The organism is Brevibacterium yomogidense (genome assembly GCF_900163715.1).
GTDB classification, from domain to species: domain Bacteria; phylum Actinomycetota; class Actinomycetes; order Actinomycetales; family Brevibacteriaceae; genus Brevibacterium; species Brevibacterium yomogidense_A.
Window position 1 is genome coordinate 1 of record NZ_FWFF01000014.1, and the last position, 57,671, is coordinate 57,671.

The following is a 57,671-nucleotide window of genomic DNA, read 5'->3' on the forward strand; positions in this document are numbered from 1 at the left end:
CGAGATTAGCGAGTGTCTCGTGGGCTCGGTGATGTGTATGTATAAGAGACAGGACTGCAGCGGGGGCGGGATGAGTGGGGAATCCGCGCCGTGGGGTGTGTGTTGACGGGACACGAGGCGCGGAGCATGACGCGTTCAGGGTGAAGGAGGAGACGATCCGATGGTGGTTGAAGCTGCAGGGACTGATGGTGCTGTGAAGCAGAGCGGTGGGCGACGTGTCCGTATCGACGTCTGGACTGACCTCGTCTGCCCGTGGTGCTATGTCGGTCAGGGACGGCTGGACCGGGCGATCGCAGAAGAAGGGGTCGACGTGGAGCTCGTCGTCCATTCCTTCGAGCTCGACCCCAGTTCGCCTCATGCCCACGACGACGGCACTGCGCCGGGCGGGGCGGCGCCGTCGAACATCGACCACCTGGTCAGCTCGAAGGGCATGCCGCGGGAGCAGGTCGTCGCGATGGAGGAGCGGATCGGCGGTATGGCCGCAGAGCTCGACATGCCCTACGCACAGGAGAGGCCCATGGCGAACACGCGAACACTGCATCGCGTGGTGCAGACGGTCGCCGCGACGGTCGACGAGGCAGCGGCCGCCGCGATGTTCAACCAGATCCAGGGAAGCTACTTCGCTGGGACCTTCGATCCGTTCGACACCGATGCGCTCGTGCGGAGGGCAGTCGAGTCCGGAGCGCCCGAGGACGCGGTGCGGGCCGCAGTGGCAGGCGAATCAGCTGAGGCGGACGAGGCGGTGGAAGCCGACATCGCACGCGCGCGTTCGCTGGGCGCGCAGGGCGTGCCCTTCATGGTGTTCGACAATCGTGTCGCGGCTCCCGGAGCGATGGACGTCGCGACCTACCGGCGGGCGCTTCGGCAGCTCGCAGACGGGGAGGAGGTCGCATGAGCGACGACGAGGCGACGAAGGACGAGGCGACGAAGGACGGCGGCGTGCAGCCTGACAGCGACGGCTCGCAGACTCAGGAGCCCGATGCGGCAGACGCCGTGGCCTCGGGCGAAGGTGCCGGCGTGGAGCCCGGAGGCGGCGAGCAGGCAGACGTCGACGCGGAGCAGGCGTCCGCAGGCGAGGGGATGCTGAGCCTGGACGACCTGCTGGACGGTGCACAGGGCACGAGCTGCTCGATCGACGGCACCTGCGACTGAGGCGCTCAGCGGAACGCGTCCACCACTGCCTGCTCGATCCGATCGGAGAGCTGTGAGGTGGCTCCGGTCCGTGTGCTGATCCACGACTCGACGCGCAGGTCGGAGTCGACGACCTGCGCGATCCGCACCCGTGGGTCGTCCCCTTCGCGTGCGCGAGCCACGGATAGCGGCGCGAGCGAGACGCAGAGACCTGCCGCGACGGCGTCCAGCGCAGATCGCCAGGTGCGCGTCCGATACGTGAGGGCAGGGGTGAAGCCCACTTCCCCGCACAGCGCTCGCACGGTGTCGTGGAGTCGCGGAGACGCGCTGCGGCGGAAGACGGCGAAGGGCAGTCCGGCGCAGTCGGCGAGGCGCTGCGGGGAGGATGCGGTACCCGCAGTGCTGCCCACCGGTCGGAGCGCGGCAGTGGGCTGTGTCGGGACGACGAGCGCGAAGGGCGCTGCGGTGAGACGGGTCGACGTCACGTCGGGCCCGTCGGCCGGCGCGTTCCCGCACGCGAAGTCGACGCGGCCTTCCCGCAGGGCGGTGAAGGATTCGGCGCTGGAGAGCTCCTCGACGATGACGCGAAGGTCGGGCAGCTCCTCCGCGAGGCCGGCGATCGCGTCGAGCAGGCCCTGTTCCAGGACCGTCGCAGTGGACCCGATCGTCACGACACCGGCCTGACCTGAGGCCAGCACGGCGGAGGCCGAGGCGAACCGATCAGCGCTGGTGAGGACCGCCTCGGCCTCGGGCAGCAGAGTCTCGCCCTCATGGGTGAGGGCAGTGCGCGGAGTCCGGCTGAACAGCGACACCCCCAGCTGCTTCTCCAGTCGCCTGATCTCTGCGCTGAGGCCCGGCTGCGAGATGTGGAGCAGCACCGCTGCGCGACCGAAGTGCAGGGTCTCCGCGAGCACGGTGAAGTATCGGAGGCGGCGGAGGTCGACATCTTTCATAATGGGAGGTTATCGCGTCGTCGCATTCTGCTGTTGGACGGTTATCGACGGTCTTCCTACCCTGAGGACAGCGACTCCGGCGAAGACCGGTGAGAGACGTGATCCGATCGAAGGAGATCCCCATGACCGCAGAAGCAGGCTCGCGCGCGCCGGACGCGCCCGCTTGGCCCGTTCCGGACAGCCACGGCATCGACCGCGTGGCCGACGACAAGAGCCTGCAGGCCCTCCTGCCGCTCTACCTCGACGACGACCTGCGGAGTCACCTCGCGCCCGTGCTCGCCGAACTGGGTCCGCGGCTGGGCGGAGAGATGGACGATTGGGCGCATCAGGCGGATGTGAACCCGCCCGTCCTCCACCACCGCACGCGGCAGGGGCGCGATCACCAGTGGATCGAGGTCCATCCCGCGTACCGGGAGCTGCAGAAGGTCGCATTCGAGGACCTGGGCATGCACGCGATGAGCCACACGCCGGTGCTGGGCTGGGACAAGCCCATGCCGCCGCTCGTGAAGTACATGTTCTTCTACCTCTTCGCGCAGGCTGAGTTCGGCCTCGAATGCCCCGTCTCGATGACGGATGCGCTCACTCGCACGCTGCGGAAGTTCGGCGACCAGGAGCTCATCGACCGTTATCTGCCCACCCTGACGTCGACGTCGCTCGAGACGCTGACCCAGGGGGCGATGTTCATGACGGAGCAGGACGCCGGCTCCGACGTCGGGCGTGCGACGACGATCGCGCGCGACAACGGCGACGGGTCCTGGGCGCTGACGGGCGAGAAGTGGTTCTGCTCCAACGCGGACGCGGAGGTCACGATGATCCTCGCCCGTCCGGAGGGCGCGCAGCCGGGCATCAAGGGGATCGGCCTCTTCCTGCTGCCGCAGACCCTGCCCGACGGGACGCGGAACAGCTATCGGATCGTCCGCCTCAAGGACAAGCTCGGGACCAGGTCCATGCCGTCGGGTGAGGTGAGCCTGGACGGAGCGACCGCCTACCTCGTCGGCGATGTCGGCCAGGGCTTCAAGCAGATGGCGGACATGGTGAATTCCTCCCGTCTGTCGAATGCCGTGCGGTCCGCCGGCATGATGCGCCGGGCGTTCGGGGAGTCGCGGTTCGTGTGCCTCGAGCGCGAGGCGTTCGGCACGCGTCTCATCGATCTGCCGCTGCAGCGGCGCCAGCTGGCCAAGCTGCTGGTGCCCGCCGAGCAGGGCCTCAGCATGTCCTTCCACACCGCGCGCGTGTTCGAGCGCGCCGATGCGGGAGACGACGAGGCTGCGGCGGTGCTGCGCATACTCACGCCGATCATCAAGCTGCGCACGACGCGGGAGGCCCGGAAGGTGACTGCGGACGCGATGGAGGTGCGCGGCGGCGTCGGCTACATCGAGGAGTACGGCGACGCCCGGACGTTCCGCGATGCCCAGCTGGGGTCGATCTGGGAGGGGACGTCGAACATCGTCGCCCTGGACGTGGTCCGTGCTGCGCACCGGTCGTCCGCGCTCAAGCCGCTCATGGGGTACCTGGGCGAGCTCATCGCAGAGGTCGGGGGCCGGGCTGCGCCCATGGATGCTTCGCAGGCCGCCGCGCCTGAGGCCGCGGTCCGTGACGAGGCCTTCGCACCTCTCGCTGCGGAACTGGACCGGCTCTCCGGCGAGCTGCTCCACGCTCTGGAGGCGCTGGGCGACAAAGCGAAGGAGGCACAGACTCGCCAGATCGCGACGGCCCTGTACTGCCTCTGCTCTGCAGTCTTCCTCGCCTGGGAAGGGGTCCGGATCGGTGACCGAGACGGCGACTTCAGCCGTGTGGTCCTCGCTGCAATGGTGGTCCGCCACCGCCTGCAGCCCCAGGACCCGCTGGCGGTCGTGGAGGATCCGGCGGAGCTGCTGAAGGACCTCATCCTCCAGGAGTCGGTGTCCGAGGCTCGTGCAGTGGACTACATCGGCCTGGCGCTGGGAAGGAAAGCATGACGGGCGAGAGGATCTCGAACGGTGAGGCGACCGGGGCCTCGGCGACGGGAAGTCTTGGCGGGATCACGGTCGTCGATCTGTCCCGTGTGCTGGGCGGACCGTACGCCACGCAGATCCTGGGCGACCACGGCGCGCACGTGGTGAAGATCGAGCCGCCCCAAGGCGACGAGACCCGCGCGTGGGGCCCGCCCTTCTACCGGGACGACATCGCCTGGTACTACGCGGGTGTGAACAGGAACAAGGAGGTCCGCACGCTGGACCTGCGCACCGACGCGGGGCAGGCACAGCTGCGCGTCCTGCTGGCGGACGCGGATGTGCTCGTCGAGAACTTCAAGCCCGGCACGCTCGAGAAGTGGGGTCTCGGATACGACGCTCTGAGCGTCGACTTCCCCCGCCTGGTCCACTGCTCCGTCACCGGATTCGGAGAGGACGGGCCCCTGGGCGGCATGCCGGGCTATGACGCCGTCGCGCAGGCGATGAGCGGACTTATGAGCGTGAATGGGACGCCGGAGACCGGTCCCACGCGGATCGGGATGCCGGCTGTGGACATGATCACGGGGCTCAACGCGGTCAACGGGATCATGATGGCGCTGTGGGAGCGGAGTGTCTCGGGGCGCGGCCAGCGGGTGGAGACCACGCTGTTCGACTGCGCGCTGTCCGTCATGCATCCGCACATGCCCAACCTCTTCGGCACGGGGAGGCCGGCTGCGCGGACCGGGAACGACCATCCGAACATCGCGCCGTACTCCACGTACGCGACGGGGGAGGGCGACCTCTTCATCGCGGTGGGCAACGACCGGCAGTTCGCGCGTCTGTGTGAGCGGATCGGAGTGCCGCAGGTGGTGGAGGATGCGCGGTTCGCGACGAACGCGGATCGCAGTGTCCATCGGGAGGAGCTGCGGGCTGAGCTGGAGGCTGCGATGCTCGCGTTCGAGGCAGTGGCGCTGGGGGAGGCGCTGATGGCCGACGGCGTGCCTGCGGGGCCGATCCTCGATTCTGCCCAGGCCGCCGCGCATCCGCATACGGCGCACCGCGAGATGATCATCGAGATGGACGGCGGGTACCGCGGCGTCGCCTCACCGGTGAAGCTGTCGCGAACGCCTGCGACCTACAGGATCAGCCCCGGAGGCGCCGACGCGGTGGATCAGGTGCAGACGACGGCCGATCAGCCGCTGATGAGTGACTGAGGCCACACGAACGTCGACTTGGCGACCGCTCCGCGCGGCAGTAATATGGAGCGGTCGCCTGCAGGCGGCGGCGGTCGCCCCCGGGTGGCTGCGGGGCTATAGCTCAGTTGGTAGAGCGCTTCGTTCGCAATGAAGAGGTCAGGGGTTCGAATCCCCTTAGCTCCACAGACGGTCCTGGGTCGCGACATCGTTTCCGGTGTCGCGACCCAGGACTTTTTCGTGGGTCGTTGCAGAATCGCCACACGGCACAGCTCCGCCGGTAGGCGCGGGAGCCTACCGTCATCGGTATGAGACGAATCATCGCCCCGCTTGTCCTCGGTCTCGGCCTCATTCTGGTCGGTTGTGATTCATCGTCCCAAAGGGCAGGCGACGCAGGGGCTCCGGATTACTCCGCGGGTTCAGAGGACGCGCAGCGCAGTACGGCGCAGGACTCGGACATCGAGGAACCCCGAGACTCGGAACCCCGGGACTCGGAGAGTGCCCGGCAGGTCATCTCCGCAGGTGATATGCGGGTGATCACTGACAACCCTGCCGAGGCGGCCAACGGCGTCGTCGAGCACGGCGAGTCTCGTGGCGGGTATGTGGAGAGCCGCGAGGAACGGGTCGACCATGACGGAGAAGCCGCCGTGGACATCGCACTGCGCGTCCCCGCTGACCAGTTCGATAAGCTCATGACCGACGTCGATGGGAGCGGCGAGGTCGTGCATCGGAGTCAGAGTGCAGAGGATGTGGCAGGTGCGGTGCGTGACCTCGATTCGCGGATCGGTGCACTGGAAGTGTCCACCGAGCGCCTGGAGGACATCATGGGCGAGGCAGACACCAGCGCTGATCTGCTCGAGGCTGAAGCCGCACTGAGCGAGCGGCAGGGTGAGCTGGAGGAGCTCGTCGCCCAGCGCGAAGATCTGGACGACCAGGTGTCGATGTCCACCCTCCGGGTCGAACTCCGCTCAACGGACCGCGCGGATGATTCGGGCGGCATCGCGGACTGGTTCCTCGACGTCTGGAATGCCCTGCTGAACTCGGCAGGCGGGTTGGTGATCGTACTCGCAGCACTCCTTCCGTGGGTGGTTGTGATCGGCATTCCCGCTTACCTGATCACCCGCTGGCTGATTCGCAGGAGCGGGCGCGGGAGTAGTTCTCGCAGAGTACTGGGGGCAGGGGCTGAGGACCTGCAGACTACAGGCGGAGGTGCTGTGACGGACGCGCCGGACTCATACAGAGCCGCCGCAGGTGCTGTGGACGGCGAGGAAGACTCCAGCGGTATGGGGCCGCGCAGCTGAACCGCGCGCGGTCACTTCTCATGCTGCGCGGCCCAGTGCGGGCTCTGGATGAGACCGATGAGGTTGCCGAACGGATCGCTGACGGATGCCGACCACCAGCCCTCGCCGCGTTGGATGACCGGGTCGAATGCGGTGGCGCCCAGGCCGATCAGACGATTGAACGATGCGTGGATGTCGTCGACGTGCAGATGGATGAGAGCGCCGCCGGGTGATTCCAGCGCAGGCCGGAACCGCGCGTCCATCAGCGCGAATTCGTCGTCGTCATCGCCGAAGCGCCACTCGGCGTACTGCACTGGCCCCTCTTCGGGGCGAGTGAAGTACGGCGCCGAATCGAAGATGACGGCGTACCAGTCGATCGCCGCCGCCATGTCATCGGCGACGAGGTTGAGGTTGGCCAGTCCACGGAACATGATCTCTCCTTTGAAGCGGGTTGATTCTTCTAGACTGGACGGTGAAGTGATCATCTACTGATCACTTCACCGATCCGATCGAGGGAGACCGGAATGCGTGCGGACCGTCTCATCCAGGCACTTCTTCTTCTGCAGGCACGCGCGCGGATCACTGCCGCAGAGCTCGCCGCGGAACTGGAGGTCTCCGTGCCGACAGCTCGCCGCGACCTCGCGGCGCTGGCGACGTCGGGAGTCCCGGTCTATCCCTCACGTGGCCGAGGCGGTGGTTGGCGGCTCGTCGGTGGTGCCCGCACCGACCTCACCGGTCTCACTGAGGGCGAGCTGGTCTCCCTCCTCATAGGACTTTCACAGGACGCAGGGGCAGAACCAGAGCGCGTCACCGCGGTGCGCAAGCTCGTGCGTGCCGCGCCTGCACCGTTTCGCGCATCGGCCGAGCGGGTTGCGGGAGCGACGATGCGCGATGTTGCGTGGGGCGCAGTGCGAGACCCCGCTGAAGCGCAGACCGTCGGCCATCTGCAGCGGGCGATCGCGGCCGGCCGACGCGTCTATCTGCGATACACCGGGGCACGGGCGCAGTCCTCGTCTGAGGTGGTGCCCCTCGTTGTGGGCAGCCGCGGCTCTCACTGGTACCTGTTGGGCGCACCGGTGTCGGATGACAGCGGTGCTGCCGATGCCGAGCGGCTGCGCACCTACCGTGTCGACAGGATCGAGTCACTGGAGGTGCTGCCGCTGAGGGGGAGTGCACCGGACGGTTTCGACGCTCAGCATGAGTGGCAGCGGATGGTGGAGCGCGTCGAAGATCTGCGCGGAACCGTGCGGGCCACGGTTCGAGTCCTTCCGTGGGCTGTGCGGCCACTGTGCGCCCACTTCGCGGCGCACGCGCGGATCCTCGAGGCGGACGCGGATGCTGCGGGGCGCACGCTGGTGGAGGTCAGAGCCCATCGGATCGACGCGCTCGCGGAGCAGCTGTCGGGCTGGGCGAATGTCGTGGAGGTCGAGGGGCCGCAGGAGGTACGGCGCGCGCTCCGGGACCTGGGGCGGCGTCTCGTGGCTCAGTACGACGATTGACGGATCGCCGGCCACGAATCTGTCCGGCTTCGTGCTGCGCCCGATCGCGGTGCCTTCAGTGGCTGCGTGCAGCCAGGAGAAGAGCTGGATCGCCCCGGGAGACAGTGGCCTATGCGCCGGTGACCCGCGATGATAGATGCATGAACACCTCGGAGGAGAGCTCCCCGCTCAGTGACTCGGATTCCGGCGACACCCCCATGGCGACCCAGCGCGGTCTCTTTCGGGCAGGCGATGACCCGGACCCCAGGTTCACCCTCGCCAATGAGCGGACCTTCCTGTCCTGGATCCGCACCGCACTGGCCTTCGTCGCCGGCGGCATCGCTGTGGAGGCGTTCACCCAGGATCTGTTCCCCGTCACCGTGCGCCAGGGTCTTGCCGTGATCCTCCTGCTGCTGGGCATGCTGCTGGCTGGGGGAGCAGCCGTGCGCTGGGTGCGGGTGGAGAACGCGATGCGGACCCACCGAGCTCTGCCCATCCCGCTCATCGTCCCCATCATCAGTATCGTGAGTGCTCTGGCCGCGGGCGCTCTGGCCCTCGTCATCGCACTCGCCGTCTGACCGGCCACCGTCATGAGCCACCCGCCTGAAGGCGCGTCGCACCAGGATCCCGGCCTCCAGCCGGAGCGCACGACGCTCGCCTGGATCCGCACGATGCTTGCCCTGCTCGTCACCAGCTCCCTGTTCCTCCGCTGGGCAGACGTGCACGGCCTCATCGCCGTCACCCCGTTCCTCGTCTGCCTGCTCGTCTCCCTCCTCATCCACCTCTCGCAGCGCACGCGTCACCAGCGCGCATCAAGGGGCATCCGTGACGAGCGGATCAACGCGAACCCGCGGGCGGTGGGGACACTGGCGCTGGCGTCGATCACGATCAGCGCACTCGGGCTGCTGGTCGTCCTCATCGGATAGTCGCAGCAGGAGAAGGAGAGCATCGTGCAGCAGGAGAGCAAGGAGAGCAAGGAGAGCATCGTGCAGCGGCTGAGGACCGCGGTTCACCCGCAGTGGGTCGACCTGGAGGGCGGCGACTTCGTCCAGGGTTCCGATGACTTCTACCCCGACGAGGCGCCCGTGCGCCACGCGCAGGTCGACGCCTTCGCCATCAGTGCGACCCCGGTGACGAATCTCCAGTTCGCAGCGTTCATAGAGGCCACCGGCTATGTCACCGTCGCAGAGCGCGAAGTGCCGGGCGCGCGGGACACCCCGGAGGTCCCCGATCCCCGAAACGCTCCTGCCTCCTCACATGCACCCGGATCGCTGGTCTTCACCCGGACAGAAGGGCCTGTGGACCTGAGTGACTGGCGACAGTGGTGGAGGTGGGTGCCCGGTGCCCAGTGGCGCCACCCCGCAGGAGAAGGCGAAGGCCCCTGTGCCTCGCGCATCCCTGCCCACCCCGTGGTGCAGATCGCCTATGAGGACGCGCTGGCCTATGCCAGCTGGGCCGGCGGCAGGCTCCCCGTTGAGGAGGAGCTCGAATACGCCGCGTGCGGGGGAGCGCGGCCAGCGCCCTACGCGTGGGGAGGCACTCGGGACCTCGACGGCCGGCTCATGGCGAACACTTGGCGGGGCAGCTTCCCCTACCGCAGCACCGGAGCGAACGGGTGGATCGGGAGCAGCCCCGTCGCCACCTTCCCTCCGAACGGCTACGGACTCTTCGACACGATCGGCAATGTGTGGGAATGGTCGACGACGCTCTACGACGCGGCGCAGCCAGCCATCAGCAGTCCTCAGTCGTCCGCCTGCGCGTGCAGTCCGGGCGGCTCCCCGGTGCAGGGCGGCAGCTCGACGCAGGGCCATCAAGCGTCGTCTGTCCGGCGGCGTGTCCTCAAGGGCGGCTCGCACCTCTGTGCACCGGAGTACTGCCTCCGCTACCGACCTGCCGCCCGGTCACCCCACTCCGAGGATTCAGCGACGACCCACATCGGCTTCCGCGTCGTCCGCGACGCTGGCTGAGTACTGCACCTCGCGGGTGCCGAAGAGATCCAGGTCGATCGGTGACTCGTCCTCACCCAGCTCGCGTTCGATGAGCGCGTTGAGCTTGACCAAGAGGCTGCGGATCAATTCGGCATCGTAGCGCGGATGTGCGCGGTCCCCGATGTTCTCCAGCTCAAAGGGGTCCTCCACAAGGTCGTGCACGACGACATCCGCGGTCTCGTAGAGCTCGTCGAGCGTCTGCGGGGTGGCGTACTCCAAGGGTGAGAACCAGCGCACCAGTTTGTACCGGCCATCGACGATCGTGCGGTAGAAGGTGCGCTTCGAGAAGTCCGGGGCACCGAAATTCTCGCCCACCCGCTGCAGCGCGGCCGGCCGCTCTTCCTGCGGCAGGTTGAGGATGGGGAAGAGCGCGCCCGTCGCGCTCCAGTCCGGATCCTGCTGGTGGAGGCCGTCCCACATGAGCAGCGCACCATCCCCGGGGGAGTCCTGCGACCCGCGCGGGGGAGTCGCCTCCGAGGGGGTGCGCAGCACCTCGGCAAGGTTCCTGCCGGGCAGCTGCGGGTAGCGCTGCGCTCGCTCGTCCTCTGTCACCCCCGCGAATCCCAGCACCGTCGGCGTGAGGTCCAGGTGGGAGCCGACCGCATTCGACCGCACTCCGGCCTCGCCGCCGGGAACCACAGCGGTGAGGTTCACCACGGTGGCCTCCTGGTAGTGGATGCCGCCCTTCTGGTGCATCCGGTGCGCGCCGTTCATCTCCCCGTGGTCGGAGGTGAAGATCACGACGGTGTTCTCCCAGAGGTTCTGGCGATCCAGCTCGTCGATGATCGTGGCGAACTCCTGATCGACCATCCGCATGCAGTTGATGAGGTAGTTGCGGCGCTTCTTCCACGCGTCGACGCGCTCGTCCCGCACTGTCGTGTAGTGCTGCTCGACGAACTGCTTATAGGCGCGCGGACCGTACGGCATCTGCTGCAGATCGTCGTCGAAGTTGGGCGGCAGCTCCGGGTCGAACCATGCGCGCGTGATGCCCAGGTCCTGCGAACCGTGCAGCGACTTGCCGAACACCGCATGGTCGCCGGCGCCGGGGAACTCGTCCTCTTCCGCGAGGTACATGATGTCGTGCGGATTGACCATGGAGCTGACGAGCAGCCAGGGCTGATCCGCGGGCGCCTTGTGCTGCAGCCAGTCGACGGTCTCGCGGGCGATGGCGCCGTCCTTGATCTCACCTTCCAGCGGGCCGCCCCACGGGTCGCCCCACAGCTGGTAGTCGGAGAACCCGTAGGGCTCCAGCGCATCAGAGGTGAGCGGAGTGACGTCGGAGACGTGCCACTTGCCCTTGAACGCGGTGTAGTACCCCTCCTGCCGCATCATGGTGCCCAGGGTGGGGATCGCGGTCGACATCGAATCGATCCACGGGAAGTTCGTGTTGTCCCACATGCCCACCTTCTTGGCATGCTGCCCCGTCCACATGGTCGTGCGCGATGGCGTGCAGATGGGGACGGTGCAGTAGTGGCGCTCAAGAGTGACCCCGTGCTCCTCGAGGCGGCGCAGCGTGGGCAGCTCCACCCCGTCGGGCAGATCCATGTGCATGTCCCACTGGTCGATGCACAGGACCAGGACGTTCGGGCGGCTGGGTGCGGTGGCCATCAGGTCTCCTGCTCGTTCGAGGGCTGGGGGCGGGACCACGGGTCGCGGTCCCAGGGGTTGCGTTCAGGGGGATCGGCGGCGACGGGGGTCAGCAGGCTGAAGCGGTTGTTCGGCGACAGCCAGCGGGCGGCGAGGATGAGGAAGACGATCGCGAAGGTGTTGAGGATCGTGATGATGACGAGGATCCGCGGGTCGTCGAAGGCGCTGCTCGCGACGATCATCGCAGACGCGGTGCCCCGCTGGGCAGTCCCGAGCCCGCCCACGTCCTTGAGGTGGTCCTGGCCGTCGCCCATCATGAAGCCCACGAAGAACGCGAGGACGAGGACGGCGGATCCGACCCCCAGCGCGACCCAGATGTCCGGGTCCAGGAACGAGGGTGAGTAGCCGATGAGGATCGCCGCGATGAGTGCGTAGAGCGCGAGGTTGGAGATCTTCGCGACCACCGGCTGGATCCGGGCGGTGAGGGGCTCTGCGAACTGCAGGAGCAGCATGCCGATGATCATCGGCAGGATGATCTGCACGAGCATCGGGGTGACGATCTGGACGGGGCTGACGGTCACGCCCTCGACGAGGATGGGCAGCAGCAGCGGCATCGTGAGGACCGTGCCGACCATGAGGATCATGAGGACTGTCGCACCCAGGGAGAGGTCGCGCTTCGATGTCTTCGTCAGGTGGATGAGGAACGGCGCACCCGCGGCCACACCGAAGACGATGAGGCCGGTCTCGTAGTGCGTGGCCACCGGAACCAGCTGCAGGGCGAAGATCATGAGTGTCGGGACGACGATGAGGTTGACGATCAGCATGCGGATGAGGAACCGGAAGTTCCGCAGGTGGTGGAGGATCATCGACGGCTTCTGCGTGAGTCCTACGTTGAGCATGCTGGAGATGACGAAGGTGAGGACCAGGTAGCCGGCCGCCTGCCGAACGAACTCCATCATTCTGCTCCCTCACTGGATCGCAAGTCACTGCAGGGTGATGACTGTGAGTCTAAGCAGGGTGATAACAGCGCGCCCAACTGCATGCGGTTGAGAGGGGCCGCCCGGCACGTCTCTGCAGCCGCCCGGACGGGTGGTGGCCCGCTGTGGTCGACCACATCTGGATCGAGCCCTACCGGATCCCGCTCAGCATCGCGTCCTCGGTCCGCCTGAGTTCCAGCACCACCGTCTGCGAATCCACGGCGACGTGCTGGGTCGTCGTGAAGCCGTGGTGCTGGGCGACGCTTGCCGCGTCGCGGACTTGAGCGCTGTGCATCTCCACGAGGACCGCGCCGTGCGGGGTCAGCCACTGAGGTGCTTCGCAGATGAGCGACCGGGCAGCGTCCAGCCCGTCCGTGCCGCCGAACAGCGCGGCGGACGGTTCGAAGTCCCGGGCTTCGTGGGGCAGGAAGCCCGCCTCGCCGTCGGGCACATAGGGCGGGACCGCCGCGAGGACGGACACACGCCCCGCGAGACGATCGGGCAGTCCGCGGAGGACGGATCCCGGGTGGAGGCCCGCAGTGTCGTCGAGATTCATCCGGGCGTACCGCAGGGCCGCCTCATCGAGATCCGTCACATGGACCTCGGCGGAACGGTGAGCCGCGCGGACCACCGCAGCAATGGGGGCGACCCCGGCGAACGCCTCGACGAACACCGGAGGCGAGGTCTGAGCGGCGTCCTCCCCGGCCGACTCGACGGCGGTGACTGCGACCTCGGCCAGCAGATACGTGCGCTGACGCGGCACGAAGACGCCCGGCCCAACGCTGAGCCGGAGGCCGCCGAACTCGACCCAGCCCACGAGCTGCTCCAGCGGAGCGCCTTCCGCGCGGGCCCGCGCCAGTCGCTCGAGGTCTGCTGCACTGTCCGCGGACTCGCGCAGCACCGCGGCCTCCTCCTCCGCGAAGACGCAGCCTGCGCGACGCAGCGCGGCGACGAGCTCATCAGGCTCGTCGGGAGCCGCAGTCACTGCGCTGCCGTGCTCTCTGATGCCATGGTGTCATGGTGTCATGGGGTCACCATCCGCGCTCTGCCAGCCGATGCGGTGCGGGGAGGTCGGCGACGCTGATGCCGACCATCGCCTCGCCGAGGCCCCGCGATGCCGCCGCCACGACGGCCGGGTCCGTGTACGACTCGGTCGCCCGCACGATCGCCCGTGCGCGCTCTGCAGGGTTCCCGGACTTGAAGATGCCCGAGCCCACGAACACGCCGTCCGCGCCCAGCTGCATCATCATCGCGGCGTCTGCCGGGGTCGCGACGCCGCCGGCGGTGAAGAGGGGGACCGGGAGACGGCCGGCCTCCGCGACCTCGGCGACGAGGTCGTACGGCGCCTGGAGCTCCTTCGCAGCGACATAGAGCTCGTCCTTCGCCAGCGCGCGCAGTGAGGCGATCTCCGCGGTGATGGTGCGGATGTGCTTCGTGGCCTCCGATACGTCCCCGGTCCCCGCTTCGCCCTTCGACCGGATCATCTGAGCGCCCTCCGAGATGCGGCGCAGGGCCTCGCCCAGGTTCGTCGCTCCGCACACGAACGGCACGGAGAAGTCCCGCTTGCCGATGTGGTGGACGTAGTCGGCGGGGGAGAGGACCTCCGATTCATCGATGAAGTCCACGCCCAGCTCCTGCAGCACCTGGGCCTCGACGAAGTGGCCGATCCTCGCCTTCGCCATGACCGGGACGGACACCGCGGCGATGATCCCGTCGATGAGGTCCGGGTCGCTCATGCGGGCGACACCGCCCTGCGCCCGGATGTCCGCCGGGACGCGTTCGAGCGCCATCACTGCGACCGCTCCCGCGTCCTCTGCGATCCGCGCCTGCTCTGCCGTGACGACGTCCATGATGACGCCGCCCTTCAGTCGGTCGGCGAGTCCCTTCGCCGAACCGGCTGCGGCCGCCGCCGGGCGCTGTGTTGTTGTGGTGGTCTCCGTCGTGAGCGTCATGATCGATCCCGTTCATCCAGTGCACGTCGTCGCGCGTGCGAGCATCGTTGGCCTAGGCCAATGTCTGGCCTAGGCCAAAAGATAGCATGCTGCGCCCGTAGACTCGTGAACGTGAGCACATCAGTCGGATCAGGCATCAGAGGACGCACGTCGGCGGAGATCGCTGCGAGCGTGCGCGGACTCGTCGACCGGGGCGTCTTGACGCCCGGAGACGGGCTGCCGCCTGTACGGGCGCTCGCAGACGAGCTGGGCGTCAATCGGAACACAGTCGTCTCCGCGTACGGCGTGCTGGGCCGCACCGGAGTCGTCGAATCGCTGGGACGGGCGGGCACTCGGATCACTGACCGGGCGCGCGTGCCGCAGGAAGGGTACGCCTCCACGGATTCGCTCCGCGACCTCGCGAGCGGCAATCCGGACCCGGCGCTGATCCCGGACCCCACGCGTGCGCTCCAGACCGCTGGCGGTCGTCCCATCCTCTACGGCGAGCCGGTGATCGATCCCGGGCTGGAGGCCTGGGCGCGTGCGTGGATGGAGCCGGACGCTCCCGGGAACTTCGGCCTCACGGTCACGAGCGGTGCGGTCGACGCCGTGGAGCGCCTGCTCGCCCAGGTCCTCACCCGCGATGATGCGGTGGCGCTCGAGGACCCCTGCTTCCTCGCAAGCATCCACACGGTGCGTCTGGGCGGCTACCGCGCAGTGCCCGTTCCGGTCGACGAGGAGGGGATGACGGTCGAGGGGCTCCGCGCGGCGCTCGCGCAGGGAGTGCGCGCGATCGTCTGCACGCCGCGGGCCCAGAACCCGACGGGAGCGTCGCGGTCGTTGGAGCGCGCGGAGAGCCTGAGGCGGGTCCTCGCCGACCACCCGTACGTCCTCGTGATCGAGGACGACTACTTCTCGCTGCTGTCGCAGCGGCCGTTCCACCCGATCGTGGGGCCCGAGCACCGTCGGTGGGCGCTCGTGCGGTCCCTGTCCAAGTTCATCGGCCCTGATATCGCCGTCGCGCTCGTCGCCTCCGACGCAGAGACCGCGAACCGTCTGGCGATGCGGCTGAGTCCCGGGACCACGTGGGTGAGCCACCTGCTCCAGCGCATCGCCCACGCGCTCCTGACCGACGATGCTGCACGTGCGCAGATCCAGCGCGCGGGTGCTCACTACGCGCAGCGCAATGCGGACTTCGCCGCGCACCTCGCCGAGCACGGGGTGCTCGCGCAGCCCGGCGACGGACTCAGTGCGTGGGTTCCGGTGGGTGCGCCCGCGCAGCAGGTCCAGGAAGGGCTCGCTCGGCGCGGATGGCGGGTGCGGCCCGGTGACGAGTTCCGCTTCGCGGACTCCTCGGCCGTCTCCCATCGACTGCGCATCACCGTGCATGCGCTCTCCGACGCCGAGGCCGCGGCCCTGGCCGTTGACCTCGCCTGCGCTGTGGCTGAGGCACGCGCCCGCGGGTGAAATTCCGCGCGTGAGGCAGTCGACTGGGTGAATTTCTGCTTACTATGAGGTGCACATGCAGTGAATGCCGAGCAACGGCATGATTGCCGCCGCCCTCCGCACTGAGCGCCGGGCGACGTGACGACCCTCGAACACAAGGCAGTCAGTGGAACTCCTCACCCTCACAGTCGTGCTGGTCATAGCACTCGCACTGTTCTTCGACTTCACCAATGGCTTCCATGACACCGCGAACGCGATGGCGACGCCCATCGCGACGGGTGCGCTGAAGCCCAAGACGGCGGTCGCCCTCGCCGCGATCCTCAACCTCATCGGCGCGCTCCTGTCCACCGAGGTGGCGAAGACCGTGTCCGGCGGGATCCTCCACGAGGACCGGATCAGCGGCGACATCTTCCCGTTCGTGATCTTCGCCGGACTGATCGGCGCGATCTTCTGGAACATGCTCACGTGGCTGTTGGGGCTCCCCTCCAGCTCGTCCCACGCCCTCTTCGGCGGGCTGCTGGGCGCCGCGATCGTGGGCATCGGGTTCTCCGCCGTCAACGTGGCAGGCGTCCTGTCGAAGATCATCTTGCCGGCCCTGCTGTCGCCGCTGACCGCGGCGCTCATCGCGTTCCTCTGCACCAAGATCGCCTACCGCATGACCCGTCGCTACGACGGCAAGCCCAACGGGCGGGACGGGTTCCGGCGGGGACAGATCTTCACGTCCTCCCTCGTCGCCCTGGCGCACGGGACCAACGACGCGCAGAAGACGATGGGCGTGATCACGCTCGTGCTCATCACCGCCGGCTGGCAGTCCGCTGCTCACCACGAACCGCAGCTGTGGGTCGTCCTGTCGTGTGCCATCACGATCGCGCTCGGCACCTACATGGGCGGCTGGCGGATCATCCGGACGCTCGGCAAGGGACTCACCGAAGTCCGGCCTGCGCAGGGCTTCGCGGCGGAGACGTCCACGGGGGCGACGATCCTCGTGTCGTCGGCTCTGGGCTTCGCCCTTTCGACCACCCAGGTGGCGTCCGGTTCAGTCATCGGCTCCGGTCTGGGGCGTCGGGGCTCGAAGGTGCAGTGGTCGACCGCCGGCAAGATCGTCTCCGGATGGCTCCTCACCCTTCCCGCGGCCGGCCTCGTGGGAGGCCTCGCCACGGTCGTCATCATGGTGGTCGGGCCCTGGGGCCTGCTCATCGACACCGCGGTGTTCGGCGGCGTGGTCCTGTGGCTCTACATCCGCTCGCTCGCTCACCGAGTGGACCACGCGAATGCATTCAGCGACGTCGCTGAGTCAGGACGCGCGGTCGACATCAAGGCGAAGAAGTCCGCGGGAGCCGACGCCCCCGACGATGCTCGTGAGGGGAACTGACCATGCAGATCGAATGGATCGCCTTCCTCGAAGTCTTCGCTGTAGCGCTCGGCTGCGCCGCGATCGTCGTGACGTTCTACGCACTGGGGCTGCGACTGCTCGTGTCAGGCGGCCGGGCTCCCGTCGTGCCGCCGGCCGAATTCCCCGACGCGATCGCCGTGAGGTCTGACAAGCAGGCCGCGAAGATCGAGAAGAAGGCGGCGAAGGCCGCGCTGAGGACGCCCCTGACGCGGGGGCAGGAGAGCACACGGCTCGGAGCCGCTTACATCTGCTTCGGGATCTGTGCGGTCGCGGTGCTGAGCGCGGTGCTCTATCTCGTGCTGTACTGATCCGATGAACGAGCAGGCCATGACGCGGGCGCCCCTCCTCTCGAGCGACTACACCCGGCAGAGCCTCGCGGGCGTCGGGAGCCTCGTCCTCACCGCCACGGTGCTCCTCCCCAGTCAGGTCGAGGCCGTGCGGCACGCACAGGCGGTCCACGGGGACGCCGGCTGGGTGGGCGCCTACGTCGGCGCCGAGTTTCCCCTCCTCTACCTCGTCTTCTGGGTCGCGTTCTCCGGCATCTACTGCTTCTACACGCACGTCGTCTTCACCGGCCTCGATTCGCCCGAGCTCCATGAGATCTGCGGGCGCCAGTACCGGGCGCCGGCCCGCTGGTGGCATTCGATCGTCGGAAGCACCAGTGCGGAATCGTGGACGATCTCCGCGGCCAGCGTGGCCTCGGCTCTGACGATCCTCATCGCGACGACAGGACAGCTGCGCGGATCGATCTTCATGATCATGCTGGGCTTCTGCGCGGTCGCCGGATCCTGGGCGATCATGGCCTACTCGTTCGCCCTCCGCTACGCGCGGATCCGCGCGTCCGGGCAGCGGATGGACGTTCCTGTGGAGGATGCGCCCGTCTTCGCGGACTTCCTGACCCATTCGGTCCTCGCCTCCACGATGACCGGTGGCCATGCGCGCCTTCACACCCGTGAGGCGTGGACCGCACAGCGGTCTCACACGCTGCTGGCCTTCGCGTTCAACACCGTCATCGTGGCGATGTCGGTGACTCTGCTGTTCGGCCGCTTCGCCGTCTGAGTCCCCGGACTGGATCCCTGGGGCCTGGCCTCGACGAACGCGCCGCCCGTCACCCTCGGGTGATCGATGCGTGCGTGGCCAACGCCTGCTGGTCCGTCATCGACGCGACGTAGTCGAGGATCGCACGTGACCGTCCCTGGCGTCGCAGGGCCGCGTCGCCTATGTCTCCGGTCAGCAGGTCCGGACGGCGACCGTGCAGCTCGAAGACGGCCTGGGTCGTCCCGTCGACCCATTCCAGCAGACGACGCGGTGCGCGGCCGTGGTCGTGCGGGTCGTCGAGCCACGCGTCGAAGCCCCGGACCAGGTCCTCGAGCACGCGGGCCTGGCCCCTCTGCGCCTGCGCGATGTCCGGCAGGTCGAGCACGAACCGCGCGTGGACGAACTTCAGCACGAGGACCTCGTGCCAGGCACGCTGCTCCAGATGCACGTGACCGCCGCGCACATGGGGTCGCGCCTCCACCACCACGGCGCTGCGCAGGCGCTCGATCCAGCGGCGGGTGAACGAGGAGACCGCGCGCTCGGCCTCGACGCCCCCGTCGTAGGGCCGGGTCAGCAGATCGTCGCCCAGCTCGGCGCTGATGCGCTCCACCGCGTCTGCGAAGCACTCCCGATCCGCGATCCACGGATCCTTCGTCTTCGCTCGTCGCCACAGCAGTTCGAGTGAGACGCCGGGTACGCGCCACTGCGGATCGAGCTCCACCGTGCTCCCGTCGCGGAATCCACCGGAGTCCCTGAGCCAGGCGTGGAACTCGCCTGCGACCGGTGCGTGCTGGAGGACACCCGCACGGACGAAGTCATCGAGGTCGTGGACGGCGTAGGCGATGTCGTCCGCGAGGTCCATGATCGCGCAGTCGACGGTCTGCGCCCCGTGCTCGAGGTGCGGGAACGCCGTGCGGACCTCATCCATCTCCTCGGCCTCGAGCGCGTAGGCGGAGAACTTGACGGCCCCGCGGACCGGATCGAGGCCCACCCCGCGGGGCCGCTCCTCGGCAGGCATCCGCTCTGCATCGATTCCCGCCCACATGCCGCGTGTCCATGGATACTTCAGCACTGAGGCGCGGACCGACGCGGTGAGGTTCACCCCGGGGAAGTCGAGCCCCAGCGTGTCGAGGGTCGTGAGGATGCGGAAGGTCTGCGCGTTGCCCTCGAAGCCCTCGTCCAGCCCCAGCTCCGTCGAGGCGAGTCGGTCGAGGACCCGTTCGCCGAGGTGGCCGAACGGCGGGTGCCCGAGGTCGTGGGCGTGCGCAGCCGCCTGCGAGACGATCGTGTCGCACCCGCCCAGGTGGGCAAGAGTGCGACCCACCTCATCGTCGGTCCGTGCGCGACCCGCGGCATACTCGCGATGCACGGACAGTCGCGCGGCGAGGTTCGCCGCGATGACGCGCGCGACCGCACTGACCTTGAGCGAATGCGTGAGTCGGTTGTGCATGACCGGACCCACGCCGGACTGCGGCACCACCTGGGTCACGGCCGACAGGCGACCGAAGTACGGAGAGAACCTCAGTCGCTCCAGGTCGATCCGATACTCGTGGACCTCTCCGTGGCCGGCCGCGCCGGGATCGGCGACCTCTTCGACAGCGGAGCGGTGCTGCGAGCGGATGGACTCCGGGTGGCGTCGCTGCAGGCGGCGATCTGCGTGCGGAGCAGGGTGGGCTGGCACAGCGGTCATTCACACATCACCTCTCCGGATCACCATCTGCCCGAGCAGCCGGTCGCTCAGCTCACCGCCCGCACGATCCGACACGTCACCGGTGACGAGCAGCTCATCGGCCCCCGTGTACCTCACGATCCGCTGGAGGCGTGCGGCCACCTGCTCCGGTGTGCCGTGCACCGTCGACGCCAGCGCCTGCTCGACGCGCCGGGCCTGCTGGGACGAGAGTGCGGCGACGTCCAGGTCCTCAGCCGGGAGCAGGCTGTCGAACGAACCGGTGGAGCGCGAGAGCGCCATCGCCCACGCCTCGGGCAGCGCCAGCCGTCGCGCCGCCTCCTCGGTGGGAGCGACCGCGACGGACGCACTTACGATGAGCCGCGGGGCGCTGAACCAGGACGAGGGCACGAACGCACTGCGATAGGCGGTCGCACCCGGGTGAGACTCGGGTCCACGCGCGTCGGACTCCTCGTCGCCGGCGACTCCACCGGCCGCGCCGGGATCGACCGAGGGGCCGCCGAGCACGGCACCCAGCCCGGCCCGGGCAGCGAAGGGGAGGCGGCCGCCACCGGTGAGGAGGTACAGCGGAGTGGGCGCTGCCGGCAGTGGTCGGAGCGTGACCGCTCCGCGGCCTGAGAGCACATCGGTGAGCTCCTCGACATCGGCCTCGAAGTGCGAGGCCGCGTCGTCGTCCTGTCGGAGCGACCAGCGCACAGCGGAGGTGAAGCCCGTGCTCGCGCCCAGTCCCACGTCGACGCGGGACGGGTGGAGCGCCTCGAGTGTGGAGACGGCCTCCGCGATGACGAACGGTGGATGAGCCGGGACCATGATGCCTCCGGTGCCGACCCTGATCCGCGACGTCGCACCGGCGACGGCGGAGGCGAGCAGAGCGGGTGAGGAGCCCGCAATGCCCGGAACCGCGTGGTGCTCAGCGACCCACACTCCGCGGAATCCCAGGGCCTCGAGCCGCACCGCGCGGTCGACGACCTCGCGCAGGATGACGTCGTCCGCCGCACCGCGACGCGTGAGGGCTCTGTCCAGGACGGACAACGGGATTCCCTGGCTGGAGCTCTCCGTGCTCACGGTGCTCTGGGTACTCACGGTGCTCACGATGCGCAGCGCTGCGGGTACCGGGCAGTCATGCGCCGCACCTCACCGCTCCGCCGTGCGCTCTGGCGCGGAGTCGGGGAGCAGCCAACCCAGCACCGCGGAGACGACGGCCACGATGATGGCTGCGAGGACCGCGGTCCAGAAGAAGGCGTCGACCTCCAGGACGATGGGTGTGAACTCCGACAGCCACGCCGTCAGCGCGATCATGAGCGCATTCACGACGATGGAGAAGAGCCCCAGGGTGAGGCACGTGAGAGGAGTCGAGACGAACGCGACGATCGGCTTGACGAAGGCGTTGACCACGCCGAAGACGACGGCGATCACGAGGTAGGCGACGACGGTGGCGGGACCGTCGCCGATCGCGGAGGCGAGTGCGCCGCTGCCGGAGATCGAGAGCCCCGGCAGCAGGATCGCGGCTGCCGCGAGTGCAAGCGCGTTGACGATGGTGCGGACGAGGAATCTCATGGACTCCACTGTACGGAGCGCCGCTGGAAGAACCCTCAGGGGAGGCGGGTGGCCACGTCCTCGATGACCTTCGCCGCCATCGACGCGTTCTTCTTGCCGTCCATGAGTGCGCGCGGTGCCTCCGGAAGGCCCGTGACCACCAGCTCCAGGCGTGCGCCGCCGGGCTCGTCCAGCACCTGCGCCGTGACGATGTGTCCCCATGAGAAGAGCGACTTGCCCGTCTGGAACGTCACCGCGCGCGCTCCGTCGTCCGCTTCCAGCAGGTGCCGCGCGCTGTGCGCGCATTCCTGGAGCGCCCGGTAGACGGCTTCCGGTTCCGCAGAGAAGCTGCGGGTCGATTCCTTCTCGAACATGGGTGCGCTCCGTGGGTCATCCTTGCGGTGCCTCGTGCGGGACCGCTGCGAGTTCTACGCTACGACACGCGCAGATTCCCACTCTCGGATCTGTGTTGCGGTCCTGTCACACGCACCCGTCCGCGCAGATCGTGGATCAGCAGTGCGATCCATGCACGGAGGGCGGCACGACCGCGCGGGATATGCGAGAGTAGCGCCTGGATGATCGCCGATGATCGCCGATGATCCCGTGACGACGTGAGGAGAACGAAGACGTGACCGCACAGCCCACCATCCGCAACCTGTCCTACAGCTCGGGAATCTCAGACGTGCCGCTGCTGGGACTGACGCTCGGCGACAGTCTTGCCGCGGCGACCTCTGTGCACCCCGCCAGAGACGCGCTCGTCGATGTCCCATCGGGTCGCCGATGGACGTATGCGCAGCTCGATGAGGACACGAGGGCGCTGGCGGTCGCGCTGCTGGACAGGGGAGTCCAACCCGGCGACCGCGTGGGGATCTGGGCGCAGAATGTCCCCGAGTGGACGCTCGTGATGTACGCGGTGGCACGGATCGGCGGGATCCTCGTCAACATCAACCCCGCGTACCGCGTGCACGAGCTCGAGTACGTGCTGCAGCAGAACGGCACGAAGGTGCTCATCACGCAGGTGGTGGACGCCCACGCGGACTTCCTGGGCATGTCGAACGAGGCGGCGGGGAAGATCGCCGGCGTCGACGTCATCGCGCTCGACACCGTGCCCGGGCCGCTGGGATCCGACGCGGGTGCGCACATCCGCCCCGAGCAGTCGTTCGAACGGCTCTGGAACAGCGGCCGGGCCCTGCTGGCCGGCACCGGTGCGCAGTGGGCGACCCGACTGCGCCAGGTCGAGGACGAGGTGTCGGCCGACGACCCGGTCAACCTCCAGTACACCTCCGGCACGACGGGGTTCCCCAAGGGCGTCACCCTCAGCCACCACAACATCCTCAACAACGGGTTCTCGATCGGCGGACTGCTGGGGTACTCGGAGACGGACGTGGTCGTGCTGCCAGTCCCGTTCTTCCATTGCTTCGGCATGGTCATCGGGACGCTCGCGATCGTGTCGCACGGTGCGTGCGCGGTGATCCCCGCCGCCTCGTTCGACCCGTCCGCGACACTGCGCGCAGTGCAGCAGGAGCGTGCCACGTCTCTGTACGGCGTGCCGACGATGTTCATCGCAGAGCTGGCGCTGAAGGACTTCGACGACTACGACCTGAGCTCTCTGCGCACGGGGGTCATGGCGGGCTCGACGTGCCCGGTGGAGGTCATGCGGCAGGTGATCGACCGCATGCACATGTCCGAGGTGGCGATCTGCTACGGGATGACGGAGACCTCGCCGGTCTCCACGATGACCCGCGTCGACGATTCCCTGGAGCGTCGGACGGAGACCGTGGGACGCGTCATGCCGCACGTGGAGGTGAAGGTCGTCGATCCCGTGACCGGCCGCACCGTCCCGCGCGGCGTCAAGGGTGAGATCCTCACCCGCGGGTACTCCGTGATGCTGGGCTACTGGGGTGAGCCGGAGAAGACGGCGGAGGCCATCGACGCCGGGCGCTGGATGCGCACCGGTGACCTCGGGATCATGGACGAGGACGGCTACGTCGACGTCACAGGGCGGATCAAGGACATGGTGATCCGCGGCGGCGAGAACATCTACCCGCGGGAGATCGAGGAGTTCTTCTACCGCCACCCCGGCATCCAGGACATCCAAGTGGTGGGGGTGCCCGACGAGAAGTACGGGGAGGAGCTCATGGCGTGGGTCGTCACTGCGGAGGGCTATGACAGCCTGACCGCGGACGATCTCCGCGAGTTCGCCCAGGGCCACCTCGCGCACTACAAGATCCCGCGCTACGTGGAGGTCCGGGACGGATTCCCCATGACCGTGTCCGGGAAGGTCAGGAAGGTGGAGCTCCGCGAGGAGGCCGCACGGCTGGTGGGCACGGCCTGACTGTCTGCGAGGACACCTGAGGACGACGCACGAATGGGGCGGGACGGCGCATCTGCGCCGTCCCGCCCGTTCTGCTCAACAGGACTGTGTGTCCCACAGGTCCGTCAGTCGCGCGGAGAGGCATCTCCCCGCAGGGACTCCAGCGTGCTGCGCGACAGGTCGTCGAGCGGTGTGGAGCGCCGTGTCGTGTTGTCGGTGAGCACCATGACGGACTCGGCGCGCGCATGCGGCAGCCCCTCACTGGTGAGCAGCTGCTCGATGATGATCGAGCTGGTGCCGACGCGGATGACGCGGGAACCCACTTCGGCCTCGCCGGGCCACAGGAGCTCCTTGAGGTACTCGATGGTGATCTTCGCGATCACGAAGTCCTTCGTCGGATCCGCCGACACCTGCCGCAGCTGATGGATGAGCTCGACGCGACCCGTCTCGAAGAACGTCGAGAAGACCGCGTTGTTGATGTGACCCTGGCGATCGGTGTCCGCGTAGCGGAGCTTGTCATACGAGCGCAGCGGGTATCCGCTCAGCGGCGACGACGCAGCCGTTCCTCCCGTCGTGGTCATCTCAGTACGCCTTCACCCGCTGCTCGACGATGAGGTGGATCAGTGCGAACTTCCCCTCACCGATCGCGGCGAACGCCTGATCGAGCGCTGCGGGGACGTCCGCATCCTGCTCGACCCGCACACCCAGGCCGCCGAACGCCTGCGCCATGAGCGCGAAGTCCGGGTTCACCATCTGCGTGCCGGACACCCGCTCCGGGTACTCTCGCTCCTGGTGCGTGCGGATCGTGCCGTACTCCTGGTTGTCCATGACGACGACCAGCGGGTGTGCCCCGTACTGGGTCGCGGTCGCGAGTTCCTGACCGTTCATCAGGAACTCGCCGTCGCCGGCGATGGTGACGACCTGACGGTCCGGGTAGCGCAGCGACGCGGCGACGCCGGAGGGGACCGAGTAGCCCATGGAGCCGTTGCGCGCCGACAGCATCGAGGCGTAGCCGTTGGTGGGGAAGTAGCGGTGCGCCCAGTTCGTGTGCTCGCCCGCACCGAACGTCACCATCGCATCGTCCTCGAGGCGCTCCACCAGACCGCCCATCAGGGTCGCCATGCGAGCCTGGCCGTCGCCGGGAGTCGACGAGGGCGCGGTGGAGAACTCCACCTGTGCCTGCCGCAGCCTGTTGGTCCACTGCCTCCACGCGTCGCGGACCGGGAGGTCCATGCGGGCGAGGTCGCGGATGAAGGGCTCCGGCTTGGACACGATCTGATGGGTCACGGGGCCGGAGCGGCCGCGCAGGGCAGGATCGATCGTGACGATGAAGTTCTTCTTGTCCCAGTTCTGCCGCACGGTGAAGCCATCCGTGATGACGTCGCCGGGAACGGTGCCGACGAACACGAGCAGATCCGCTTCGCTCATGAGGCTCTGGGTGAAGTCGGGCCGGCCGTATCCCAGTGGTCCCGCATAGGACGGGGACCCGAACGGGACGGTGCCCTGGCAGCGCCATTCGGCCGCAGCGGGCAGGTTGTGGCCCTCGAGCCACCGGGTGAACTCGTCCGCGACGTCGTGCGTCCAGTCGTTGCCGCCGAAGACGAAGAGCGGGCGGTCGGCGCCGTCGAGTGCCGCCTTCAGCGCCTTCCAGTCCGTGACCGTCATGCCGCCGGTGGCGATCGGGATCTCCGGGTGCACCAGGTCCTCGTGCGGCATCGTGATGATGTCCTCCGGGAGTCCGACGACGACGGGCCCCGGGCGGCCGGAACTCGCGGCGAACATCGCCTCCGCGACGATCTCCGATGCGCGCTCCGGGTGGTCGAGCACCATGACGCGCTTGGCGCCGGTGTCGAACCACGCCTTGGGGTCGAACTCCTGGAACGCCTCCTTCTCACGGTGCTCGAACGGGATGAGCCCCACGAACAGCACCATCGGCGTCGAATCCTGCCATGCGGTGTGCAGGCCGACGTGCGCGTTCGCCGCTCCCGGACCGCGGGTGACCATCGCGACACCGGGCGTCGTCGACATCTTGCCGTCCGCCTCCGCCATGTAGGCGGCCCCGCCCTCGTGGCGGCAGACGACGGTCTGGATGCTCGATTCGTGGAGCCCGTCCAGGACATCGAGGTACGACTCACCCGGGACGACGTAGGCCCGTTCGACCCCGTGCTGTTCGAGTGAGCGGACGATCATATGACCGGCCGACGGGGTGCCGAGACGGGCGGAGGGTGACGCCATTGTGAGAGATCCTTCGTGGTCGCGGTGGATTGGCTCCGGATCATTATGCGCGGAAATCCGGTGTTGGGTAGCGAATCTGCCCGACTGGGAGCGGATCGGCACAGGCGTCTCGTGTCATGAGACGTCACGTGGTCCGGTCGGGTCTGTGATCTATGTGACGATCGTATTCCGATTCGTGTGGGATCAGCACCAATCGCAGTGTCTGAGATGACCCTTGGAGGGTCTTGTGAGTAGTCTTGGCGCCATGACCGCGAATGTGAGCCACGACACGAGTGATGCTCTTGTCGAGATGACTAACGTCGACAAGTTCTACGGGGACTTCCAGGCACTGAAGAACATCAACCTGCACGTCTCCCGCGGCGAGGTCGTCGTCGTGATCGGTCCGTCCGGATCCGGCAAGTCGACTCTGTGTCGCACGATCAACCGTCTGGAGACCATCAGCGCGGGCTCCATCACGATCGACGGGCAGCAGCTCCCCGAGGAGGGCTCCGGACTCGCACGGCTCCGCTCGGACGTCGGCATGGTCTTCCAGGCCTTCAACCTGTTCGCCCACCTCACGATCCTGGAGAACGTGACGCTCGGACCGCTCAAGGTCCGGGGGCTCAAGAAGGCGGCGGCGGATGAACTCGCCATGCAGCTCCTCGCACGGGTGGGCGTCGAGCACCAGGCGCAGAAGTATCCCGCTCAGCTGTCGGGCGGGCAGCAGCAGCGCGTCGCGATCGCCCGTTCGCTCGCGATGAAGCCCAAGCTCATGCTGTTCGACGAGCCCACGTCCGCGCTGGACCCGGAGATGATCAACGAAGTCCTCGACACGATGGTCGAGCTGGCGGAGGAGGGCATGACGATGGTCGTCGTCACCCACGAGATGGGCTTCGCCCGGAAGGCCGCGCACCGCGTCGTGTTCATGGCCGACGGAGAGATCGTCGAAGTCGCGGAGCCGGAGGAGTTCTTCACGAATCCGCAGTCGGACCGTGCGCAGGACTTCCTCTCGAAGCTCCTCACCCAGTGATCCCGGCGGCGGGCCGCACATCCCGCCGATCGCACCCCACCCGTCGCCGTCGACGGGTACGAATCCCCACAAGGAGAGTCAGACCATGAAGAAGCTCAGCACGATCATCGCCGGCGCGGCCGTCGGAGTGCTCGCACTCAGCGCGTGCGGACAGGAAGGCGCCCCTGAGCCCGCAGCGGGAGGCGGAGGTGGGGGAGAGGCCCCCGAATACGAGGTCGCCGAAGACGTCGATCTGTCCGACAGCCCCACATGGGAGGCCGCGAACTCCGCCGGCACCCTCACCATCGGGGTGAAGAAGGACCAGCCGGGACTCGGCAATCAGGAGCCGGGCTCGGATGTCCCTGAGGGCTTCGACATCGAGATCGCCAAGATCGTGGCCGGGTCGCTGGGCTTCAGCCCCGATCAGATCGAATGGACGGAGACCGTCTCCGCGAACCGCGAGCCGTTCCTCCAGCAGGGGAACGTGGACATGGTCGTCGCGACCTACACGATCAATGACGAGCGGAAGAAGGTCGTCGACTTCGCCGGCCCCTACTACGTCGCCGGCCAGGACCTCCTCGTCGCAGCCGATTCGGACATCGCGAGCCCGGAGGACATCGGCGGCAAGACGGTCTGCTCCGTGGACGGGTCCACCCCCGCGCAGAACATCGAGGAGGAGTACTCGGATGCAGAGCTGGTCACGTACGACGCCTACTCGAAGTGCGTGACCGACCTCCAGTCCGGCTCCGTCGACGCGGTCACGACCGATGACGCGATCCTCCGCGGCTATGCCGCTCAGTACGAGGGCGAGTTCTCCGTCGTGGGTGAGCCCTTCACCGACGAGCCCTACGGCGTCGGCCTGCCCCAGGACGACGACGCGCTCCGCGACGCGGTGAACGACGCGCTCGAGGCGTCGATGGAGGACGGCACGTGGACAGAGGCGTTCGAGTACACCCTGGGTGACTCCTCCGACGTCGAGCAGCCTGAGGTCGATCGGTACTGATACCGGTCGGCTCTGCGCCCTCGCACCGGTTCGCCGGTGAGGCCCGGCGGTCGCACGCAGCGGCCGCCGGGCCGATACGACCACTCGAGAACGTGAGGCTTCCGTGAATCCGCTCATCCAGACGTTCCTCAGCGGGACCTGGGGGACGCTCGCGCTGTTCGGCGTGACACTGGTCGGCTGCCTGATCGGCGGCACGATCCTCGCCGCGATGCGCGTGTCCCCGGTGCCGATCCTGCGCGGTGCCGCCGCCGCGTACGTCGACGTCGTGAGGAACACCCCCCTCACACTGGTGATGTTCTTCTGCGTGTTCGGCCTCCCGTACCTCGACATCCGGTTCGGCAGCACGGCCGGGATGAACTCGTTCGTCCTCGCGTGCATCGCGCTCACGGCGTACACCTCCTGCTTCATCGCGGAGACGCTGCGCTCCGGCATCGCGACGGTTCCCGTGGGCCAGGCGGAGGCCGCCCGCGCGGTGGGCCTGGGATTCGGCCAGGTGCTCAGCTTCGTCGTGCTGCCCCAGGCGTTCCGCACCGTCATCCCGCCTCTGGGCAGCGTGATCATCGCCATGCTGAAGAACACGTCGATCGCATCCGCGTTCAACAACCGTGAGCTCATCTCCGCGATGCGCAACGCGATCGAGGTCCGCGGAGACATCGTCATCCCGCTCCTGCTGGCCACCGCGCTCATCTACCTCGTGCTGGCGCTGGGGCTCGGCCGCATCTTCGCCTACCTCGAGAAGAAGCTGGTGATCCTCCGATGAGCGCACCGACCCAGGTCCTGTTCGATGAGCCGGGACCACGCGCGCGTCGGCTGAACGTCATCCTGTCCGCCGTGTCCGTGCTCCTGCTGCTGGGGCTCGTCGCCTTCATCATCTGGAAGTTCTCCGACGCCGGACAGCTCGAGTCCGCGAAGTGGGAGCCGTTCACCTACGCGGTGATCCAGCAGACGCTGCTCACGGGGATGTGGGCCACGATCAAGGTCGCGATCGTGGCGACGGTCCTCGCGCTCATCGTCGGGGTGGTCTTCGCGCTGCTGCGTCTCGCGCCGGCGCGAGCCGTGTCTTTGCCTGCGACCCTGGTGCTCGAGGTGTTCCGCGGAGTGCCGGTCCTGCTCCTGATCTTCGCGATGTTCCTGGTCTTCGGCAATCAGATCGGCTCGTTCTGGTCCGTCGTGATCGGACTCATGCTGTACAACGGCATGGTGATCGCGGAGATCATCCGCGCGGGCATCCTCGCGGTGCCGCGGGGGCAGAGCGAGGCCGCGATGTCGATCGGCCTGAAGGGCTCGCAGACGATGCGGCTCATCCTCATGCCCCAGGCGGTCCGCGCGATGATGCCCACGCTCATCGCCCAGGTGGTCGTGCTGCTGAAGGATTCGGCGCTGGGCTTCATCGTCACCTATCAGGACCTGCTGTACCAGGTGAACGCGATCGGACGCACCTACAACAACCTGCTTCCCACATTCATCGTGGGAGCCGTGCTCTTCATCATCATCAACATGGTGGTGGCTGCGATCGCGCGATACCTTGAGAAGAGGATGTCGCAGAAGACCGCCGCGACCACAGGCCCCGCCAAGGGTGCCGACTGACGCAGGAGTGGAGGTTCAGATGGCCGAACCCACGAAGGTGGCGACGCCGTACACAGTGACGGAGGAGAAAGGACGCAGCCGCATCGTCATCCACGATGTGCATGAGGAGGTCCCCGTGCTCGTCGGGTTCCTCGAGTACCGGATGGACGGCGACGTGCGGACGATCCTCCACACGATCATCGACGAGGCGTATTCGCGGCAGGGCTGGGCACGCACGCTCGTGACGGAATCGCTCGAGCGGTTCTCCCAGGACGACGCGAAGATCCGGTCGATGTGCAGCTACGTGGACCGGTACATGGAGCGGTTCCCGCAGTACCGGTCGCTGCTGGCCTGAGCCGTCCCGGCCTGTCCCGGTCGGTCGGCGGGGATCAGCCCTCGTCGAGGACCCTGAGCGTGCCCACGGGCACGGTCGAGCAGCTGAGGACCCGACCCGGTCCCGCGTCTGCGGTCGCCTCCAGCACCCGGATCGTGTGCGCGGAATCATCGACGGCGATCGCGCACGTGCCGCACGCCCCGGACCTGCACGTGAAGGGGATCCGCGCCCCGTCCGCCTCGAGTGCGTCGAGCAGCGTCCCGTCCTCCGGCCCCCACGGCAGGCGCGTGCCGTCCGGTCGGCTGATGACCGCCGGTTCGTAGCCTGCGAGCCGGTCGGCGAGGTCGTCCACGGGTGAGGTGAACGCCTCGCGGTGGATGCGCTCGGAGGGAACGCCCGCGGCTTCGCACGCCGCAGTGGCCGCCGCGACGAACTCCGCTCCTCCGCAGACCACCGCCGCCGAGGCCCCGGTCACCGCTGCGACGAGGTCCGCCCGGGTCGGTCTGCCCCTGACCGCGGTGTCCCACAGCGTGAGGGTGCGGCCCGGCGCCTCTGCGAATCCCTCGAGCGCGGCGAGGGTGGGGCGTGCGCCCGTATCGACCCCGCGGTCGATGTGGAGGAGTCGGACGGGGAGAGCGTCCGGCACTCCCGGCAGCAGTGACAGAGCACTGGTGAGGCCGATCCCAGCGGTGACGAGAGCGACACCGGAGGCCGGCGCGTCAGCCGTGGGCGCCTCGGCGGCGGTTGCGAGGACGCGGTCCGCGGTCAGCGCCCCGAAGGGGCCGGACACGGTAAGGCGGTCACCGGGTCGCAGCCGCGTCAGCGCGGTGGAGACGCGCCCCCGCACGCCGATGATGAGGGAGAACTCCGCAGCGTCTACCAGTGCAGCGGTGTAGGTGCGCCAGGTGTGCCGCCCCTCGACGGGCAGATGGACGCGGACGTGGCGGCCTGCCTCCCAGTGGGCGGGGAACCAGCGATAGGGGTCGCGCAGGCGCAGCGTGTGCCGGCCGTCCTCGAGCAGCGCGGAGTCGGTGACGATCATCGAGCGGGGCCCGGTGCCGGCGGGCAGGGGGCGGTCCGTGGTCGCGGATTCCACCGTGATCGCGTCGTGCGGTCGCACAGCACCGGGGGAGAGCACGGTGCCGTAGACACCGCAGTGGATGTGGCCGAATTCGGTCGCGAGCATGCGCGGAACGCTCATGTCGCTGACGGCAGTGGTGGGACCGACTGTGGTGGCGGTGCACCGTTCGATCGTGGAGCGGATGAGCACGCGCGCGTCGCCGATCCGAACGACCGAGCCGACGAGATCGAACTCTGCGAACGGCTCGAGCCCGTCGACCAGCAGATTGCCGCGGAACCGCAGGGGGTCGATCCTGCGCCCCGTCTGGGTCTCGAGCGCGCGCACCGTCGCCAGGGAGATGATGCTCACGTGCCCGTGCTCGCTGTCGAACATGCCCTGCGGCGCCGCCGGTGCATAGGCGGTGACGACGTCGACGGCTCCGGGATCGGACTGCAGGTGTCCGGCGATGGCGCCCGCGGCTCTGGAGCGCGAGGCGGGATCGGCCGGCTCGATGACGATCGGGGCCCCGCCTGCCGGGGGAGTGAGTGCCACGTGCCCGTCATCGAAGGAGCGGACCGACCATCCTGCGAGGTCGGCCCGCTTCTTGAGGGCGAAGAAGTGCGACCAGCGGTTCCAGGCTCCGGGAACCGTGTCCGCGGTACCGTCCGAGACCGCGAGCACGCGGTCGCCGGGGACGCCTGCCCCCGGCTCCAGGACGGCCTGCGCCACGTCTTCGGCCGGGAACCCCTTGACGGGGAACCGGTGGAGTGACACCACGTGCGGGTGCATGGACGCCCTCCTCCGTGCTGCGTGGGCCGGTCTTCGCCAGCCGGTCCTCGCGTCAGTCGTTGCGGCGGAAGCTCTTCTTCGCGTCCGCGCGGCTCACGTCACGGCCACCCGGGCGACCGGGCCTGCGGCCGTCACGGTCACCACGGTACCCGCCGCTGTCGTTCGAGCGCTTGTTGTACGGACGCCCCGGGCGTCCCTTGTCCGGGCGGATGTCGATGGGACGGCCCTGGATCTTGGTGCGCGACAGGCGGTTGAGCGTGCCGTCGGGCAGGTTCTCCGGCAGATCGACCAGCGAGTGGGTCGTGCGGATGTCGATCGCGCCGATCTGTGCGGAGGTCAGGCCGCCCTCGTTCGCGATCGCGCCGACGATGCCGCCGGGCTGCACGCGGTCGTTGCGTCCCACGGCGATCCGGTAGGTGCGCATCCCCGCCTTCTGGCCATGGCGCTCGTTCCGGCTGTTCGCGGCGCGGGCCTTGGGCTCGGGCAGCGGCTGAGCCTTGAGCGATTCCCCGTCCAGCACGAGGACCGCGAGGGCCGCAGCGACCTCTTCGGCGGTGACGTCGTGCGTCTGGATGTAGTCCTCGATGACGGGACGGATGTCCGTGAGGTCCGAGCCGGTCCGCGTCTCCGTGATCCGGCCGGCGAAGCGGGCGATGCGGCTGTTGGTCAGCTGCTCCACCGTCGGCAGCTCGAGCTTCTCGACCGGCTGGCGGGTGGCCTTCTCGATCTGGCGCAGCAGGTGGGTCTCTCGCGGTGTGACGAAGAGGATCGCCTCACCGGAGCGTCCGGCACGGCCGGTGCGGCCGATGCGGTGCACGTAGGACTCGGTGTCGTGGGGGATGTCGTAGTTCACGACGAGCCCGATGCGCTCGACGTCGAGGCCGCGCGCCGCGACGTCGGTGGCGACGAGGATGTCGATCGCGCCGCCGCGCAGCTGCTCGACGGTGCGTTCGCGCGTCTGCTGCGGGACGTCGCCGTTGATGGCGGACGCGGTGAACCCGCGTGCACGCAGCTTGTCTGCGAGCTCCTCCGTCGCCTGCTTCGTGCGGACGAACATGATGATCGCGTCGTACTCCTCGATCTCGAGCACCCGCGTGAGGGCATCGAGCTTGTGGGAGTGCATGACCGTGAGGTAGCGCTGGCGAATGTTCGGGCCGGTCGTCGTCTTCGACTCGACGCGGACCTCGACGGGGCTGTCGAGGTACTTCTTCGTGATCCGGTGGATGGACCCGGGCATCGTCGCGGAGAAGAGTGCGACCTGGCGCTGCGAGCCGGCGGTCGCGGCGAAGATCTCCTCGATGTCCTCCTGGAAGCCCATCTTGAGCATCTCGTCCGCCTCGTCCAGGACGAGGTGGCGGAGGGAGCCCAGCTTGAGCGAGCCCTTCTTGAGGTGATCGATCACACGGCCGGGCGTGCCGACGACGACCTGCGCGCCGCGGCGGAGGCCGGCGAGCTGCGGGCCGTATGCCTGGCCGCCGTAGATCGGGAGGACGGAGAAGTCCGCGAGATGTGTGGCGTAGGACGTGAAGGCCTCGGCCACCTGGATCGCGAGCTCACGCGTGGGAGTCAGCACCAGTGCGTGGGGGCCGTCGGTGGCCCGACCGAGCTCCGCCATGGCGGAGAGAGTGGGGAGGGCGAAGGCAGCGGTCTTGCCGGTTCCCGTCTGGGCGAGGCCGATGACGTCGCGGCCCTCGAGCAGGGCCGGGATCGTCCGGGCCTGGATGGGGGACGGGGTCTCATAGCCCAGGTCGGTGACGGCGGCCGCGACCGCCGGGTGGAGAGCCATCGATGCGAAGCCGGCGGGGGCCTCGGCGTCGTTCGCCTTAGGGGACTCGTCCGGGGACTGGACCGCCGGGGTTTCGGCGTCGATGGTCTGGGGTGCTTCTGGCATGGTTGAGCTCATTCCTAAGACGTAGCGCGCGCACGACCGCAGAGGTCTTGGATGGCGGATGCGCGGGGTTCGGCCGAAGGTGCTCGTCTCATGCACGGAGGCCGCGTCAGAATTCTACACGGGGTCCGGTGCGCGAGACGCACGCAGAGGGCACAATCGGTAGGGTTGTGTCCGATCGAACAGCAGCCAGCCGTTCTTGCCGACCCCCAAGAGGAGCACTTCAGTGGCATCGACCCTAGATTCCGTCATCACCCTGGCCAAGCGGCGCGGATTCGTCTTCCAGGCGGGTGAGATCTACGGAGGGTCTCGCTCCGCGTGGGACTACGGTCCGCTGGGCGTGGAGCTCAAGGAGAACATCAAGGCCCTCTGGTGGCAGAACTTCGTCCGCGGGCGCGAGGACATGGTGGGACTCGATTCCTCCATCATCCTGCCGCGCCGGGTCTGGGAGGCCTCCGGTCACGTCGAGACGTTCGTCGACCCGCTCGTCGAATCCCTCCACACGAACAAGCGCTACCGGTCCGACCATCTCATCGAGGCCTACGTCGCGAAGCACGGCCGCGAGCCGGAGAACGGACTCGCGGACATCCGCGACCCGGAGACGGGGCAGGAAGGCAAGTGGACCGAGCCGCAGCAGTTCTCCGGTCTCGTGAAGACCTACCTGGGTGCCGTCGACAACGAGGAGGGCCTGCACTACCTCCGTCCGGAGACGGCTCAGGGCATCTTCGTGAACTTCAACAACGTGGTGACCGCAGCGCGGAAGAAGCCGCCGTTCGGCATCGGCCAGATCGGCAAGGCGTTCCGCAACGAGATCACCCCGGGCAACTTCATCTTCCGCACCCGTGAGTTCGAGCAGATGGAGATCGAGTTCTTCGTCCACCCGGACGACGCGAAGCGGTTCTACGACGAGTGGGTCGAGGCCTGCTGGGACTGGTTCATCGACCTGGGCATCGACCCGGACAACCTGCGTCGCTTCGACGTGCCGGACGGCGAGCGCGCGCACTACTCCGACGCCACGATCGACATCGAGTACAAGTTCGGGTTCCAGGGCTCCGACTGGGGCGAGCTCATGGGCATCGCGAACCGGACCGACTACGATCTGGGCCGCCACACGGACGAGTCCGCGACGAAGCTGCAGTACTTCGACCAGGCGAGCGGCGATCGCTACACGCCGTACGTCATCGAGCCGAGCTTCGGCCTGACCCGCGCGATGATGGCCTTCCTCGTCGACGCGTACACCGAGGACGAGGCGCCCAACACCAAGGGCGGCACGGACACCCGCGTGTTCCTCAAGCTCGACCCGCGGCTCGCCCCGGTCAAGGCCGCGGTGCTGCCGCTGTCGCGCAACGAGAAGCTGAGCCCCAGGGCCCGGGAGCTGGCCGCGACGCTGCGCAGGAACTGGAACGTCGACTTCGACGACGCCGGCGCGATCGGCCGTCGCTACCGTCGCCAGGACGAGGTCGGCACGCCGTTCTGCATCACGTTCGACTTCGACTCGCTCGACGACGACGCGGTGACCATCCGCAAGCGCGACGACATGTCGCAGGAGCGCGTGGCGATCGCAGACGTGCCGGCCTACATCGCGGCGGGACTGGTCGGCGGGAACTGAGCTGATTCGCCCCGTCTGAACGAGCAGCGACCCCGTGCACGCATCGTGCACGGGGTCGTTCTGTGTCCGGCTGGAATCAGACTGCGTTCTGCGTCCGGCTGGAATCAGACCGTGAGGGTCAGAGCGATCGCGACAGCGGCGGCGCTGATCGCGGACAGGACGACTGTCCAGAGGAGGACGGAGCGCTCGAGCGACTCGCGCGTCAGCAAGGCGTCCGCCGGGACGCCGGCCGGAATCGATTCGGAGGCGGCGGTATCGTCTGGGTCACCGCTCTCGTCAGGGTCACCGCTGCTCGCGGAGGCATCAGCCGCCTCGGGGGCGGTGGCCGTTCTCGGCAGTGCTGAGAACGCCATGGTGACGGCGAGCGCCGCACGTGCCGGGGAGGCTCCGTTGGCGAGTCCCGATGAGGCCATACCCGCGGCGACCACCTCGAGGACCGGCGTGTCCGTGATGGACGCGATGGAGCCGAACGTGGTCGCGAACATCGACAGGGAGCCGGTGATGGAGCCCGCGAGGATCGAGCCCACCATGCCCAGCGCGGGGACGGTCCACACGCCGAAGGCGGACAGCGCCTCGCCGATGCGCGTGCTCATCTCGAACACGGACAGCGACCACCCCATCACCATGAACGATGCGGTCGCCACGCCGACCGGGACCCACGCGCGCACACCCTCGCGCAGCGTCGCCCCGGTGCCGGGCCCGCGGCTGAGCAGGCGCACGACCGCGGCGAGGCAGCCGGCGGCCAGCCAGACCGGAGGGGAGGTGAGCAGCGTCGTGATCGGGTGCGGCCAGAGCGCGGCGAGCGCGCTGCAGACCAGGAGCCCGACGGTGAGCACGCCGTAGGGGACGAGTGCGAGTGCGAGCTCTCGGTCGAAGGTCGCTCGTGCTCCGCCGATCCGGAAGACGAGCAGGAGGACGGCGACGACGAGCAGGGTGGCGAGGACACCGGCGAGCGGAGTGCCGATGAGCGAGTTGAAGCCCCAGAGCCCGATGCTCAGCACGACGCCGGCGATGAGGCTGTAGAGAAGACCCGTGAGCCTGTCGCGCACCGCGAAGGTGAGCACGGCGGCGACGACGCACACCGGGAGGACATTGTAGTGGGCCGTTGCGACGCCGAGCTCCGTGAGCGGGATGCCGAGGAGGCCGGAGGCGACCTTCGCGCCCGGTGCCAGCCCGCCCCACGGTGCTGCGACCATGCCCAGCAGCCCCAGGACGCTTGCCTTCCGGATGCCGAAGCCCAGGTGCACGAGGATCGGGATGCCGACGGTGATGCCGATGCCGAACCCCGTCACCGACTCCGCGAAGGGGACGATGCCGAACACGACCAGCACCGCCCCGGCCGTCGACCCGGGTGACGCGGCCAGGACCCAGTCGCTGATCCGGGCCATCGCGCCGAGTGATCCCAGGAGGCGCGCGAGCACCACGCCCGTGAGGAGGATGAGCGTCACCTCCACGACGACGGGGAGGAAGTCGAGCCCCTGGACGGTGAGTGTCCCGGCATCGACCGGGAAGACGGTGAGCCCCAGGACCACGGCGAGCCCGAGGCCGACGAGGGAGGAGGTGACGGCGCCGCGCCCCAGCGCCAGGAGGGCGATGACGGCGAGCAGCGGCACGGCGGACAGGAGGACGGGGGCGATCACGCCTCAACTCTGTCACCGGCAGGGATGTTTGTCAGCCGCGCGCACCGTCCATGAGATGCGAGCGATTAGTCCGTTTCCGAAGGCGGCATAATGGCAACATCAGTCGTGTCGCTGGCCGGAGGTGTGGGTGGAGAAGCTGTCGTGGCCGCGATCATTGGGCGCGCTCTTCGTCGTGACGTTCGTATTCAACAGTCTGCTATTCCTCGTGCTGTGGTTGGTGAACGAGTGGCAGAACGACCCGGATCTTATCGGTCTCGCCGTAGATCTCGGTCGAGAGGCGACTCGCGGGCTCGCCTGGGGGATCGGTGTTGTGTCGGCGTTGCTGTTCGGGATTTACGGAGTCGTCGTTGTCTCGGAAGCGACTGATCGAGTCGCTGCGGTCGAACGAAGAACGCTTGCCTTTGCAGCGATCGTCGCCGTATCAGCCTTCTCGCCTGCGCTTTTCACCTCATCCTTCTACATGATTGCGAACGAGCATCGGCCACAGTTCGGCATGTTGCTCTGGGTGATACCGGTGACCGTGCTCTTCTTTGGTACGGCCGCGTACGTTGGCCGCTTCCGCGTCTTCAGCCCACGTGAAGAGGCTCAGAGCGTCAAGCAATCAATCGCCAAGACTGAAGCACGCATTAGTGCCATGGATCGCGGACGCACTTCCTCACTTCTGAAGGCTTCATTGCCGATCCACTTAGCAGTGGCATTCGTTATCGGAGTTGTCCCGATCGTCGTGGAGAGCCGAAGCGCAGTGGCAATAGTCGCAGGATCGTATGCGTTGCTGATCGCCTCTTTCGTCGCCGGACCTCGGTCCGAGATCGTCGCAGAGGGAGGTCTGTGCTTGAAGGCTCGGCAACGACGGTTGCCTTCGGTCGCGGCGCTATGCATGTCGTTGCTACTTGCCATGCTCGTTGTGGTGCTGCCTCTGCTGATTTTAGTCTCGTTCTCGTACTCGGGTCTGGTGGGCGGGTCGTTTCTAACCGTCGCAGTCGTATGGCTCACGGTTAGCTCGCTGTTCGATTTCAGCGCTGGTGGATTTTCGGTGACGCTGTTGGGTGATGTCCTAGGAGCATCAGTGCGGAACGAACGAACCAGGCTGCAGCAGTATCAGGTCCGTTTGAATGCGTTGGAGAACCCGTCGTCAGTCACGTCGGGCTCAGCGGTGTGTGAGACGGTCGGGGGAGCCTCTGAGGCCACGACTGGAGGGGCTGGTAGCCGACGCGTTTGACCGATCGGAGACAATGGTGCGGTGACTGCCGTGACCGAACCCCGAACCGATGCCTCCACCCGACCCGCACTGCGGATCGGTGACATCGAGCTGACCTCACCGGTCGTGCTCGCACCGATGGCGGGCATCACCAATACCGCCTTCCGACGTCTCTGCCGCGAGTACGGCGGCGGCCTCTACGTGACGGAGATGGTGACGACCCGCGCCCTCGTCGAACGCAACGAGAAGACGATGCGGATCATCCACCACGAACCGTTCGAGACGCCGCGGTCCGTGCAGCTCTACGGCGTCGATCCGGTGACCACGGGACAGGCCGTGCGGATGCTGGTCGAGGAGGACCGCGCCGACCACATCGACCTGAATTTCGGGTGCCCCGCGCCGAAGATCACCCGGAAGGGCGGCGGCTCGGCGCTGCCGTGGAAGTCCGATCTCTTCTCCTCGATCGTCCACACGGCCGTCCGCGAAGCGTCTCGTGGAGGCGTCCCGCTGACGATCAAGATGCGCAAGGGCATCGACGACGACCACCTCACCTACCTCGATGCGGCACGCACCGCCGTCGACGCGGGCGTCTCCGCGATCACCCTCCACGGCCGCACGTGTGCACAGCTCTACTCCGGCACGGCCGACTGGGATGCGATCGCCACGCTCAAGGGCGAGGTCTCACGGCTCGCGGGGGACTCGATCCCCGTGCTCGGCAACGGCGACATCTTCGCCGCAGAGGACGCGCTGTCGATGATGGAGCAGACCGGCTGCGACGGAGTCGTGGTGGGCCGCGGCTGCCAGGGGCGACCCTGGCTCTTCGGCGACCTGGAGAACGCGCTCGCGGGCAACCCCCTGCGCAACCAGCCGGACCTGGGCGGCGTCGCGGACGCCGTGCGCAGGCACGGCGAGTACATGGTCGATCACTACGAGGACGAGTTCATGGGTGTCCGCGACCTCAGGAAGCACATGGCCTGGTACTTCAAGGGATACCCGGTGGGCGGAGACCTGCGCAGCCGACTCGCCAAGGTGTCGTCGCTCGAAGAGCTCGACGCCCTGCTGGGCGAGCTGGACCACACGCAGCCCTACCCGGGCGAGGCGGCCGAGGGCTCGCGCGGACGCACGACCCGTGCGAAGCGCCCGCACCTGCCGGAGGGATGGCTCGACTCCCGGCACATGGACGATTCCTGGTATGCGGAACTGGCCGAGGCCGAGCTCGATATCTCAGGAGGCTGACGTGGTGACCGGATACCTCTCGACGCCAGTCTTCGACTACGGCGCAGACGATCGCGAGCGCTGGGTCGACGAGCCTCCCAAGAACCCGCGGCGCACAGAGTTCCAGCGGGACCGCGCCCGCGTGCTCCACTCATCGGGCCTCCGGCGTCTGGGGGCGAAGACGCAGGTGGTGTCCCCGGGCAGCGACGACTTCGTCCGCACGCGGCTGACCCACTCCCTCGAAGTGGCGCAGGTCGGTCGCGAACTCGCCCGCTATCTGGGCTGTGATCCGGAGATCGTCGATACCGCGTGCCTCAGCCACGACCTCGGCCACCCTCCCTTCGGCCACAACGGGGAGACGGTGCTCGACGCGCTCGCGACGGACATCGGCGGCTTCGAGGGCAACGCGCAGACGCTGCGCGTGCTCACGCGCCTGGAGCCCAAGGTGGTCGCGGACGACGGCGGTCCGGCCGGGCTCAACCTGACCCGCGCGACCCTCGACGCGTGCACGAAGTATCCCTGGCCGCGCACGGACGCACCCGCCGGACGGGAAGGCGCACGCGTGCGGAAGTTCGGCGTCTACTCAGACGACCGCACGGTCTTCGACTTCTACCGCGACGGCCGTCCGAACGCGCAGCAGTGCCTCGAGGCCCAGATCATGGACCTCGCCGACGACATCTCCTACTCCGTCCACGACGTCGAGGACGCGATCGTCGCCGGCCACCTCCGTCTCGAGGAGTTCACCGGCGACGACGCGATGACGAAGCTCATCGACATCACCCGCGCCTGGTACCTGCCGGATGCCCGTGACGAGGACATCGTCAGAGCGCTCGACCGCCTGCGCGCGGCCGCGTACTGGCCCCGGGACGAGTACACCGGGAGCCGCCGCGATCAGGCGTCGCTGAAGCACATGACCAGTCAGCTCATCGGCCGCTTCGCCGCTGCGGCGGAAGCCGCGACCCGCGAGGAGTTCGGATGGGGCCCGCTGGGGCGGTACGCGGCGAGCCTCGTCGTCCCCGACGCATCCGTGCAGGAGATCGCAGTCCTGAAGGGGCTCGCGACGGTCACGGTCATGGTCGCCGAGGACCGTCTGCGGCTCCAGGAGATCCAGGCCGACGTGCTCCGCACGGTCGCAGAGTACTTCGGGGAGCACCCGGAGGCCATGGATCCCCTCTACACGGCGGACCACCGCGATGCGGACACGGACGCGCAGCGCCTGCGCGCCGTCGTTGATCAGCTGGCATCGCTGACCGACCACTCGGCGTGGACGCACTTCCACCGGCTGCGGGCCGGCAGGGCGGATCTGCTCTGATGGCCGGACTCATCAAGCGGGAGGACATCGACGAGGTCCGATCGCGCACCCGGCTGGACGATGTCGTGGGCGAGTTCGTGTCGCTGCGCACCGCCGGTGTGGGCTCGCTCAAGGGGCTCTGCCCGTTCCATGACGAGCGCACTCCGTCGTTCCACGTCCGGCCGCAGGTCGGCATGTACCACTGCTTCGGCTGCGGTGAGTCCGGAGACGTCTTCACCTTCCTCCAGAAGCTCGATGGAGTGACCTTCGCGGAGGCGGTGGAACGACAGGCCGAGCGTGTCGGCGTGCAGCTGCGGTACGAGGAGGGCGAGGGCCCGCCCCGCGAAGAGGTCGGGCGTCGCCAGCGGCTCATCGAGATGCACCAGGTCGCAGAGGAGTACTTCCGCCGCCAGCTGGGTGAGGCGGAGGCCCAGACCGCTCGCGAGTACCTCTCCGCGCGCGGCTTCGACGCGGAGGCACTCGACCAGTTCGGCGTCGGCTACGCACCGCGCGGCTGGGACAACCTCCTGCGATTCGTGCGCGGACGGGGCTTCACGACGGAGGAGATCACCGCCTCCGGCCTCGTGTCCGAAGGGCGCCGCGGGATCTACGACCGCTTCCGCGGACGGATCATGTGGCCCATCCGGGACGTCACCGGACGGACGATCGGGTTCGGCGCCCGCAAGCTCTACGAGGACGATCAGGGCCCCAAGTACCTGAACACCCCGGAGACCCCGCTCTACAAGAAGGCGCAGGTCCTCTACGGACTCGACCTCGCGAAGCGGGAGATCGCGCGGACGAAGAGGGTCGTGGTCGTCGAGGGGTACACCGACGTGATGGCGGCGCACCTGGCCGGTGTCGGACAGGCGGTCGCGACGTGCGGCACGGCCTTCGGCGAGGAGCATGCGAAGGTCGTCAGTCGGCTGCTGGGCGATGAGGCCTCCGGAACAGGCGAGGTCGTCTTCACGTTCGACGGCGACGAGGCCGGACAGCGTGCTGCGCTCAAGGCCTTCGAGCTGGAGCAGCGGTTCGTCGCACAGACGTTCGTCGCGGTCGAGGCCGGTGGCCGGGACCCGTCCGATCTGCGGGCGGAGGAGGGCGATGCCGCCGTCCGCGACCTCGTCGACGGCCGCCGGCCGCTCTTCGAGTTCGCGATCACGCAGGCGATCTCCCGCTTCGACCTGTCGACGGTCGAGGGCCGTGTCGGGGCGATGCGCGCGGCTGCGCCCGTCGTCGCCTCCATCCGCGACGCTGCGATGCGGCCCGGCTACGAACGACTCGTGGCGGGCCGACTGGGCGTCGGGATGGATGAGGTCGCCGAGGCTGTCCGCCGTGCGAAGCCCGCGTCCGCCGGCCGGGGCCGCGCAGGTGAGCGGCGCTCGGGCTCTCAGGCATCGGGTCGGAGTCCACAGCAGCCCGGCAGGGCGCCCCAGCCATCCGGCGGCCGGCAGTCGAGTGCTCAGCAGGCCGGTGCTGCACATCCCGGCCGGGGCGGTTGGCAGAGCCCTGCTCCGCTCCCGGCGGCGGACGGCGCGCAGTCGGCCAGTCCCTATGAGCCGCGCACCGCGGGACGGATCGAGGAGTACGCAGAGCAGCTGGGCGGCACGGCGACGACGGTCCCGGACTTCGATCCGGTGGCGGTGCGGATCGAGCGGGGCGCGCTGCAGGTTGCTCTGCAGCAGCCGCAGTTCGTGAACGCGACGCTCTTCGACGGACTCAACGGCGAGGTGTTCACCCACCCCGATCTGCGGACCGTCCACGCCTACATGCAGCAGTCGGGCGGAATCCGCGCGGGCCTGACGGATCCGGCGGGATGGCCGGAGCGGGTGATGGAGACCGCAGCGGGGCGAGGGGACGACCGGGTGCGCTCGCTGGTGGGCGCACTGGCGGTGGAGCCGCTGCCCGCCGAGGACGCCGCCGGCGTGGAGCGCTATTCGCGCGGCATCATCGCACGCCTCTTCGATTCCGACATGGCCCGCATCGCCTCCGAGCTGCACTCGCGCCTGCAGCGGACCGACCCCACGGACCTCGAAACGAGTTCCGCACTGCTCAACCAGCTGCAGATCCTCGAGCAGCAGAGGGCCCGCATCCGACAGCTGATGTGAGTGTGACGCATATCCTGCACAGACTGCACGTTTGCACTTGATGCAAGGATGCATTCAGTGCACAATCGTTCTCTGTGAGTACAACGAACTGCGATTCCGGAGACGGCGAGTCCCTGCGTGACCGCAAGGCCCGCCTGACGCGTGAATCGATCCATCGCGCCGCCGTGCGCCTGTCCTACGAGCGCGGGCTCGACGCCGCGACCGTCGCCCAGATCGCGGACGAAGCGGGGATCTCCCAGCGGACGTTCTTCAACTACTTCGCGAGCAAGGAGGATGCGATCATCGGGACTGCGACGAGCGGCCCCGATGAGCGGCTGGTCCATGACGCGCTCGCGTCGGCGGACTTCTCCTCCGGCGTCCTCGCGACGACGGCCGACGTGGTGCGCGACATCCTCTCCCGCTCCCTGGGCGATGAGGAGACCGAGCAGATACGCAGGGCCCTCTTCATGCGTGAGCCCGCACTGGTGCAGCGCAATGCGGATGCGGGCGGCGCACTCGCCACGATGCTCATCGATGCGCTCACGCCCAGGCTCGCCGACGAGGTCGCGACGCTCGCTCTGCCGGATGGCACGACCACCCGGGACGCCGTGCGGATGATCGTCCTCATCGCCCTCGCTCCGCTGCGTCACTCCTTCGTGCGCCCCAAGCCCCCGCCCGGCGAATCCGCCGACGAGGCCTCTGCTGACGAGGCCGCCGCTGACGAGGCCGCCGCTGACGAGGCCGCCGCCGAATCCACCCCGACGAACCTGCATGAGCGGTTCGACACCTCACTCGCCCTGTTCCGCACAGTCCTGGAAGGCATAAGAATTTGAGACGCGCCCCCGCACTCGACGGCTCGCAGGAGTCCGCCATGGGATCACGATCAGACGCACCCGCACTCGCACCGGCAGACGGCCAGGCGGCCAGTGCCCCTGCAACCGGGCAGATCGTCGTCCTGTTCGTCGGCCTCATGCTCGCGATGTTCATGTTCTCTCTCAACCAGACCGTGCTGGCGACCGCCCTGCCCACCATCGTGGGCGAGCTGAATGGCGTCGACCGGATGCTGTGGATCCAGACCGGCTTCATGCTGGCGTCGACGATCCTCATGCCCGCATACGGCCGCCTGGGTGACCAGTTCGGACGCAAGTCCTTCTTCATCGCCGCCATCTCGATCTTCATCGGCGGTTCCTTCATCGGCTTCCTCGCGCCCACGATGGACTGGCTCATCGCGGGCCGGATCGTGCAGGGCGTGGGCGGCGGCGGAATGATGATCCTGTCGCAGGCGATCATCGCGAGCGTCGTGCCCGCCCGCCAGCGCGGCAAGTACATGGGCATCATGGGATCCGTGTTCGCGGTCTCGTCCGTCGCCGGACCGCTGATCGGCGGATGGCTCACCGAGGGTCCCGGATGGCGCTGGGCCTTCCTGCTGTCGCTGCCCCTGGGCGTGCTCGCGATCATCTCGACTGCTGTCTTCTTCCGCGAGGATTCGAGCACGCGCACGGGTGAGCGCTCCGTGGACGTGATCGGACTCGCGCTCATCGCCGTGTTCACCAGTTCCGTCGTCCTCGTCTCCGCGTGGGGCGGCACGCAGTTCGCCTGGGCGTCCCCGGAGATCATCGGCCTCATCGCTGCGGGTGTGCTCGCAGCCGTGGCGTTCGTCTTCGTCGAGCTGCGCGTGAGTGCGCCGATCATCCCGATGTGGCTCTTCAAGGACCGCAACTTCACTCTCGCCTCGCTCGCCGGCATCAGCATGTCGGTCGGCATGTTCGGAGTCATCTCCTACATGCCCACCTATCTGCAGATGACCCACGAGCTGACTCCCGCCAATGCGGGGCTCTCGATGATCCCGCTCATGGCCACGATGCTCGTCGTCGGCACGAGCGTGGGCTTCCTCATCGCACGGACCGGTCGTTACAAGGCATACCCGATCGCGGGTCTGTTCACGGCGACCGTGGGCATGATCCTGCTGGCGACGCTGCAGCCCGATACTCCTGTCTGGGCGCTCATGCTCTTCCTCGCGGTGTTCGGGACAGGTCTGGGCCTGGCGCTCCAGCAGCTGGTCCTCATCGTGCAGAACTCCTTCCCCGTCCGCATGGTCGGCACCGCGACCGCGTCGAACAACTACTTCCGGCAGGTGGGCGGCACACTCGGCATGTCGCTCGTCGGGACCCTCTTCACCTCGCGGCTCATGACGAACCTGGAGTCGGGCCTCAGCGCGGTCCCCGGCGGTGCGGGGGACATCGGCTCGGCGAACAGCCTCACCCCGGACCTCGTGGCGCATCTGCCGGGCCCGATGTACGACCTCGTCGTCAACGCGTACAACGACGCGCTCGTCCCGCTGTTCCTGTGGTTGGCGCCGCTCACCCTGATCGGCGGCGTCATCGCATGCTTCATCGAGCCGAAGCCCCTCGCGACGACGAACGAGCCGGTGGACACGACGAGCCTCGAGGAGAACGGCGAGCCCGCCGGACGGTGAGGGAGGCCCAGCCGCGGCCGAGCACGGGTGAGAGGATGGGGATATGACGATCCTCACCATCCTCACCAGCCCTGACAAGCCTCGGCCCGCGGTCTTCGACCGGCTGGGCGACGACGCCGAGGTCCGCTGGGTGGAAGCGGACACGCTCGCGGCCGCTCTGCCGGGCTCGGACGCACTCCTCATGTGGGACTTCTTCTCGACGGCGCTCGAGGACGCGTTCCCCACCGCCGACCGCCTGTCGTGGGTCCACGCGGCGAGTGCCGGGGTCGACTCGCTGCGCTTCCGCCGTCTGGTCGACTCCGATGTCACGGTCACGAATGCGCACGGCGTCTTCGACCAGGCGATCGCGGAGTACGTCCTGGGCGTCGTGCTCATGTTCGCGAAGAGGTCGGTGGAGAGCCTCGAGCTCCAGCGGGACCACGTGTGGCATCGCCGTGAGACGGAGACGGTTGCGGGCACCCGCGCGCTCGTCGTGGGGACCGGCGGCATCGGCAGGCGGACGGCGCGGCTGCTGCGCGCGTTCGGCGTGGACGTCGTAGGAGCCGCGACCCATGCACGCGCAGGGGACGCCGACTTCTCGCGCATCATCGATTCCGCCCATCTGGGCGAGCACCTGTCGAGCGTCGACTGGCTCATCAACGCAGCACCGCTCACCGATGCGACCCGCGGGATGTTCGACGCCTCCGTCTTCGCACAGCTGCCCTCCACCGCACGCTTCGTGAGCATCGGACGCGGCGCGTCGACGAAGACCGACGACCTGCTCGCCGCTCTCAGCGATGGCACGATCGCCGGAGCGGGCCTCGACGTCGTCGACCCGGAGCCGCTCCCGCCCGGTCACCCGCTGTGGGATGCCCCGAACACACTCATCACGGCGCATCTCTCCGGTGACACGGAGGGGTGGACGGACCGACTCGCGCAGCAGTTCCTCACCCACTGGGACCGCTGGGTGGCGGGGGAGCCGTTCCCGCAGACGGTGGACCTCCGTGCCGGCTACGTGCCCAGCGAGACCTGAGGACGTCCGATCGGGGGCCTGCGCTTCGCTCTCGCGGCGCAGGCCTGCGCCGGGGTCGGTGGACTACACCCAGCCCAGCGATCGTTCGACCGCGGCCTCCCAGCGGCCTCGGCGATGTGTGCGGTCCGGTTCGGGCATCGACGGCGTCCAGCGTCCGGTCTCCTCCCAGAGCGATTCCACGTCCTCGGTGCCGGAGTAGATGCCGCGACCGATCCCCGCGGCGAATGCCGCACCGATCGCAGTCGACTCGATCCCGCCGCGCACCACTGTGCATGCGGAGATGTCCGCCTGGAACTGCAGGAGGGCGCCGTTGACGGCCATCCCGCCGTCGGCACGGATCTCATCGATGGCGAAGCCGGAGTCGCGGCGCAGGGTCTCGATGACCTCGCTCGTCTGGAACACGGTCGATTCGAGCGCTGCACGGCTGATGTGCGCCTTCGTCGAGTACCGCGTGAGACCGACGATCGTGCCGCGGGCGTCGGAACGCCAGCGGGGGGCGTAGAGACCGGAGAACGCGGGCACGAAGTAGACGTCACCGGAGTCCTCCACGGAGTCCGCGAGCGCCTCGACCTCCGCGGAGTCGCGGATGATCCCGAGGTTGTCGCGCAGCCACTGGACGAGGGAGCCGGCGACGGCGATCGATCCCTCCAGCGCGTACTGCGCGGGGAATCCCTCCTGCTGGAACGCCACGGTGGAGATGAGGCCGCCGCTGGCGCGCTCGATCGTCGTGCCGGTGTTGGTGAGCAGGAAGCAGCCGGTCCCGTACGTGTTCTTCGTGGCGCCGGGAGTGAAGGCGCACTGCCCGAACGCGGCTGACTGCTGATCGCCCAGGACTCCCGTGATGGGGACGCCTCCCAGGAGGTGGCGGGAGGCGACCGTGCCGAAGTCGCCGATCGACGGACGGATCTCCGGCAGCAGGTCCCGCGGCACACCGGTGAGGTCGAGCATCTCCTGCGACCAGTCGAGCGTGGCGAGGTCCATGAGCATCGTGCGCGACGCATTCGTCACGTCGGTCACGTGGAGCCCTCCGTCGACGCCCCCGGTGAGGTTCCAGATGAGCCACGAGTCGATCGTGCCGAACAGCAGGCGACCCGAGTCCGCCGCCCTGCGGACCTCCTCATCGGACTCCAGCAGCCACAGGAGCTTCACGGCGGAGAAGTAGGTGGCGGGTGGCAGACCCGTGATCTCCGTGATGCGGTCACCGGCCCGCTCCGCGAGACGGGCGACGATCTCTTCGCCGCGGGTGTCCTGCCACACGATCGCCGGTGCGAGCGGACGCCCGGTCGTCGGATCCCAGACGACGGTGGTCTCGCGCTGATCGGTGATGCCGATGCAGTCGATGTCCGCCGCGGTGAACTGGGAGGTGCCGAGCACCTGTCCGATCATCTCGCGGGTGACCCGCCAGATCTCCAGAGCGTCGTGCTCGACCCAGCCTGGGCGGGGGAACGACTGGTCGAATTCGCGCGCCGCAGACGCGACCGTGCGGCCGCCCTCATCGAGGACGGCCGCACGGGTGGAGGTCGTGCCCTCATCGATCGCGAGGATGTGACCCATGGTGCTGACCCTTCAGTCGCTCAGTCGCTCAGTCGCTCAGTCGTTCAGCTGCTCAGTCGCTCACGCGGACACGGCGGGCAGCGACGGCTGGTCGAGTCCCGCCATCTGTGCGACGCACCGGATGACCTGGCAGGAGTAGCCGAACTCGTTGTCGTACCAGACGTAGACGACGGCGCGCTTCCCATCGACGATCGTGGCGAGGCCGTCGACGATGCCGGCGCGCTTGGATCCGACGAAGTCAGTGGAGACCACTTCGGGGGAGTGAATGTAGTCGACCTGGTTGCGCAGGGAGGAGTGCAGCGACGTCTCCCGCAGGAACGCGTTGAGCTCGTCCACCGTCGTCTCGCGCTCGAGGTTGAGGTTGAGCACCGCCATCGACACGTTCGGGGTGGGTACGCGGATCGCGTTGCCGGACAGCTTGCCCGCGAACTCCGGCAGCGCCTTCGACACGGCCTTCGCCGCACCGGTCTCCGTCAGCACCATGTTGAGCCCCGCAGCGCGGCCGCGGCGGGAGCCCTTGTGGTAGTTGTCGATGAGGTTCTGGTCGTTCGTGAACGAATGGACCGTCTCGACGTGGCCGTTCTCCACGCCGAACTGGTCACCGATCACCTTGAGGACCGGAGTGATCGCGTTGGTCGTGCAGGAGGCCGCGGACACCACGGTGTCCTCCGGCAGGATGGCGTCGGAATTCACTCCGTAGACGATGTTCTTCACGGAGCCCTTGCCGGGTGCGGTGAGGATGACCTTCGACGCGCCGGGGCAGGCCAGGTGCTTGCTCAGGCCCTCCTCATCGCGCCAGATGCCCGTGTTGTCCACGATGATCGCATCGTCGATGCCGTGGGCGGTGTAGTCCACCTGCGACGGGTCGTTCGAGTAGATGATCTTGATGAGCGTCCCGTTCGCCAGGATCGTCTCATTCTCCTCGTCGACGACGATGTTGCCGTCGAACGTTCCGTGGACCGAATCGCGGCGCAGCAGCGAGGCGCGCTTGACGATGTCGCCCTCGCCGCCCCGCCGCACCACGATCGCACGGAGGCGCAGGCCGGTGCCCCCGGCGCGGTCGATGAGGATGCGGGCCAGGAGTCGGCCGATGCGTCCGAAGCCGTAGAGGACCACGTCGCGGGGGGAGTCGGCGTCGCCTGCGGACTGTCCGAGCGCCGGCGCCAGCTGTTCGGCCAGCAGGGCGGCGAGGTCGCCGCCGGTGCTGCGCTGAGCCGTTGCGAGTCGTCCGAGGTCGATCGTGCTGGGACCCAGCTCCATCTCGCTCAGCTGCTGGGCGATCGCGAGGGTCTCTGCGAGGTCGAGCTCCACGCCGTCGAAGTGGCGCGCGTAGCGATGGGCCTTGATGATCCCGGTGACGGACTTGTTGAGGAGACTGCGTCCGTACACCGTGAGCAGCACGTCGTTCTCACGGTACAGGCGCCCGACGAGGGGGGTCAGCCCCTCCGCGGCGCTCTGCTTGGCGGCCCACTGCTGGGCGGCGGCCTGGATCTGGTCGGTCAAGAGACGAAACCTTTCACTCCACGGTGGTGTCCGGGTCATTGTACGCAGGTGCGCTCGAACCGTTCGCACGCGGCACCTCACGGTGTTCCAGCAGTGTTCCCCTGGTGTTCAACTGCGATCGTGTTCAACGGCGACCGTGTTCAGCCACGACCGTGTTCAACGACGGCCGGACGCCGAATCCGTCCGAGACTGATAGCGGTTGAAGCCGATGAGGGTGAGACCGATGAGTGCGGACGCCGTGATGAGGGCTCCTATCGTCTCCGTGGGGCGGTCCTCGGCGGGCCCGATGCGGGGATCGTCTGCGGGCGCAGGGGCGGTCGCGACGGTGTGGAACATCGAGTCGTCACCGGCGGTGCCCATCCACGCGGCGACCATGAGGAGGATCCGCGCGACGATGTTGAGCGAGAGCATGATAGCGATGACCGGCCCGAACAGCGCTGCGGACGGCGATCCGGAGAACATGTCGATGAGGATCGTGGCGAACTGGACGATGATGGCCAGCACGATGGCGCCGACGAGGGATCCCTTCCGCTTGGTCCCGACCGGGATCGGCGCGGAGGGCAGCAGCGTGAACACGAGGAACAGCAGCAGCCAGAACGTCGCGGCCATCACGACGATCGGCACCAGCTGGAATACCGGATCCATCCAGCCCGGAAGCTCGAGCCAGGCCACGATGACGCTGCGCAGGCTCGTCGAGACGATGGAGAGGCTGACCGCCAGCCCCGCTCCCACGAGGATCACGAGCAGGGTGATGGTGTTGTTGACGACGCGCGGGACGAACCCGTCCTCGTCCTTCTGGACACCGTCGTCCGACAGCTGCGACCGCACCGCGTCCTTGAGGTTCCCGATGAACCCCTGAGCGGTGTAGAGCGCGGAGATGATCGCCACGATGCCGACTCCGCGCCAGCCGCTGAGGAACTGCTGGAGCATGTCGACCACTGCGGCGCTGCCGCCCATCGCAGAGATCTGCTCGGTCGCAGCCGTCATGAGGTCCGGTCTGACGATCTCCAGGAAGAACCCCAGCGCGGAGAACGCGAACATGAGGATCGGGACGAGTGCGAGCACGAGGAAGTACGTGATCGCCGCGGCGAACTGGTTGCCCAGCCTCTGCCCGTACCTCGTGAGCGTGTCGCGCAGGTGGGCGACGGCGGGTCGCCGCATCAGCTGCTGGGCGGTTCCGCGGCCTGCCGCTCGCTTCGACGTGGTGAGGATGCGGTCGGCTGCGTTCGGGTTTGCAGTCATGTGCTTCATACTACGTGCGTGTCTGCCTCACGTGCAGGAACACCTGAGGGGACATGCAGGTCCGGGCCGTATGCTTGGGTCCATGCCCGTGTCTCTCGTCGCTCCGACCCGCATCCCAGCGCTCTCCATGGAGGCAGCAGCCCAGTCGCCGTCGCTGACTGATCGCTTCACGGAATGGGTCGTGACCGTCATGGAAGTCGTGGGCGCGCCGGGGGTGGGACTCCTCGTCGCCCTCGAGAACCTCTTCCCGCCCATTCCCAGTGAACTGATCCTGCCGCTGGCGGGGTTCACCGCGAGCCTGGGGGAGATGAGCCTCGTCTCCGCGATCGCCTGGGCGACCATCGGCTCGGTGGTCGGCGCACTCGCGCTCTACTGGGTGGGCCGGGCATTCGGCCACCAGCGGATCTCCCGCTGGGCGGCGAAGCTCCCGCTCGTCGATCCGGACGATGTCGACCGGACCGTGACCTGGTTCGTCCGCCACGGCGGCAAAGCCGTGTTCTTCGGTCGGATGATCCCGATCTTCCGGTCCCTCATATCGATCCCTGCCGGCATCGAGCGCATGAGCCAGAGCTGGTTCCTGCTGCTGACCATGGCCGGGTCCCTCATCTGGAACACCGTGTTCGTGGTGCTGGGATTCTGGGTCGGCGAGAACTACGCCGTGATCGAGGAGTACGCCGGCTGGTTCCAGCGCATCGTCATCGTCGTGGTCGTCGCGGCAGTCACGTGGTGGATCGTCCGGCGGGTGCGCCGGAACCGGGCCCGCAGGCCCGGTCAGCCCGGTCAGGATTCCGGCCCCGCGGCCTCGGACGCCTGAGCGAGCCGGTCCTCGGTCACATCACCCGAGCCTCGGTCACTTCACCCAGGCGTCCGCGCTGTGCGCGTGGGGAACGACTTCGTCAGCGCGCGGCGGACCGGGGGGAGTGCCCTCGCCGAAGGGGGCGTCCTCGGCCAGTGACTCCCGACCGTGGTCCTCCAGCCAGCCGGACAGATCGGGCCCGACGGGGACGACCCCGGTGGGGTTGATGTCCTCGTGGACGATGAAGTAGTGCTCCTTGATCTGCTGGAAGTCGATCGTGTCGCCGAATCCGGGGGTCTGGAACAGATCGCGGGCGTAGCCCCAGAGCGCGGGGAAGTCCGTGAGTCGCTGACGGTTGCACTTGAAGTGCGAGTAGTAGACGGCGTCGAACCGGGCGAGTGTCGTGAACAGCCGCACGTCCGCCTCCGTGATCCGATCGCCCATGAGGAAGCGGCGGGTCGTCAGCCGCTCCTCGATCGTGTCGAGTGCGGTGAAGAGGCGGTCGAACGCCTTCTCATACGCGTCCTGTCCGCCTGCGAATCCGCAGCGGTACACGCCGTTGTTGATCTCCGTGTAGATCAGGCGCATGACCGGATCCATCTCCTCGCGCAGCGACTCCGGGTACAGGTCCGGAGCCCCGTCGCGGTGGAAGCGCGTCCACTGCGAGGAGAAGTCGAGGGTGATCTGCGGGAAGTCGTTCGTGACGACGGCGCCGGTGGGGATGTCGACCACCGCGGGCACCGTGATGCCGCGCGGATAGTCGGGGAAGCGCGCGAAGAACGCCTGCTGGAGCCGCTCGATCCCCAGCACGGGGTCGACCCCGCCGGGGTCCAGATCGAACGTCCAGGAGCGCGCGTCGTGCGTGGGACCCGGCATGCCGAGTGAGATCGCGTCCTCGAGCCCCAGCAGGCGGCGGACGATCATCGTGCGGTTCGCCCAGGGACAGGCGCGTGCCGCGACGAGCCGGTAGCGACCCGTTTCGACGGGCCAATCGGCCTGCGGATCGTCGAGGATGCGGTCCTCGATGTACTGGGTGTCCCGGTTGAACTCAGCGCCCTGCTTCACATAGTTGCCGCGTGTCGAATGGTCGTCAGTCATGATGCGCTCCTGCTCCTGGCCCGGCTCGTGCTTCTGGCCCTGTGTCGGATCGTCGACGGGATCGGGCCCCGGCGGGTGCCGGGGCCCGATGCGTCAGACGCCGTAGATGTCGTCCAGCACCTCGGAGAAGTCCTTGAGGACGATGTGCCGCTTCACCGACTGCTTCGCGGAGAGGTAGCCGTTCTCCTCGCTCAGCGTCGCCGGGACGATCCTGAACTCGCGGATCGACTCCGCGCGGGACACCTTCTGGTTGACGCGGTCCACGGCCTTCGACACGGCCTCGTGGACCGTGGGGTGGATCGCTGCGTCCTCGAGGCTGAGGTCGGCACGGATCCCCTTGTTCGACAGCCAGCCCGGGAGCATCTCCTCATCGAGGAAGATCAGCGCGGCGATGAAGTTCCGGTTGTCGCCCACGACCATCGGCTGCCCGATGATGGGGTGGCGACGCAGGTCGTCCTCGAGCGGTGCGGGTGCCACGTTCTTGCCCGACGAGGTGACGATGAGCTCCTTCTTCCGGCCGGTGATGCGGAGGAAGCCGTCTGCATCGATCTCACCGATGTCGCCCGTGCGCAGCCACTCGTCGTAGAAGGAGTCCGCGGTGGCCTCGGCGTTCTTCCAGTAGCCCTGGAAGACGCTCACGCCCTTCGCGAGCACCTCGCCGTCCGGTGCGATCGCGACGGCGCAGCCCGGCAGCGGCTTCCCGACAGTGCCCATGCGGGCATCGCTCGGGATGTTCACCGTGATGGGCGCGGTGGTCTCCGTGAGTCCGTACCCCTCGATGATGTTGACGCCGATGCCGCGGTAGAAGTGGCCCAGGTGCTCTCCCAGGGGACCTCCGCCGGAGACCGCATACTCGAGCTGACCGCCCATGACCGTGCGCAGCTTGCCGTAGACCAGCTTGTCGAACAGTGCGTGCTGGACCTTGAGGCTCAGCGACGGACCGCCCTCGTCCAGCGCGCGGGAGTACGCGACCGCTGCCTTCTGCGCCGCGTTGAAGATCTTCCCCTTGCCGTCCGCCTCCGCCTTCGCGCGTGCGGAGTTGAACACTTTCTCGAACACGCGGGGCACGCCGAGGATGTAGGTGGGGCGCACCTCGGAGAGCGTGTCCGTGAGGCGACCCAGATCGGAGGTGTGGGCGAGCACGCTGCCGACGTTGATGGCGAGCATCTGGACGAAGCGCGCGAACACGTGCGCGAGCGGCAGGAACAGGAGGCAGACGGAGCCGGGCGAGAAGACGGCGGGCACGTGCTGCTGGGCGGCTGCGACCGTCTGCACGAAGTTCCCGTGCGTGAGCACGCAGCCCTTCGAGCGACCGGTCGTGCCGGAGGTGTAGATGAGGGTCGCCGTCGTGTCGGGCGTGACGGCCGACCGACGGGATTCGAGCTCGTCATCGGTGACGGCCGCGCCGAGCGTGCGGAGCTCGTCGAGGCCGTCCTCCCCGAACACCCAGACGGGCACCGTGCCGGCCGTGATCCCCGCGTCCTGGGCGCCGGTGCGTGCGCGATCCGCGTGCTCGCGCGTGTGGACGAGGCCGAACCGCACACCGGCATCCTCGATCATCCAGCCGAGCTGATCGCGTGAGGAGGAGTCGTAGAAGGGGACCGTCACGCCGCCGGCGAACCAGATGGCGTAGTCGCAGACCGTCCACTCGTACGAGGTCGCACCGAACAGTGCGACGCCGCCCTCCGGCTCCAGGCCGGCCGCGATGAGGCCCTTCGCGACGGAGGCGACGTCCTCGACGAACTGAGCACCGCTCACGTCCTCCCACTCGCCCGGCGATGTCTCGCGCAGCATCAGCGGAGCGGCTGGATCGGCCTGAACGCGGTCGAGGAGGACATCGGTGATCGAATCGCCGAGCCGGAAGTCGATCCCGTCGCCCGGCGTCTCGGTCTGCGGCATTGTCATCGAGCCCATGGTGGTACCTCTCTGCAGCGGTGCGGAACCCTCATCGTACTGGGACGTAACCTCCGTCACGAAACTCGAGCGGTCTGCAGTCGTGCCCGACTCCGCGCGGCCCGACAGGTCTAGGATGGGATGGTCCCTACGCCTGCCTCCGGAAGGATCCCCGCTGATGACCGCTTCATCCGATCAGACGAGCCCCGTCGACCATCGGTACGACGCCGCTCTTGCGGATCGGATCGAGGGGAAGTGGCAGCGCCGCTGGGCGGAGGAGAAGACCTTCTCCGCTCCCAATCCGGTGGGAGACCTCGCGGTGGGCGCGGGCCCGGACGCGGCAGCGCGTGCCGATCGGAGCGAGCGGGACCACGTCTACCTGATGGACATGTTCCCCTACCCGTCCGGCAGGGGACTGCACGTCGGCCACCCCCTGGGGTACCTCGCCACCGACGTCTACGCCCGGTACCACCGCATGCGCGGCCACAACGTGATGCACGCGCTCGGCTACGACTCCTTCGGCCTGCCCGCAGAGCAGTTCGCCGTCCAGACGGGCCAGCACCCGCGGGTGACGACGGAAGAGAACATCGCGAACATGCGGCGGCAGCTGTCCCGGCTGGGTCTGGGGCACGACGCCGATCGCACGTTCTCGACCACGGATCCCGACTTCGTGCGCTGGACGCAGTGGATCTTCCTGCAGATCTTCAACAGCTGGTACGACCCGGAGGCCGCCGACGGGGCGGGCGCCGCGCGTCCGATCGAGACACTCATCAGCCAGTTCGAGGACGGCCGTGCGACGGGCCGTGACCGCGGATGGTCGGATCTCACCGCCGCAGAGCGCGAAGACGTCCTCCAGGAGCACCGCCTGGCCTACATCTCCGATTCGCCGGTTAACTGGTGCCCGGGACTGGGCACCGTCCTCGCGAACGAGGAGGTCACCCCGGAGGGCCGCTCCGAACGGGGGAACTTCCCCGTGTTCACCCGGCGCCTGCGCCAGTGGAACATGCGCATCACGGCGTACGCGGATCGTCTGGCGGACGATCTGGACCTCGTCGAGTGGCCGGACGCGGTCAAGCAGATGCAGCGCAACTGGATCGGCAGGTCCACCGGAGCGCTGCTGCGGTACCCGGCAGACTCCGTGGAGATCGAGGTCTACACGACGCGGGCCGACACCCTGTTCGGGACGACCTACCTGGTCCTGTCGCCGGAGCACCCCCTGGTCGACGTGCTGACGCTCGACGCGTGGGACGCGTCAGTCCCGGAGTCCTGGCGCGGCGGTGCCGCGACCCCGCGCGAGGCCGTCGCCGCCTACCGTCGCGCGGCCGCCGCGAAGACCCCGGTCGAGCGGCAGGAGGACCGGACGAAGACCGGCGTCTTCACCGGCACCTACGTCGAGAACCCGGCGACCGGCGCGAGCCTGCCGGTGTTCGTCGCCGACTACGTGCTCATGAACTACGGCACGGGCGCCGTCATGGGCGTGCCCGGTGAGGACGCGCGGGACTGGGACTTCGCGAAGGCGTTCGGGCTGCCCTACATCCGCACGGTCCAGCCGCCCGCCGACCACGACGAGGACACCGTGTTCACGGGCGACGGCGCGAAGATCAACTCCGCGAACGACGAGATCGACCTCAACGGCACGACCATCGAGGAGGCGAAGGCGAGCACGCTCGCGTGGCTCGAGGGCAAGGGGCTCGCCGAGGCGTCGACCCAGTACCGCCTGCGCGACTGGCTGTTCTCCCGCCAGCGCTACTGGGGAGAGCCCTTCCCGATCGTCTACGACGAGGACGGCTCGCCGCACGCGATCCCCGACGAGCTGCTCCCGGTCGACCTGCCCGAGGTGCCGGACTTCTCGCCGCGCACGTTCGCCGCCGACGACGTGGACAGCGATCCGGAGGCTCCGCTGAGCCGGAACCGCGAGTGGGTCGAGGTGACCCTGGACCTGGGCGACGGTCCGCGCACCTACCGTCGCGACACGAACACCATGCCGAACTGGGCGGGCTCCTCCTGGTACCAGTTCCGCTACGCCGACCCGCACAACGCCGAGGCGTTCGCGGCGCCTGAGAACGAGACGTACTGGCTGGGGCCGAACAGCGCGAAGCCGGCCGGCGGTGCAGACCTCTACGTGGGCGGCGTCGAGCATGCCGTGCTCCACCTCCTGTACTCGCGGTTCTGGCACAAGGTGCTCTTCGACCTGGGTCACTCCACGTCGTTCGAGCCGTTCCACCGCCTCATCAACCAGGGGTACATCCAGGCCTACGCCTTCACCGACGCACGCGGCGTGTACGTCCCTGCGGACGAGGTCGAGGAGCGGGTCGGCGACGACGGCACCTCCACCTGGTGGTTCGCCGGGGAGCAGGTCAGCCGCGAGTACGGCAAGATGGGCAAGTCGCTCAAGAACGTCGTGACTCCCGATGAGATGTACGAGCAGTACGGTGCGGACACGTTCCGCGTCTACGAGATGTCGATGGGACCGCTCGAGGTGTCGCGTGCCTGGGAGACCCGTGCGGTCGTGGGCGCCCACCGCTTCCTCCAGCGCGTCTGGCGGCTCGTGATCGATGAGGAGTCCGGCGCCCTGCGCGTCACCGACGAGCCGGCGGATGCGGAGACCCTGCGGGTCCTGCACCAGACGATCGCCGGGGTGCGGGACGACCTGGAGAACTTCCGCAACAACACGGCGGTGTCGAAGCTCATCGTGCTCACGAACCACCTCACCAAGTCGGCATCCGCCCCGCGTGAGGCGGTGGAGCCGCTGACCCTCATGCTCGCCCCGCTCGCCCCGCACATCGCGGAGGAGATCTGGGAGCAGCTCGGCCACGAGGAGACCCTCACGTACGAGGACTTCCCTGTGGCGGATGAGGCACACCTCGTGGCGGACACCGTCACAGCGGTCGTGCAGGTGAAGGGCAAGGTCCGCGCACGGCTCGAGGTCGCCCCGGACATCTCCGCGGACGACCTGGAGCGCCTGGCGCTCGAGTCGCCCGGTGCTGTGCGGGCACTCGACGGGGCCGGTGTGCGGAAGGTGATCGTCAAGGCGCCCAAGCTCGTCAACATCGTGCCGGACGCCTGACACCCGACACCTGAGCGGGCCGCTGCGGGGCCGGGCTAGGCTGGTCGTATGACCACCCCGACACCCGCAGCGATCCGCTCCGCACTGGGCGTGCGCCCCTCCATCGATCCGCATGCGGAGGTCGAGCGGCGGATCAGCTTCCTCGTCGAGTACGCGCGCCGGACCGGATCCCGGGGATTCGTCGTCGGGATCTCCGGCGGCCAGGATTCCAGCCTCGCCGGTCGACTCTGCCAGCTGGCGGCCGAAGACCTGCGGCAGCAGGGGATG

50 protein-coding genes and 1 tRNA gene (1 of these 51 running past the window's edge) are annotated in these 57,671 nt (G+C 68.2%); 31 read left to right on the plus strand and 20 right to left on the minus strand.

The features are described 5' to 3' along the window. The first annotated feature begins 160 nt into the window (after positions 1-160). Both FM105_RS07935 and FM105_RS07940 read left to right on the plus strand, forming a co-directional pair. Entirely contained in the window at positions 161-895 is a 735-nt protein-coding gene (locus tag FM105_RS07935) for a DsbA family oxidoreductase (RefSeq protein ID WP_087007069.1), read from the plus strand. Next, positions 892-1,152 (plus strand): hypothetical protein, encoded by a 261-nt coding sequence (locus FM105_RS07940; RefSeq protein WP_087007071.1) that lies wholly within the window; start codon positions 892-894, stop codon positions 1,150-1,152. The genes FM105_RS07935 and FM105_RS07940 overlap by 4 nt, the downstream gene beginning before the upstream one ends. Positions 1,153-1,157: 5 nt before the next feature. On the opposite strand, the gene FM105_RS07945 is transcribed toward FM105_RS07940, so the two are convergent. Beyond that, positions 1,158-2,084, minus strand: coding sequence for a LysR family transcriptional regulator (locus FM105_RS07945; protein WP_087007072.1), 927 nt, complete (start codon positions 2,082-2,084; stop codon positions 1,158-1,160). 122 nt (positions 2,085-2,206) lie between these two features. On the opposite strand from FM105_RS07945, the gene FM105_RS07950 reads away from it, so the two are divergent. The 4 genes from FM105_RS07950 (at position 2,207) to FM105_RS07965 (ending at position 6,509) form a co-directional block, all read left to right on the plus strand. Next, a complete protein-coding gene (locus FM105_RS07950) occupies positions 2,207-4,042 on the plus strand; it encodes an acyl-CoA dehydrogenase family protein (protein WP_087007074.1) in 1,836 nt (611 codons plus the stop codon). Further along, a complete protein-coding gene (locus tag FM105_RS07955; protein WP_087007076.1) occupies positions 4,039-5,229 on the plus strand; it encodes a CaiB/BaiF CoA transferase family protein in 1,191 nt (396 codons plus the stop codon). Before FM105_RS07950 ends, FM105_RS07955 begins: the two co-directional genes overlap by 4 nt. A gap of 92 nt (positions 5,230-5,321) precedes the next feature. After that, a tRNA-Ala gene (locus FM105_RS07960) sits at positions 5,322-5,394 on the plus strand. A 122-nt stretch (positions 5,395-5,516) separates the two neighbouring features. After that, positions 5,517-6,509 (plus strand): DUF4349 domain-containing protein, encoded by a 993-nt coding sequence (locus FM105_RS07965; protein ID WP_087007078.1) that lies wholly within the window; start codon positions 5,517-5,519, stop codon positions 6,507-6,509. Between the two features lie 11 nt (positions 6,510-6,520). Here FM105_RS07965 and FM105_RS07970 read toward each other — a convergent pair whose 3' ends face one another. Beyond that, complete coding sequence (locus tag FM105_RS07970; protein ID WP_087007080.1) at positions 6,521-6,919, minus strand: VOC family protein; 399 nt, start codon at positions 6,917-6,919, stop codon at positions 6,521-6,523. 93 nt (positions 6,920-7,012) lie between these two features. Here FM105_RS07970 and FM105_RS07975 point away from each other — a divergent pair, with 93 nt between their 5' ends. From FM105_RS07975 to FM105_RS07990, 4 genes are all read left to right on the plus strand, one after another. Continuing rightward, entirely contained in the window at positions 7,013-7,987 is a 975-nt protein-coding gene (locus FM105_RS07975) for a helix-turn-helix transcriptional regulator (RefSeq protein ID WP_087007082.1), read from the plus strand. A gap of 197 nt (positions 7,988-8,184) precedes the next feature. Next, complete coding sequence (locus tag FM105_RS07980) at positions 8,185-8,544, plus strand: YidH family protein (protein ID WP_256970312.1); 360 nt, start codon at positions 8,185-8,187, stop codon at positions 8,542-8,544. 12 nt (positions 8,545-8,556) lie between these two features. Next, positions 8,557-8,892: a DUF202 domain-containing protein gene (locus FM105_RS07985; protein WP_087007087.1), complete on the plus strand. Its 336-nt coding sequence runs from the start codon at positions 8,557-8,559 to the stop codon at positions 8,890-8,892. Between the two features lie 24 nt (positions 8,893-8,916). After that, positions 8,917-9,933: a formylglycine-generating enzyme family protein gene (locus tag FM105_RS07990; RefSeq protein WP_306298573.1), complete on the plus strand. Its 1,017-nt coding sequence runs from the start codon at positions 8,917-8,919 to the stop codon at positions 9,931-9,933. Here FM105_RS07990 and FM105_RS07995 read toward each other — a convergent pair. The 4 genes from FM105_RS07995 to pdxS all read right to left on the minus strand — a co-directional run bounded on the left by FM105_RS07995 (position 9,886) and on the right by pdxS (position 14,470). Then, positions 9,886-11,562 carry a sulfatase-like hydrolase/transferase gene (locus tag FM105_RS07995; RefSeq protein WP_087007089.1) on the minus strand — a complete coding sequence of 559 codons (1,677 nt, stop codon included), beginning with the start codon at positions 11,560-11,562 and terminating at the stop codon, positions 9,886-9,888. The genes FM105_RS07990 and FM105_RS07995 overlap by 48 nt on opposite strands. Further along, entirely contained in the window at positions 11,562-12,500 is a 939-nt protein-coding gene (locus FM105_RS08000) for a bile acid:sodium symporter family protein (RefSeq protein ID WP_087007091.1), read from the minus strand. Before FM105_RS08000 ends, FM105_RS07995 begins: the two co-directional genes overlap by 1 nt. A gap of 169 nt (positions 12,501-12,669) precedes the next feature. Further along, positions 12,670-13,503: a hypothetical protein gene (locus FM105_RS08005; protein WP_087007092.1), complete on the minus strand. Its 834-nt coding sequence runs from the start codon at positions 13,501-13,503 to the stop codon at positions 12,670-12,672. A gap of 46 nt (positions 13,504-13,549) precedes the next feature. After that, complete coding sequence (gene pdxS / locus FM105_RS08010) at positions 13,550-14,470, minus strand: pyridoxal 5'-phosphate synthase lyase subunit PdxS (RefSeq protein ID WP_087007094.1); 921 nt, start codon at positions 14,468-14,470, stop codon at positions 13,550-13,552. A 111-nt stretch (positions 14,471-14,581) separates the two neighbouring features. Here pdxS and FM105_RS08015 point away from each other — a divergent pair, with 111 nt between their 5' ends. From FM105_RS08015 to FM105_RS08030, 4 genes are all read left to right on the plus strand, one after another. Next, positions 14,582-15,916, plus strand: a complete 1,335-nt coding sequence (locus FM105_RS08015; protein WP_256970300.1) for an aminotransferase class I/II-fold pyridoxal phosphate-dependent enzyme — start codon at positions 14,582-14,584, stop codon at positions 15,914-15,916. A gap of 145 nt (positions 15,917-16,061) precedes the next feature. Further along, positions 16,062-17,267, plus strand: coding sequence for an inorganic phosphate transporter (locus FM105_RS08020; RefSeq protein WP_087007098.1), 1,206 nt, complete (start codon positions 16,062-16,064; stop codon positions 17,265-17,267). Between the two features lie 2 nt (positions 17,268-17,269). Continuing rightward, on the plus strand, positions 17,270-17,596 hold the full coding sequence (locus tag FM105_RS08025) for a peptidase (RefSeq protein ID WP_179207122.1): 327 nt from the start codon (positions 17,270-17,272) through the stop codon (positions 17,594-17,596). A gap of 4 nt (positions 17,597-17,600) precedes the next feature. Beyond that, complete coding sequence (locus FM105_RS08030; RefSeq protein ID WP_087007103.1) at positions 17,601-18,347, plus strand: DUF1345 domain-containing protein; 747 nt, start codon at positions 17,601-17,603, stop codon at positions 18,345-18,347. 49 nt (positions 18,348-18,396) lie between these two features. Here the strand turns inward: FM105_RS08030 and FM105_RS08035 are convergent, their stop codons facing one another. From FM105_RS08035 to FM105_RS08050, 4 genes are all read right to left on the minus strand, one after another. Then, the gene (locus FM105_RS08035; protein WP_087007105.1) at positions 18,397-20,016 is read right to left on the minus strand and encodes a deoxyguanosinetriphosphate triphosphohydrolase family protein; all 1,620 of its coding nucleotides are present in this window, start codon (positions 20,014-20,016) and stop codon (positions 18,397-18,399) included. After that, the gene (locus FM105_RS08040) at positions 20,017-21,078 is read right to left on the minus strand and encodes an MsnO8 family LLM class oxidoreductase (RefSeq protein WP_256970301.1); all 1,062 of its coding nucleotides are present in this window, start codon (positions 21,076-21,078) and stop codon (positions 20,017-20,019) included. 69 nt (positions 21,079-21,147) lie between these two features. Then, positions 21,148-21,570: a phage holin family protein gene (locus FM105_RS08045; RefSeq protein WP_087007107.1), complete on the minus strand. Its 423-nt coding sequence runs from the start codon at positions 21,568-21,570 to the stop codon at positions 21,148-21,150. 35 nt (positions 21,571-21,605) lie between these two features. Beyond that, a complete protein-coding gene (locus tag FM105_RS08050) occupies positions 21,606-21,923 on the minus strand; it encodes a hypothetical protein (RefSeq protein ID WP_087007109.1) in 318 nt (105 codons plus the stop codon). Positions 21,924-22,177: 254 nt separating this feature from the next. Between FM105_RS08050 and FM105_RS08055 the strand changes: the two genes are divergently transcribed. Further along, on the plus strand, positions 22,178-23,884 hold the full coding sequence (locus FM105_RS08055) for an AMP-binding protein (RefSeq protein WP_256970302.1): 1,707 nt from the start codon (positions 22,178-22,180) through the stop codon (positions 23,882-23,884). Positions 23,885-23,988: 104 nt separating this feature from the next. Here the strand turns inward: FM105_RS08055 and FM105_RS08060 are convergent, their stop codons facing one another. Both FM105_RS08060 and FM105_RS08065 read right to left on the minus strand, forming a co-directional pair. Next, positions 23,989-24,444, minus strand: a complete 456-nt coding sequence (locus FM105_RS08060; RefSeq protein ID WP_087007111.1) for an acyl-CoA thioesterase — start codon at positions 24,442-24,444, stop codon at positions 23,989-23,991. Position 24,445: 1 nt separating this feature from the next. Beyond that, complete coding sequence (locus tag FM105_RS08065; protein ID WP_087007113.1) at positions 24,446-26,098, minus strand: thiamine pyrophosphate-dependent enzyme; 1,653 nt, start codon at positions 26,096-26,098, stop codon at positions 24,446-24,448. A gap of 244 nt (positions 26,099-26,342) precedes the next feature. Here FM105_RS08065 and FM105_RS08070 point away from each other — a divergent pair, with 244 nt between their 5' ends. The 5 genes from FM105_RS08070 to FM105_RS08090 all read left to right on the plus strand — a co-directional run bounded on the left by FM105_RS08070 (position 26,343) and on the right by FM105_RS08090 (position 30,010). Continuing rightward, the gene (locus FM105_RS08070; RefSeq protein ID WP_087007115.1) at positions 26,343-27,107 is read left to right on the plus strand and encodes an amino acid ABC transporter ATP-binding protein; all 765 of its coding nucleotides are present in this window, start codon (positions 26,343-26,345) and stop codon (positions 27,105-27,107) included. A gap of 85 nt (positions 27,108-27,192) precedes the next feature. Then, positions 27,193-28,089 carry a glutamate ABC transporter substrate-binding protein gene (locus tag FM105_RS08075; RefSeq protein ID WP_087007117.1) on the plus strand — a complete coding sequence of 299 codons (897 nt, stop codon included), beginning with the start codon at positions 27,193-27,195 and terminating at the stop codon, positions 28,087-28,089. Positions 28,090-28,192: 103 nt separating this feature from the next. After that, the gene (locus FM105_RS08080) at positions 28,193-28,849 is read left to right on the plus strand and encodes an amino acid ABC transporter permease (RefSeq protein WP_087007119.1); all 657 of its coding nucleotides are present in this window, start codon (positions 28,193-28,195) and stop codon (positions 28,847-28,849) included. After that, positions 28,846-29,676, plus strand: coding sequence for an amino acid ABC transporter permease (locus tag FM105_RS08085; protein WP_087007121.1), 831 nt, complete (start codon positions 28,846-28,848; stop codon positions 29,674-29,676). Before FM105_RS08080 ends, FM105_RS08085 begins: the two co-directional genes overlap by 4 nt. A 19-nt stretch (positions 29,677-29,695) precedes the next feature. Further along, on the plus strand, positions 29,696-30,010 hold the full coding sequence (locus FM105_RS08090) for a GNAT family N-acetyltransferase (RefSeq protein WP_087007123.1): 315 nt from the start codon (positions 29,696-29,698) through the stop codon (positions 30,008-30,010). A 34-nt stretch (positions 30,011-30,044) separates the two neighbouring features. On the opposite strand, the gene FM105_RS08095 is transcribed toward FM105_RS08090, so the two are convergent. Continuing rightward, positions 30,045-31,838, minus strand: coding sequence for an MOSC domain-containing protein (locus FM105_RS08095; RefSeq protein WP_087007126.1), 1,794 nt, complete (start codon positions 31,836-31,838; stop codon positions 30,045-30,047). Positions 31,839-31,890: 52 nt separating this feature from the next. Then, a complete protein-coding gene (locus tag FM105_RS08100) occupies positions 31,891-33,729 on the minus strand; it encodes a DEAD/DEAH box helicase (protein WP_373404770.1) in 1,839 nt (612 codons plus the stop codon). A 223-nt stretch (positions 33,730-33,952) separates the two neighbouring features. Between FM105_RS08100 and FM105_RS08105 the strand changes: the two genes are divergently transcribed. Then, a complete protein-coding gene (locus FM105_RS08105; protein WP_087007128.1) occupies positions 33,953-35,335 on the plus strand; it encodes a glycine--tRNA ligase in 1,383 nt (460 codons plus the stop codon). A gap of 104 nt (positions 35,336-35,439) precedes the next feature. Here the strand turns inward: FM105_RS08105 and FM105_RS08110 are convergent, their stop codons facing one another. After that, positions 35,440-36,975: a hypothetical protein gene (locus FM105_RS08110; protein ID WP_087007130.1), complete on the minus strand. Its 1,536-nt coding sequence runs from the start codon at positions 36,973-36,975 to the stop codon at positions 35,440-35,442. 127 nt (positions 36,976-37,102) lie between these two features. Here FM105_RS08110 and FM105_RS08115 point away from each other — a divergent pair, with 127 nt between their 5' ends. The 7 genes from FM105_RS08115 to FM105_RS08145 all read left to right on the plus strand — a co-directional run bounded on the left by FM105_RS08115 (position 37,103) and on the right by FM105_RS08145 (position 46,251). Beyond that, on the plus strand, positions 37,103-38,194 hold the full coding sequence (locus FM105_RS08115; protein WP_087007132.1) for a hypothetical protein: 1,092 nt from the start codon (positions 37,103-37,105) through the stop codon (positions 38,192-38,194). 21 nt (positions 38,195-38,215) lie between these two features. Continuing rightward, on the plus strand, positions 38,216-39,409 hold the full coding sequence (gene dusB, locus FM105_RS08120) for a tRNA dihydrouridine synthase DusB (RefSeq protein WP_087007135.1): 1,194 nt from the start codon (positions 38,216-38,218) through the stop codon (positions 39,407-39,409). A 4-nt stretch (positions 39,410-39,413) separates the two neighbouring features. Next, a complete protein-coding gene (locus tag FM105_RS08125; RefSeq protein WP_256970303.1) occupies positions 39,414-40,700 on the plus strand; it encodes a deoxyguanosinetriphosphate triphosphohydrolase in 1,287 nt (428 codons plus the stop codon). Then, positions 40,700-42,784, plus strand: a complete 2,085-nt coding sequence (gene dnaG / locus FM105_RS08130) for a DNA primase (protein ID WP_087007139.1) — start codon at positions 40,700-40,702, stop codon at positions 42,782-42,784. The genes FM105_RS08125 and dnaG overlap by 1 nt, the downstream gene beginning before the upstream one ends. 74 nt (positions 42,785-42,858) lie before the next feature. Next, complete coding sequence (locus tag FM105_RS14685; RefSeq protein WP_218777928.1) at positions 42,859-43,596, plus strand: TetR/AcrR family transcriptional regulator; 738 nt, start codon at positions 42,859-42,861, stop codon at positions 43,594-43,596. Between the two features lie 38 nt (positions 43,597-43,634). Further along, entirely contained in the window at positions 43,635-45,239 is a 1,605-nt protein-coding gene (locus tag FM105_RS08140; RefSeq protein ID WP_087007140.1) for an MDR family MFS transporter, read from the plus strand. 43 nt (positions 45,240-45,282) lie between these two features. Continuing rightward, positions 45,283-46,251 (plus strand): D-2-hydroxyacid dehydrogenase, encoded by a 969-nt coding sequence (locus FM105_RS08145; RefSeq protein ID WP_087007142.1) that lies wholly within the window; start codon positions 45,283-45,285, stop codon positions 46,249-46,251. A 63-nt stretch (positions 46,252-46,314) separates the two neighbouring features. On the opposite strand, the gene glpK is transcribed toward FM105_RS08145, so the two are convergent. The 3 genes from glpK to FM105_RS08160 all read right to left on the minus strand — a co-directional run bounded on the left by glpK (position 46,315) and on the right by FM105_RS08160 (position 50,550). After that, positions 46,315-47,805, minus strand: coding sequence for a glycerol kinase GlpK (gene glpK / locus FM105_RS08150; protein WP_087007144.1), 1,491 nt, complete (start codon positions 47,803-47,805; stop codon positions 46,315-46,317). Positions 47,806-47,865: 60 nt separating this feature from the next. Continuing rightward, entirely contained in the window at positions 47,866-49,308 is a 1,443-nt protein-coding gene (locus tag FM105_RS08155) for a glyceraldehyde-3-phosphate dehydrogenase (RefSeq protein ID WP_256970304.1), read from the minus strand. Between the two features lie 156 nt (positions 49,309-49,464). Beyond that, positions 49,465-50,550, minus strand: coding sequence for a YhjD/YihY/BrkB family envelope integrity protein (locus tag FM105_RS08160; RefSeq protein WP_087007148.1), 1,086 nt, complete (start codon positions 50,548-50,550; stop codon positions 49,465-49,467). Between the two features lie 82 nt (positions 50,551-50,632). On the opposite strand from FM105_RS08160, the gene FM105_RS08165 reads away from it, so the two are divergent. Next, entirely contained in the window at positions 50,633-51,364 is a 732-nt protein-coding gene (locus tag FM105_RS08165) for a DedA family protein (protein WP_218777929.1), read from the plus strand. Between the two features lie 36 nt (positions 51,365-51,400). Here FM105_RS08165 and FM105_RS08170 read toward each other — a convergent pair whose 3' ends face one another. Together FM105_RS08170 and FM105_RS08175 are read right to left on the minus strand one after the other, a co-directional pair. Beyond that, positions 51,401-52,444 (minus strand): glutathione S-transferase family protein, encoded by a 1,044-nt coding sequence (locus FM105_RS08170; protein WP_087007153.1) that lies wholly within the window; start codon positions 52,442-52,444, stop codon positions 51,401-51,403. 93 nt (positions 52,445-52,537) lie between these two features. Further along, on the minus strand, positions 52,538-54,349 hold the full coding sequence (locus tag FM105_RS08175; protein ID WP_306298576.1) for an AMP-dependent synthetase/ligase: 1,812 nt from the start codon (positions 54,347-54,349) through the stop codon (positions 52,538-52,540). Between the two features lie 166 nt (positions 54,350-54,515). Between FM105_RS08175 and leuS the strand changes: the two genes are divergently transcribed. Then, positions 54,516-57,404: a leucine--tRNA ligase gene (leuS, locus tag FM105_RS08180; protein ID WP_087007158.1), complete on the plus strand. Its 2,889-nt coding sequence runs from the start codon at positions 54,516-54,518 to the stop codon at positions 57,402-57,404. A gap of 48 nt (positions 57,405-57,452) precedes the next feature. Continuing rightward, positions 57,453-57,671, plus strand: partial view of an ammonia-dependent NAD(+) synthetase gene (gene nadE / locus FM105_RS08185; protein ID WP_087007160.1) — the start only. It continues 603 nt past the right edge of the window; only the first 219 of its 822 coding nucleotides appear in the window; its start codon is at positions 57,453-57,455; its stop codon lies off the right edge, out of view.

Bases quoted from the DNA above. Each gene is read 5' to 3' on its own strand.
- glpK (WP_087007144.1), bottom strand. From the start codon at position 47,805: ATGGGTCACATCCTCGCGATCGATGAGGGCACGACCTCCACCCGTGCG.
- leuS (WP_087007158.1), top strand. From the start codon at position 54,516: ATGACCGCTTCATCCGATCAGACGAGCCCCGTCGACCATCGGTACGAC.
- FM105_RS08050 (WP_087007109.1), bottom strand. From the start codon at position 21,923: ATGTTCGAGAAGGAATCGACCCGCAGCTTCTCTGCGGAACCGGAAGCC.
- FM105_RS08085 (WP_087007121.1), top strand. From the start codon at position 28,846: ATGAGCGCACCGACCCAGGTCCTGTTCGATGAGCCGGGACCACGCGCG.
- FM105_RS07955 (WP_087007076.1), top strand. From the start codon at position 4,039: ATGACGGGCGAGAGGATCTCGAACGGTGAGGCGACCGGGGCCTCGGCG.
- FM105_RS08075 (WP_087007117.1), top strand. From the start codon at position 27,193: ATGAAGAAGCTCAGCACGATCATCGCCGGCGCGGCCGTCGGAGTGCTC.
- FM105_RS07975 (WP_087007082.1), top strand. From the start codon at position 7,013: ATGCGTGCGGACCGTCTCATCCAGGCACTTCTTCTTCTGCAGGCACGC.
- FM105_RS08060 (WP_087007111.1), bottom strand. From the start codon at position 24,444: ATGACCACGACGGGAGGAACGGCTGCGTCGTCGCCGCTGAGCGGATAC.
- dnaG (WP_087007139.1), top strand. From the start codon at position 40,700: ATGGCCGGACTCATCAAGCGGGAGGACATCGACGAGGTCCGATCGCGC.
- pdxS (WP_087007094.1), bottom strand. From the start codon at position 14,470: ATGACGCTCACGACGGAGACCACCACAACAACACAGCGCCCGGCGGCG.
- FM105_RS08030 (WP_087007103.1), top strand. From the start codon at position 17,601: ATGAACGAGCAGGCCATGACGCGGGCGCCCCTCCTCTCGAGCGACTAC.
- FM105_RS08065 (WP_087007113.1), bottom strand. From the start codon at position 26,098: ATGGCGTCACCCTCCGCCCGTCTCGGCACCCCGTCGGCCGGTCATATG.
- FM105_RS08045 (WP_087007107.1), bottom strand. From the start codon at position 21,570: ATGAGATTCCTCGTCCGCACCATCGTCAACGCGCTTGCACTCGCGGCA.
- FM105_RS08175 (WP_306298576.1), bottom strand. From the start codon at position 54,349: ATGACAATGCCGCAGACCGAGACGCCGGGCGACGGGATCGACTTCCGG.
- FM105_RS07980 (WP_256970312.1), top strand. From the start codon at position 8,185: ATGGCGACCCAGCGCGGTCTCTTTCGGGCAGGCGATGACCCGGACCCC.
- FM105_RS08170 (WP_087007153.1), bottom strand. From the start codon at position 52,444: ATGACTGACGACCATTCGACACGCGGCAACTATGTGAAGCAGGGCGCT.
- FM105_RS08145 (WP_087007142.1), top strand. From the start codon at position 45,283: ATGACGATCCTCACCATCCTCACCAGCCCTGACAAGCCTCGGCCCGCG.
- FM105_RS07965 (WP_087007078.1), top strand. From the start codon at position 5,517: ATGAGACGAATCATCGCCCCGCTTGTCCTCGGTCTCGGCCTCATTCTG.
- FM105_RS08000 (WP_087007091.1), bottom strand. From the start codon at position 12,500: ATGATGGAGTTCGTTCGGCAGGCGGCCGGCTACCTGGTCCTCACCTTC.
- FM105_RS07940 (WP_087007071.1), top strand. From the start codon at position 892: ATGAGCGACGACGAGGCGACGAAGGACGAGGCGACGAAGGACGGCGGC.
- FM105_RS08070 (WP_087007115.1), top strand. From the start codon at position 26,343: ATGACCGCGAATGTGAGCCACGACACGAGTGATGCTCTTGTCGAGATG.
- FM105_RS07985 (WP_087007087.1), top strand. From the start codon at position 8,557: ATGAGCCACCCGCCTGAAGGCGCGTCGCACCAGGATCCCGGCCTCCAG.
- FM105_RS07935 (WP_087007069.1), top strand. From the start codon at position 161: ATGGTGGTTGAAGCTGCAGGGACTGATGGTGCTGTGAAGCAGAGCGGT.
- FM105_RS08140 (WP_087007140.1), top strand. From the start codon at position 43,635: ATGGGATCACGATCAGACGCACCCGCACTCGCACCGGCAGACGGCCAG.
- FM105_RS08165 (WP_218777929.1), top strand. From the start codon at position 50,633: ATGCCCGTGTCTCTCGTCGCTCCGACCCGCATCCCAGCGCTCTCCATG.
- FM105_RS08100 (WP_373404770.1), bottom strand. From the start codon at position 33,729: ATGCCAGAAGCACCCCAGACCATCGACGCCGAAACCCCGGCGGTCCAG.
- FM105_RS07995 (WP_087007089.1), bottom strand. From the start codon at position 11,562: ATGGCCACCGCACCCAGCCGCCCGAACGTCCTGGTCCTGTGCATCGAC.
- FM105_RS07945 (WP_087007072.1), bottom strand. From the start codon at position 2,084: ATGAAAGATGTCGACCTCCGCCGCCTCCGATACTTCACCGTGCTCGCG.
- FM105_RS07950 (WP_087007074.1), top strand. From the start codon at position 2,207: ATGACCGCAGAAGCAGGCTCGCGCGCGCCGGACGCGCCCGCTTGGCCC.
- FM105_RS08095 (WP_087007126.1), bottom strand. From the start codon at position 31,838: ATGCACCCGCACGTGGTGTCACTCCACCGGTTCCCCGTCAAGGGGTTC.
- FM105_RS08025 (WP_179207122.1), top strand. From the start codon at position 17,270: ATGCAGATCGAATGGATCGCCTTCCTCGAAGTCTTCGCTGTAGCGCTC.
- FM105_RS08035 (WP_087007105.1), bottom strand. From the start codon at position 20,016: ATGACCGCTGTGCCAGCCCACCCTGCTCCGCACGCAGATCGCCGCCTG.
- FM105_RS08160 (WP_087007148.1), bottom strand. From the start codon at position 50,550: ATGACTGCAAACCCGAACGCAGCCGACCGCATCCTCACCACGTCGAAG.
- FM105_RS08090 (WP_087007123.1), top strand. From the start codon at position 29,696: ATGGCCGAACCCACGAAGGTGGCGACGCCGTACACAGTGACGGAGGAG.
- FM105_RS07970 (WP_087007080.1), bottom strand. From the start codon at position 6,919: ATGTTCCGTGGACTGGCCAACCTCAACCTCGTCGCCGATGACATGGCG.